We start from the raw sequence: 57,671 nt of genomic DNA, 5'->3' as shown, positions 1-57,671 counted from the left end.
GCTGCGGGTTCACAAGGCGCTCGATCCTGCGCTCTGCGATATTCGCAAGCTCTGATACTGCGATTTTTAGAAAATCCATGGCAAAGGCGATCGGCTGCCCGTGAAAGTTTCCGCCAGAGATGACTTTGTCACCGTCATTGAAAATAAGAGGATTGTCTGTAGCTGCATTCATCTCAATCTCTAATTTTTCCTTCACGTAGCCTAACGTCTGCCAGGTCGCACCGTGCACTTGCGGAATACAGCGCAATGAATAGGCATCCTGGACCCGCAGTTCTCCTTGAGAGGTCGTCAGGCTGCTGTCAGATAGATAAAAACGGATTCGTTCTGCGACATCGATCTGCTCCTGATAGCCGCGGGCGGAGTGAATATCCTCGTCAAACGCATCGATAATTCCGTGGAGCCCTTCAATCGTTAAGCTGGCAATGCGCTCTGTTTGATAGGCTAGTTTTTCCGCTTCAATGTATGCAACCACACCCATAGCAGTCATGGCCTGAGTCCCATTAATCAAGGCAAGCCCTTCCTTGGATGTCAGCGCTACCGGCTGAATGCCGGCTTTTTTCAAGCCTTTCATTGCCGGCATCCTTTCTCCCTCAAAAAAGACTTCTCCTTGCCCGATCAGCGCAAGCGCCAGATGGGAGAGTGGCGCCAGATCTCCGCTTGCACCAAGTGATCCCTGCTGGGGAATGACAGGATGGACACGTTTATTTAAAAAAGCAAGCAATTGCTCAATCAGCTCAGCACGCACACCGGAAAACCCTTTTAACAGCGCATTGGCGCGCAAAAGCAGCATTGCCCTGGAAACACACTCAGGAAAAGGATCGCCGACTCCGCAGGCATGAGAAAGAATTAAATTCAGCTGCAGCGCCGCCGAGTCTTCCTTCTGAATCAGGACATCACTGAATTTGCCAAATCCGGTGGTAATGCCGTATATTGTCTTTTCTTCGTGAACAATCCGCTCCACTGCGGCTCTGCTTTTTTTCACACGCTCCATACTTTCTTCGGAAGCCGCTGTCTCTTCAAAATCAAACAGCACTCGCGCGACGTCGGCTGTTGTCAATGAAGAACCGTCTAATGTCACCATAAGCCCAACTCCTTTGTCTTTACTTTGGTAAAGCGCCCATACAAAAAGGGGCTATGCTGTGAAATTCTGATTTCACGCATAGCCCCCTATCGTCTAAGATCTATGGGCTGTTTCATATGTGATTAATTCCAACGCCGAATGTTTCATGCTCAAGTCCTTTAATCGGCGCCCCGATTGTTCCGTAAAGCGAGACAGCAATCCAATCGCCTTCCGCTTCGCTTTCATAAGGATTTCCCCTCAAAACGGCGAACCTCAGGCCAACCGTCCGAAGCAGTGATCCAAGCAGCATTTCCCCTCTGGTCACGCCATGCAAAGCCTCCATCGTCGCATGGTAAAGCGCATGTGACTCACGGTAACCCTCGGATTGAATGACCCCGCTCTTTTTGGAAGCGGTTTCAATTGCGGCTACTACTTTATGCGCGTCCATTGATCCTACCTTGCCGAGACAGACTTTCCATCCATCTCGCTCCAGTTCCTCGACCTGTGTACTTTCCTCAGCTTCATGAAGCAGCAGAAGAACAGACAACCGGCCAATACGGCGCTCTTTGTGCAGTGTCATATGAATCACTCAATTCCTAAAAATTCTGATAACTATTAACTGAGTATTATATTAATTGTTTCAGCAATAGAAGTCAAAAGGTTTTTTACAGTCTTTAACAAGTTAGATTGGTATTGTGATATCGTGACGCAGAAATCTAGCACATTGCACACCATAGCCAGACAGGTGTGCGGGCGGCTGCTGTCGTACTCTAGAAATGAGTTCATATAGAAGGGGAGCGAAGTGCAGTGAAGAGCTTACATTGGGGAATCATCGGCCTTGGCGCAATCGCCTCAGATTTCGCCAAAGCGCTGAGAGAAGTAAACGGAACGGTCTATGCTGCAGGGTCACGAAGCTTCGATAAAGCCAAAGCGTTCGCCAAGGAGCATCATGTGGAAAAAGCCTATGGCAGCTATGAAGAACTGCTGCTAGATGAGAATGTTGATATTGTCTACATTGCCACTCCGCATTCAAACCACTATGAATATATGATGAAAAGCCTTCAGCATCACAAGCATGTTCTTTGTGAGAAGGCCATTACCGTCAATGCGAGACAGCTAAAGGAGATCATCGGTTTGGCTAAAGAAAAACAGCTTATTGTATCTGAAGCGATGACCATCTACCATATGCCGCTGTATAAAAAACTCCGGGAGATCGTAAAGGCGGGTCGCATCGGGCCCCTTAAAATGGTTCAAGTCTCCTTTGGAACGTGCAAGCCATACGACGTGACAAACCGGTTCTTTAATCAGGAACTGGCTGGCGGCGCACTCTTAGACACAGGAGCCTATGCGCTCTCGTTCGCAAGATATTTTCTCACGAGCCAGCCGAATGAGATCCTCAGCACGGCCAAGCCGGCTGATACAGTGTAGACGAGCAGTCAGGCATCATCTTAAAAAACACCGACAATGAAATGGCCGTCATATCGCTGACCATGCGCGCAAAAATGCCAAAAAGAGGCGTAGTCGCTGGAGAAAACGGCTTTATCACAGTCGACGATTTTACAAGGCCGGACAAAGCACTCATTACGTACGCCAATGGAAAAACAGAGATGATTGAAGAAGGAGAAACCGCAAAAGGGTTGAACTATGAAGTAGAGGATATGCAAAATGCAGTCCTGCATCAAACAGGCAGCCAAACCATCAGTCTCTCCCTGGATGTCATGAGCATCATGGACAATGTAAGACAACAGTGGGGAATCACCTACCCGTTTGAATATGAAAACATCCGGCCTTCCTAAAGGGCTGGTGTTCCTTCATGAAATGTAAGCGCTTAAAAATTTAATAAAAAAGAGAGGCGAACTGTACAGATGTTCAACCGATTGTTTCGTGTATGTTTTCTTGCTGCTCTTCTCATGGCTTTCACCCTGCCCAATGCTACCCATGCACAAAAGGCAGAAAAACCCGTCTTTAAAGAAGTCAGCGTCCATGATCCTTCCATCATTGAGACGAACGGCACCTTTTATGTTTTCGGATCTCATTTAGCTTCAGCGAAAACAAATGACCTCATGCAATGGCAGCAGCTGACTGGCAGTGTCAGCAACAATAACCCTCTTATTCCCAATGTCTATGAAGAATTAAAAGATACCTTCGAATGGGCGCAATCCGATACCCTGTGGGCGGCTGATGTCGCGCAGCTGGCGGACGGCAAATACTATATGTACTACAATGCCTGCCGCGGTGACTCACCAAGATCCGCCATGGGAGTGGCCGTCGCTGACAACATCGAAGGGCCCTATAAAAACAAGGGCATCTTTTTGAAATCAGGCATGGAAGGCACAAGCAATGACGGAACACCGTATGACGCAACAAAACACCCGAACGTCGTAGACCCGCACACCTTTTTTGATAAAAACGGCAAGCTGTGGATGGTGTACGGTTCATATTCAGGCGGCATTTTCATCCTGGAAATGAATCCGAAAACTGGCTTCCCGCTCCCTGGACAGGGGTACGGCAAAAAACTGCTCGGCGGCAACCACAGCAGAATCGAAGGCCCATATATCCTCTACAATCCAGACACCAACTACTACTACTTATACCTATCATATGGCGGCCTAGACGCAATAGGCGGCTACAACATCCGTGTCGCCCGCTCCAAAAAACCAGATGGCCCGTATTATGACGCTGAGGGCAACCCAATGATTAATGTCCAAGGCAAAGAAGGCACATTCTTCGATGACCGCTCCATTGAGCCGTACGGCGTCAAACTCATGGGCAGCTATTCATTTGAAACAGAAACTGAAAAAGGAGCCGGATACGTCTCACCGGGCCACAACTCAGCCTATTATGACGATAAAACCGGCCGTTCTTATTTATTCTTCCACACCCGTTTTCCGGGCAGAGGTGAAGAACACGAAGTCAGAGTCCACCAGATGTTCATGAACAAAGACGGATGGCCGGTAGCAGCGCCATATCGATATGCAGGTGAAACCTTGAAAAAAGTAAAACAAAAGGACTTAACAGGAACATACAAACTCATCCAGCACGGAAAAGACATCTCAGCCGACATCAAAAAAACCATCAACATTCAGCTCAACAAAGACCACACCATTTCCGGGGAAATGACCGGAACGTGGAAGAAAACTGGAAATGACGCAGCCGACATCACGCTAGCCGGCAAGATGTATAATGGCGTATTTTTACGCCAGTGGGATTCGGTGAGAGAGAAGAACGTGATGACCTTTAGTGTGTTGAATGGCAGCGGTGAGGCTATTTGGGGATCTAAATAAGATAGAGAAGGCGCCTTCGTAGGAAGGCGTTTTTTATCGTCTTTATTGACTATAAGCAATAGTCCAACGGAAGAAAAAAATAGAATGATAAATGAGGTTAAAGACCTAAATGAAAAGTCCTCCTTGTGCTTATTATCCCCGCTATAAAATTGCAGATATCGAATTTATAGCAATTTAGAACCGGTGTAACTCTTTTCAAGACAAACCCTTTTACCTATTTATCCAATATGACCCATCATGTAATATGAAAATAGTCTGTATTGTCAATAATTGACACAGTTTGATAGAAACACGAGGTGTTGCGGCATGCATAGTGAAATGTTGTTACATTCGGTAAAAGCCGACTTACATGAAAAACAGGAACAGATCCATCAGTTAAAACGAGTGCTGCACGAAATCAGGCAAATCAAACACGAATTTTCCGAGGCCCAGCATCTCATTCATCGGCCTCATCTTAACCGAGAGGCATGGAGAGGAACACATGCGGAGCGATTTGAAGATATTCGTGAAGGAATGAACAAAGCATATCGTCAAATCAAAAGTGAACAGGTCAGCGAAATCATTGAAAGCATCGAAGGAAAAATCTACTCATTAGAGGGCGACGTCTATTCCATCAGACGCCAAATCACGAGAATAGAGCATGAAATAGAGAAGGAAAAACATAAAAAGTGAGGTGAGCACAATTGGCACAGGAAATCAAAATGGTCTATGGCACAGTGAAGCAAGGGCTTTCTCAGCTCAAGAATTCAGCTGAACTCAAGTCCTCCGTGCCCGGCCATCTCTCAGGCAGAAATCATTTAAACGTTGTGAAGTCCATCGAGCAATTAAATGAGGACATCAAAGAGCTCACTGAAGCATATGCGTCCGTTCTGGCCAAGCATATCGCACAAACGGAAAGCGCGGTAAACGCCATGAAGGAAACAGACGAGAACCTATCATCTTCCATGAAATAAAGCACGGGAGGACACAAGATTGAAAACATTAGATGTCCACGCTCTTCACGAGGGCATTCAGCATACGATTGAGAAACTGGACAAGCAAAAACAGCAGCTGGAGAAGCTGGAAAAAAGCGTTGAGCATCTGGCAGGCATGAAGGATGCGTTAAAAGGAAAAGGCGGAGATGCCATTCGGACCTTCTACGAGGAGTGCCACAAGCCTTTTCTCCTTTTCTTTGGCATGTTTATCGACGAATACAAAAAAGTGCTGAAACAAACACAGCATGCGATTTCCTCTGTAGAATCTGACTCCCACGGCATGATTGCAGAGGCTTTTCTCTCACACGATGCCAGACACGGGATCAAGCATGCACGAGAAGTGACAGAGCAGCTCACTGACGCCGTGAATCGGCAAACATCAGCCATCGGCCACATCGTCAGCCTGCCGACAGTCAATGACTCCTTTTTTCGGTTGGAAACAGAACAGGCTGAGCGACTGATTTCGGACACCCTGAATAAGCTCTTTCAATTTGACGGCCAGCAAACCCAAGCACTAGAAACGCCAAAATCAGATTTACAAACGATGAAAAAATATATAGACCAGCTCGAAACCATGTACACAGGGCCAAAGATTGAGATCACAGGCTACAAAAGCGGCTCTATCTTGAAATCGCAGGAAGAAGAAAACATCAACCAAACCTTCGGCGCCATCAATCCGCAAATGAAATAGCCGGATGATTCACCGATGGAGATGATGCTGAAGAAACTGGAGAAACATAAGCAATCAAACGTTGATTCTGTGATAATGGATGACAAACAACAAAAGATCGAGCGTGAGATTTATGGTGATGACAGTAACTTGACGGTACTGCAGAAAGAAGCAGCAGCCCACCCGAAAGTCTATGGAGACATACGGGTGATAAATGATAAACTATATAATCATAAAGGATTAAAAAAGATAGATACGATAGAAGTGATTGACGAACTAACTCGTGATACTGCAAGCATCGACTACGTCGGCGGCAAATATTATGTATATGAAAACGGCCAAATTGTGAGAGAACTCTACGCTGGAGGGAAAAAGCGGCTAGAAGAAGTGTCTTACATTCCAGAGGATAAAGTAGGCGGAGCTAAGCCAATTGATTCGTTTCTTGCCGGAACTCAATATGAATTTATTGAGTGGGTAAGCCCTCAGGGTGCTGTTAAAAAGTTGGCGGTCCGAGGCGGGAAGCGTGTTGTTACAGATGTGGCTAAACATATTGCGGAGAAGGAAAGTAAGGGTGAAGTTAATAAGGCTGCTTCAAAGGGTGCGAGTGAAGGTAGGAAATTGGTATCTTCAAAGACGGTTATTAGCTCAGATATGGAAGCGAAAATATTGGAAGGACAACGTAAAGTTCCAAAAAATATTTTAATAGGTGGACATTCCTCAAGTATAAACAACGCTAATGATAATTTCGCAGTGGAAGTACTATCTACTAATGCAGATGGGACGAAAAATGTTATGTTTACTAAGCAATTTGTAGATGGTAATATTTCTAAAATTAAAAAGAGTACATTATTTCCGGAATCGTGGAATGATGATCAGATTCTTAAGAGTATTATAGAGGTTGGAAATACACCACCTATATCTACAAGGTTGAGGGATAGATCAACTTGGCATAGAGCATCAAAAAATGGAGTGGAAATAGATGTTATCAAAAATGGTGACGATGTAACTAGTGGTTACCCAACAGGAAAGGTAAATGCGCCTCGTCCATCAGGTTTTTGAGATGTAAATTGAAAGGTGATAAAAAATGTATAGAGAATTGGATAATCTTTTATCTGCTGAAACAACTGAGGACTCATGGTACGATGATGGTTGTATAATTGCAAGTGATATATTGTCAGATTTTAGAGCAGATGATTGGGGAAAATTAAAAAACGAAGCACTTACTAAACCTTTGGAATGGCAAAAAAAACTGGCATACTGTATGGATAATAATGGAAGTTCACATGAATTTTCAATATTACTATCACTACTTAGTATTGATAATGAAGAGCTATTTGAGGTATGCATAGATTCTCTAAGAAGCTTTGTGACTCCCGAGAGTAAACAAATGATACTGAATGATCCATTCATACTTCAGCGAATAAATGATAAGTTGCCAAAAGCAAGTGCCCCAGTAAAGAAAATACTTGAAGACTTCCTTGAGAAGGTTCATTCTTAATATTTTGTTATAGAATTGTTTATGCAACAAAGCTTAAAAATAAATGATAACTTTTTAAAGCTTATTCTCACACAGTGATGTGGAGTGGAATAAGCTTTTCCTATTGTAGAAAATCAGCTCCTAATTTTAAATATTACGTTAAAGAGGTGGAAAAGTATCAGGTGAACCAGAATGGAAGAGATAGAAGGATGTATTCAGTTGAGATAATCAAGAAAAATGAATTTGAATGTAACTGGATTATTGTTTATTGGTAGGCGGTTTAAGTTAATTTCTTCACAAAAAGTTACAAGTTATGCGGTTAATTATCTAGGGAATAAACTTAATATTAAAGATGAAAATATCCTTGAATTGGCATGGGAACAAACTGAAGAAAAAGCAGATGCTTTATTAGAACAAATAGTATCTGACAGTCTTCTGGAGCCATGAATAGAGAATATCATTAATGGTTATGCATTGTTTTGAAGGATATATATAATTATTCTTCTGATGATATTATGTTTAGCGACATTGAAAACATTTTTTCTATTTTTAATAAACCTGAACATATGCACAATTTTTTTAGAAATGTATCGGATGCATTTTATTACCCTTCTGATTCGAAATATACAGTAAAAGAACTACTGAAAGAATTTCTGGAAACTGAGAGGGAAATAATTCTCTTTAAAGTACGATTGGAAAATACTCATTGTCTTGCTTGTGTTAAAAGCACGCCACCCAACGGTGAGTAATAAATAGCGGAGATAGTTTAATTGCTCAAGTATAAATATACGATTGAATATAATGATGATTATGATGAAGCCATTTTAAATTTGGAAAATGAAGAACCACTTAAAAATGGATACCTCATTAGTAATTTGTTAGGAGCTGATATATTTAGCGATTTTAATAGCATAAAAGAAGAGATTGAGCATTTAATAAAAGTATTAGCTGGAAAATTACCAATATACGAAAGTGGAGGGAATGTAAATATAATTAGTTCTGATAAACATAAAACTGTGGTTGAAGATATTTTCGCAGACGAAGAAGAAGATAGTATATGCACAATAGAGACTGTGGAATATACCAAGATCATTTTAATCTGGGCAAAAGAAAATATTAAGTACAAAAATAAACGAGGTATTTTATCAACAGAGGAAGCTGATGAAAGAATAGAATGGATAAAAGAAAAGTGCAGTGAATTAAATTTTACAGAGTGATAATTGCAAATTCTCTTACCGAGTTTTTAAGAAAAATAGAAAAGAACGATCAGTATTATCTTGATTTATTAGATAATGAATGATTTAAACATTTAGCATAAAATGAAATATCTATAAAGGATATTAATCCTATTATCTTTCCCTAAAAGGAGCAAGATGACATGTTATCGATCAATAAACAAGAGGACCCTGTTTTTCAGTTTTTGGCTGGAACATTCCATCAGGATATTGAATCTCCCGATGATGCTTTACAAGAGTTATTAACAGAGGAAAGTAAGGAATATTTGGAGGATGCTATTGTCTTTTTAACGGATTTTATAGAAAGTGAGCATTCAGATAATGAGAAAAATGATTACATTCAATCTTGCGCAGATGGCGTGTATTTTCCTGCGTTTAATTTAGAACCAATTGATTGGCTAAAAAATGTAATAGTGCAAATAAAGAAGTCTTTAAATAAAATTTAAACGATAACGATTCTTAACCTTGATTGGAAAAAATGCCTTTCAAGGTTTTTTAATAACAATAACATTTTAGTGAAGTTAATAATAAGTTTAAATCTTTATTATTACCTTTGTACTAGAATCGATACTCTTAGTCAATACTAAAAATGAAAGCGTTGACATCCTATAAATCTAGTGCTAAAGTATACCTACAAACAAATCAGCGACCCGTCAGGATTGTTACTGCGAAAGCAGGCAAAACCTAAATGGTACAGGTGCAGGAGGAGACTCTCGCAATCTGTGTCATTTAGGTTTTTTTTATTCTCATTTTGGAGGTGATGCGGCATTAAATACAAAAAAAGCTGGAGAAAGGCGGCCACCTTTCATCCAGCCGGTTCCCCCAAAAAAAGGAGGTATACACATGGATTATGATAAATTATCGAGAGACATATTACAACTCGCAGGCGGTGAAGAAAACGTTCAGCGCGTGATTCATTGCATGACGAGACTGCGTTTTAATCTTTATGACAATTCGAAAGCGGATCGGAGTCAATTGGAGCAGCTGCCGGGTGTGATGGGCACCAATATCAGCGGCGAGCAGTTTCAAATTATCATCGGAAATGATGTGCCGAAGGTGTATCAGGCGATTTTGCAAAGAAGCAGCCTCAGTGATGAAAAGAGCACCGGGGCATCTGGCCAGAAAAAGAATGTGCTGAGTGCGGTCTTTGATGTGATTTCTGGTGTGTTTACACCGATCCTGCCCGCGATTGCTGGTGCAGGTATGATCAAAGGGCTCGTTGCGTTAGCGGTCACATTCGGCTGGGTGGCGGAGAAGAGCCAGGTGCATGTCATTCTGTCAGTTGTTGGTGACGGTGCGTTCTACTTTCTTCCGCTCCTGCTTGCGATGAGTGCGGCGAGAAAGTTTGGAAGCAATCCGTATGTAGCGGCGGCGATAGCAGCGGCGATTCTGCATCCGGATTTGACGGCGCTACTTGGTTCGGGGAAACCGATATCCTTTATCGGGCTCCCTGTAACCGCTGCCACTTATTCATCAACGGTCATCCCGATTTTGCTTGCGATTTGGATCGCATCGTATGTGGAAAAGTGGATTGACCGAATCACGCATTCTTCTCTCAAATTGATTGTCGTCCCGACCCTGACATTGTTGATCGTCGTGCCGCTGACATTGATTACAGTGGGTCCGCTGGGTGCTATTTTAGGAGAATACTTGTCTGTCGGCGTAAACTATTTATTTGATCATGCCGGGCTTGTGGCGATGATTTTGCTTGCGGGAACGTTCTCTTTGATCATTATGACGGGCATGCATTATGCATTGGTGCCGATTATGATTAACAACATCGCGCAAAACGGCCACGATTATTTGCTGCCTGCCATGTTTTTGGCGAATATGGGACAGGCCGGCGCATCTTTTGCGGTTTTTCTTCGCTCCAGAAACAAGAAATTTAAATCGCTTGCGCTTACCACAAGTGTGACGGCGCTGATGGGGATTACAGAACCCGCGATGTACGGCGTTAATATGCGATTGAAAAAACCGTTTGCGGCCGCTTTGCTTGGCGGTGCGGCTGGCGGCGCATTTTACGGCGTTACGGGTGTTGCTTCCTATATTGTCGGAGGCAACGCAGGGCTGCCGAGTATCCCGGTCTTTATCGGCCCAACGTTTATCTACGCGATAATCGGTCTTGTGATTGCGTTTGTTGCGGGAACAGCGGCAGCTTATCTTATTGGATTCGAGGATGTACCGTCTGAAAGTGATCAGCAGCCTTCTGTGACAAATGGCCATGAGGGCAGCGGAGAAATCATTCACAGCCCGATTAAGGGAGAAGTGAAAGCATTAAGTGAAGTCAATGATGGAGTGTTTTCTGCCGGGATCATGGGAAAAGGGTTTGCCATTGAGCCTGAAGAAGGAGAAGTTGTTTCACCTGTTCATGGAAGCGTTACCACCGTTTTTAAAACAAAGCACGCCATTGGCATTACGAGTGATCAGGGAGCTGAGATCCTCATACACATTGGATTGGACACTGTCAAACTGGAGGGCCAATGGTTCACGGCTCATGTCAAAGAAGGCGACAAGGTCGCGCCTGGAGATCCGCTCGTTTCCTTTGATCTGGAACAGATTAAAGCAGCTGGATATGACGTGATCACCCCGGTTATCGTCACTAACACAGACCAATATTCATTTTCGCCGGTAAAAGAAATCGGCAGGGTGCAAACAAAAGAAGCGCTGCTTGCTTTATCTTAAAAAATAAACTGATGAGGTGAACTGTAATGAGTGCAAATGCAAAACGATTTCCAGAAGGGTTTTTATGGGGCGGCGCGGTTGCTGCCAACCAAGTTGAGGGTGCTTATAACGAGGGCGGCAAGGGACTTTCGACAGCTGATGTATCACCGAACGGCATCATGTCTCCATTTGATGAATCGATGACTTCTTTAAATCTGTATCATACCGGAATTGATTTTTATCATCGTTATAAAGAGGATATTGCCTTATTTGCAGAAATGGGTTTCAAAGCGTTCCGCACTTCGATTGCGTGGACAAGAATTTTTCCGAATGGCGATGAAGAGGAGCCAAATGAAGAAGGCCTCAAATTTTATGATGATTTGTTTGATGAGTTGTTAAAGCATCATATTGAGCCAGTCGTGACCATCTCTCATTATGAAATGCCGCTCGGTCTTGTGAAACATTATGGCGGCTGGAAGAACCGCAAAGTCATAGAGTTTTATGAACGCTATGCCAGAACTGTTTTCAAACGCTATCAACACAAAGTGAAGTACTGGATGACATTCAACGAAATTAATGTGGTGCTCCATGCGCCGTTTACAGGCGGCGGTCTTGTTTTTGAAGAAGGAGAAAACCAATTGAACGCGATGTACCAGGCAGCGCACCACCAGTTTGTCGCCAGCGCCCTTGCCGTCAAAGCGGGACATGAGATCATTCCCGACTCGAAAATTGGCTGTATGATCGCCGCGACGACAACCTATCCGATGACTTCTAAGCCGGAGGATGTTTTCGCGGCAATGGAGAATGAGCGCAAAACACTTTTCTTCTCAGATGTTCAGGCACGAGGCGCATACCCGGGATATATGAAACGCTATCTGGCCGAAAACAATATTACGATTGAAATGGCTGAAGGCGATGAGGAATTGTTGAAAAAACATACGGTCGATTACATCGGATTTAGCTACTACATGTCCATGGCGGCGAGCACCGATCCTGAAGATCTTGCGAAATCAGGGGGCAATCTGCTGGGCGGTGTGAAAAATCCATATCTCAAATCATCAGAATGGGGCTGGCAGATTGACCCGAAAGGCTTGCGCATCACGCTCAACACGTTATACGACCGCTATCAGAAGCCGCTGTTTATCGTGGAAAACGGCCTTGGCGCGGCAGATAAAGTTGAGGAGGACGGCTCCATTCACGATGATTACAGAATTGACTATCTGCGGGATCACTTAATGGAAGCGCGCGAAGCGATTGCTGACGGCGTTGAGCTGATCGGATACACATCATGGGGACCGATTGACCTTGTCAGCGCGTCCACTGCCGAAATGAAAAAACGCTATGGCTACATTTATGTTGATCGAGACAATGAGGGGAACGGAACATTGAATCGCATCAAGAAAAAAAGCTTCGGCTGGTATCAGCAGGTCATTGCCACAAACGGAGAAAGTCTCTGACAACTTTATGAAAAAACATACACCGCAATTGACAATAACAGACAGCAGGCGGACAATAAAAGAGAAAGATGAACCACCCACAGTCCGAAAGGCGGGAAGCGTATGTTTAACAAAATGTTAGTTGCGATTGACGGGTCAGAAATGAGTGCAAAAGCCCTTGATGCCGCAGTGCATCTGGCAAAAGAACAGCAGGCAGAACTAAGCATCCTTCATGTGGGGAGAGAAGCCGTCGTAGCGACTTCTTCTCTGACCGGGATTGTCTATGTACCAGAACATTTTATTGATGAAATCAGGCAAGAAGTGAAAAAAGAAGGCTTACACATCCTTGAGAACGCGAAAGCGAAAGCGGCCGAGAGCGGCGTTCAAGCCGACATCATTTACGCACAGGGAGAGCCGGCATACGAAATTTTAAATAACGCAAAAGAGAAAGGCGTCAGCCTGATCGTAGTCGGAAGCCGGGGCATCAGCGGCCTGAAAGAAATGATGCTTGGAAGCGTCAGCCATAAAGTGTCTCAATTATCAACTTGTCCTGTATTAATTGTCCGATAGATAAGAAGAAAAAAGCGCCTACAAGGCGCTTTTTTTATGTATAGATTCGTAAAATAACTCTGGGTGATTTATGGAACTGCTTCCTTTATAATAGTATCAATATGTAAAAAAGAGGATTTTCTCTTATATCTGCTAGATAGCTATACTGGGGGGCATTTGATGCAGCACAATCTCATATTACAAAAACAAAAATCTACAGCCGTGCTGAAAATGGTCATCTCCATGGTGATTTTCGGTTCTATCGGCTTTTTCTCTGAGCATACCAATTTGCAGTCATTTGAATTGGTCTTTGTCCGCTGCCTGTGCGCGACGCTATTTTTAAGCTTTTGCTGGCTGGCGTCCGGTCAGCATAAAACTGAAAAGTGGAGCAAGAGAGACGTGCTGCAAACATTGGCGTGCGGTTTCTTTCTCGTATTCAACTGGGTCTTCTTATTTAAGTCTTTTGAAGAAACGTCAGTTACAATTGCTATCTCTGTATACCACCTTGCACCTGTGCTTGTTCTTCTCCTGGGGAGTATTATCTATAGAGAAAAATTAAATGTGATCTCCGTCAGCTCCATTATCATCTGCTTTCTTGGAACGGCGCTGATTTCCGGGATTAACGGCAGCACTTCATTGACACAGCTGATGGGATCAGGAATCATTTGGGCAGTTCTCGCCGCACTGTTTTATGCGTTCACCACTTTATTGGGAAAAGGCATTCAAAACCACAGCCCTTACACGACCACCTTCCTGCAAACCGGTTTAGGGGTTATCATCCTGATTCCGTTTATTCACTTCGGCGCTTTTGCAAACCTGTCTCAGGGAAACTGGATCATGGTCGTCTCCACTGGTATTATTCATACAGGTATTGTGTATTTGCTGTTTTTTGACAGTTTGCGATTTTTATCAACGAAATTTATTTCGGTCATTGTCTTCCTCGACCCCGCTGTCGCGATCGTGCTCGATACCGTGTTTACGGGATTCCGGCCGGATCTTTTTCAGACACTCGGCATTGCAATGATCTTTGCGGGTATGGCTTTGACGCTTGTCAGGAGGCAGGGGAAGGCGGATGCAGCTGAAGAAAAGGATTTAGAACAATTTCAATCATGATAGAAAAAAGTGTAAAGGCCTTAAATGGGCCTTTTTTTGGTTTTTTGGGTCTTTTTGCTCTATTTAAATCTTAAAATAAGATAAATTTTCTAGAAAAATATTGTAATAATATTTCAGTGACGTTAACATTGTTGAGTAAATATTACTTTTATTACAAAAGGAGAGAGAAAATGAAAAAAAGAAAGAGGCGGAACGTTAAGAGATTCATTGCCGTATTTTTAGTGTTGGCGCTAATGATTTCATTATTGCCAGTAGATGTACTGGCAAAAACTTCAGAAGAAGAGTCCGGAAATCGTGTCGCAACTGCTGATCCGGAAGAAACCCTTCAGAATGATCAAACAGAGAAAGCTGTACCATTTAATGAGAAGGATATAAACAAAGAGGGAGAAATCACCTCAGAAAGAACGGAAAACACAAAGCTTTATTATGAAGGGGACGGTGTTTATAAACAGGAAGTATACCTTGATCCTATTCATACAAAGGAAACATCGAATGCAGACTGGGAGGAGATTTCTCCTGAATTAAAAGAAACGACAAGCAAACAAGTTGAAACTGAAAATGCTGTTTTGAATTCAGATTTTCAAAAGCAAATGAAGAACGGACTTTATGCGACTTTTGAGCACAATGATCACAAGCTTACATATTCACTTGTAGAAGCAAAAGGTCCAAATAAAACTTCACTTACTCCGAAAGATACTCCAGCAGATTATAAGACTGATGGTAATGAGATTGTTTATCCGGATGTTTTTCCGAACATTGATCTTCAGACTTTCACATTCAACGAAAACATAAAAGAAGATTTAGTCCTTCATCAGTATGATGGATACAACACATTTACATTTCAGGTGAAAACCGATTTGCAGGCAAAAGAACAAGAGGATGGATCCATAGATTTTTCTGATGAAAAAGGAAAAGTTGTTTTTTCTGTGCCTAAACCTTTTATGACTGATTCAAAACTGGATGAACTTTCCGGCGAGGTGGGGCGTTCAGAAAAAGTCACCTATAAGCTGGAAAAGAATAAAGAAGGGTATTTGCTTCATCTCACGGCAGACGAGAACTGGCTGAAAGACCCTGAACGCGTGTATCCAGTGTCTATCGACCCGTCAACGTCTTTATCTGTTTCATCAGATACGTTTGTCATGAGTGCCTACCCGACGACCAACTATTCGGCATCTTCACAGAAATGGGATGCTAATCTGAAGGCCTATGTGCTGAAAACGGGTTATTACGACAAAACAACAGGCACCAATTATGCGTTTATGAAATTTAACAATTTAAAACCGATTCAAAATATGACAGTCAGCAAAGCTACATTAAAAACATACGTAGCCCATTCCTATTATGGAACAAAGGCAACTGGTCTTTGGCTGGATACAGTCAACAGCAATTATGATCATGCAAAAGTAACATGGAACACCAAACCGGCATCTAAAAATATCGGAAAAGCCGACGTCCATAAAGGACAGTGGGCGAGTTACGATGTGACCGCCGCTGTAAAGTCATGGAACTCCGGCGGGGCCAATTATGGATTTAAGCTTCATGCAAACGGAAACGGTAAGGAATATTGGAAAAAACTAATTTCCTCAGCGAACTCAAACAATAAGCCTTATATTGAAGTGACATACACCATCCCGAAGGCGAGCACACCTGCTTTTAAGGCATACAATAACGGGAACGGCACTGGTTTTTTCAATATCAGCTGGAAAAAGGCCGAGGGTGCAAAAGGCTATAAGGTATGGATTTATAATGGTAAAGAATATCAAGCGATCTCAGTCGGCAACACGACATCCTGGAGCACAAAAGGGAAAAACATTTGGCCGACAAGTGCAGAAATTTCATCCGGTAAGTACAAGCTTCACCTTGATGGAAAAGGCGGAACTGAATTAGCGCTAAATCCATCTCCAGTGTATAAGAACTCCGGCGGAAGCTATGCCACAAGCAAAAACTATTGGATCGGGGTCAGCGCGATTTTTGATCAGGGAGAAGGGGCGATGTCCGCACCGGCAAAGCCCGTTATCCCTAATATAGGGAAAGCACAAGCACCGTCAACAAAGGGATTTAATAATGGTAATGCCACAGGATACTTCGATCTTTCTTGGAAAGCTGTTTCCGGTGCAACTGGCTATAAAGTTCAGGTGTTCAATGGGAAAGGCTTTGAAACACTTGATCTCGGAAATCAGACGTCTTGGACCACCAAGGGGAAAAAGATCTGGCCGACAAGTGCAGAAATTAAAGCGGGAAAATATGCTCTTCACCTAAAGGATGGAAGCGGAGCAGAGCTGCCGATCAATCCCGGACCAACCTATAAAAACGCCGGTGGGGATGCAGCCAAAAAAAATTACTCATTTAAAATAATCGCCTATAACAAAGACGGCGAAGCCATTGCATCACCGGCTGCCAACCCGACACTTCCTGATATCGCTAAACCAAAGAACTTATCCGGTTATGTGTATACAAACACAAAATCAAGCCAAACCGGTTATGTGAATTTGATATGGGAAAAGGTTCAAAAAGCGAAAGGCTATAAAATTAATATTTATAACGGCAAAGAATATCAGTCCTATGATGTTGGGGACGTGGATCATTGGACAACCCAAAATAAAAACATTTGGCCGACTTCTGAGGAAATAAAAGCCGGAAGCTACAAGCTGCATACAGACGGAAAAGGCCGTGAATTGGCACTTGACCCGTCACCTGTCTATAACAATGCAAATGGAAATTACAAAGGGAAGAAGAATTATTCCTTCACTCTTTCCGCCTATGATGCGAATGGTGAAACGATCCCGACAGCACCCTTTAACCCAACGTTCCATGAAGGCGCAGAATTCCTTGGAACAGAAGAATACTGGTCTATCATTGATATCCCAAGCGGCCAGTTAAATGGTGCGACAGGAAATGTCATCGTGAATGAAGAAGATCTGTCAATTGACGGGCGCGGACCGGGACTTGGCTTATCAAGAACCTACAACAGTCTTGACAGCTCTGATCACTTATTTGGACAAGGCTGGTATGCTGATGCAGAAACATCTGTCATCTCGACGGACGGCGGGGCAATGTATATTGATGAAGACGCTACTACACATCGCTTTACTAAAAAAGCCGATGGCACGTATCAGCCGCCGACCGGTGTCTATCTTGAATTAACAGAAACAGCTGATCAGTTCATATTAAAAACAAAGGATCAAACAAACGCTTATTTCAATAAAAAAGGCGGCAAGCTTCAAAAGGTAGTGGATGGCCACAACAATGCAACTGTCTACACTTACAATGACAAAAATCAACTGACAGCCATTACAGATGCATCGGGCCGCAAGCTCACATTCACATATGATGAAAATGGCCATGTGACTTCCACCACCGGACCTAAGGATAAGAAAGTCACCTACTCATATGAAAATGATTTGCTGAAGAAAGTCACGGATACAGATGGGACTGTCACAAGCTATGACTATGATGGCGAAGGACGCCTTGTCAAACAATATTCAGCCAACAGTACCGAAGCAAAGCCTGTCTTTACCGAATATCAGTATAACGGGCACCGTCTCGATAAAGCGATCAATGCTAAGAAAGAAACATATGTCTATAGCTATGATGCTGATAAAAAGACGCTTCTCATGACACAGCCGAATGGCCGGAAAGTACAGTACGGCTATAATGAAGCTGGAAATCCGATTCAGGTCATTGATGATGCGGAAGGGTTAAAAATTACAACGAATACAAAGTATGAAGGCAACAATGTCGTAGAAGATGTAGATCCAAACGACGTCGGAACAGGAAAAGCAACGGAAAGCTATCAATATGACAAAGATGGCAACGTTACGTCTGTTAAAGACGCATATGGAACTGAGACATACGAATACAACAAAAACAACGATGTCACAAAGATGAAGGATACCGAGGGCAATGTCACGGATATAGCCTATGACGGACTGGATGCTGTATCCGAAACCGATCAGAGCGGAAAATCATCTTCAGCAGCCGTTTATGATAAATACGGAAATCAGATTCAATCCAGCAAAGAGTTATCAGCCTCAACCAATATCCTGAAAGATGGAAGCTTTGAAGCGCAAAAATCCGGCTGGAATCTGACCGCATCTAGAGACAGCGGGAAAATCTCAGTCATCGCCGATAAAAGCGGGGTTCTTTCCGGATCAAAGGCATTGGAAGTCTTGAGCCAATCAACGTCTGCCGGAACAGATCTCGGGTATTCGTCAGCGACACAAACAGTGGAACTGGAGCCGAATACAACCTATACATTAAGCGGGAAAATCAAAACAGATCTAGTGAAATCAAGAGCCTACTTTAACATTGATTTGCGAGACAAAGATCAAAAACGAATTCAATGGATTCACAATGAATACAGTGCACTTGCCGGGAAAAATGACTGGACAAAACGGCAAATCACTTTTACGACTCCAGCAAATGCAGGAAAAGCTGTTGTGTATATGGAAGTCGATCATAGAGATAAAGATGGCAAAGGAAAAGCATGGTTTGATGAAGTCCAGCTGGAAAAAGGCGAAGTATCGTCAAGCTATAACCCAGTTCAAAACAGCAGTTTCACATCAGCAACGGAAAACTGGAGCGCAAGCGGGGCATCCGTTGATTCTGAAGAAGGCTTTAATGATGAAGTATCATTAAAAGCTGCCCGGACCAGTGCGTCCCAAGCCGGATCAGTAACAAAACAAACCGTTGTCTTAGGGCAAAGTGCAAACGACAAACCGGTTTATCTCACACTGACAGGCATGTCGAAAGCAAGCAGTGTCAAGTTCACAGATGAAAAAGACTATTCTTTGCAGGCTAATGTCACTTATGCGGACGGAAGCACAGGCGTATACAATGCGAAATTCCCTTCTGGAACACAGGAATGGAACCGCGCAGCTGTTGTTATACCAAAAACAAAGCCGATTAATAAAGTCGATACCAGCATACTGTTCCAAAAGAGCGCGACAGGAACAGCGTGGTTTGATGATATCCGTCTGATTGAAGGAAGCCTTCTAACAAAAAGCACGTATGACAGCAATGGCAACTATGTGACCAAGGAAGAAGATGAACTAGGATACTCTACTTCAACTGATTACGATGAAACTGGTAAGAAAACGGCTGAAACTGATGCAAAAGGTGAAAAAACAACCTATACGTATGATCAGGCAGACCAATTGACAAACATGACGCTCTCCAACGGCACGTCTATCCTTCACAGCTATGATAAGGAAGGCAATGAGGTAAGCAAAACCATTCGGGCGGGAGCAGATCAAACCTATCAATACGAATATGATGTCATGGGCAAGCTTGTGAAAACAACTGACCCTCTGGGCAATGTGCTAGCAAGTGAATATGATGCCAACAGCAACCTGACCAAAACCATTTCACCGAATGGCAACGAAGTGTCTCTTTCTTATGATGGAACAGACCGGGTGAAATCAAAATCGTATAACGGTACAGAAAAATACAATTTCTCGTATGACAAAAATGGAAATGAAACGTCGGTCGTCAATAAAGAGCAGAACACCACAAAGAAACGGACATTTGACAACAAAAACCGCTTAACCGAACTGACAGACCGCGGAGGCAGCCAAACTTGGACGTATCCTAGTGACTCCGATAAGCTGAAAACCTTCTCGTGGACTCATGGGGACCAAAAAGGAACGAATCAATTTACGTATAACAAACTGGATCAAATGGTTGAGATGAAAGACAGCACATCTGCATATTCATTTGATTATGACGAAAATGGCAACGTCCAAACCTTTATTACGGGCAACGGCGGCGGAACAAGTTTTTCATATGACGAAAGAAACCTAGTAAGCTCGCTGCATATCGGCGACAAAAACGGCGGAAGCATTCTGACGGAAAGCTATGAATACGATGCAAACGGCAACCGCACAACGATAAACAGCTCAGCAAGCGGCAAGGTGAAATATGAGTATGGAAAGCTGAATCAGCTTATCAAGGAAACCCATGAAGACGGTACTGTCATTGAATACACATATGACGGATTCGGGAACCGGAAAACCGTTACAACTGTAAAAGACGGTTCAAGTAAAACGGTGAACGCTTCCTTCAACATCATGAACCAGCTGACAAAAGTCAATGATGAAAGCATGTCTTACGATAAAAACGGCAACCGCACATCCGACGGCAAATTCACATACACGTGGGATGCGGAGGATAACCTGACTGCCGTTACAAAAAAAGGCCAAGACAAGCCTTTCGCAACATACAAATATGACGAAAAAGGAAACAGAATCCAAAAAAACGTCAACGGAAAAATCACGAACTACTTCTATGACGGAGACAGCCTGAACGTCTTGTATGAAACAGACGCGGACAACAAAGTCACAAAATCGTACACATACGGTGACAGCGGCCAGCTGTTATCCTACACGGAGAATGGCAAGAAATATTTCTATCACTACAACGCACACGGAGACGTCATCGCGATCTCAGACAGCACCGGAAAAACCGTTGCCACATATCAATACGACGCATGGGGAAATCCAACAAAAACCGAAGCAAGTGATGAAGTAAAAGACAACCGCTACCGCTACGCAGGCTACCAATACGACGAAGAAACCGGCCTGTACTATCTCATGGCCCGCTACTACGAGCCAAGAAACGGCGTGTTCTTATCGCTCGACCCGGACCCGGGCAGTGACGGAGATTCATTGGATCAGAATGGGTATACTTATGGAAATAATAACCCGGTGATGAATGTTGATCCGGATGGGCATTGGGTATGGCTTGTAGTAAATGCCGGATTTGCAGCCTATGATGGGTATAAGGCATATAAATCAGGTAAAGGGTGGAAAGGCGCTGCTTGGGCAGCTGCTTCTAACTTTGGGCCTGGGAAGATATTTAAGGGTGCTAAGAGGGCTTATAGTTTTGCTAATAAGGCAAAAAGAGGTTGGTTTAATAAAGAGTCTTGGCATCATATAAAAGATAGACACGGTCCAAAGCGCTCCGATAAAAAATATGGAAAAAAGGGGAAATTCAAGAGTAACAGAGCTTTAAAACGAACAACAAGAAGTACATTAAGATCAGGGAAAGCACGTAAAGGACAATATGGACGTACAGTTTACGAAAAGACTTTTAAAAGATATGTTGGAGTGAATGGTAATAAAAGAAAAACTAAACGTGTTCGAGTTATAAGAGATAGGAATGGGAGAATAGTAACAAGTTTTCCATATTAAGTTGTAATAGAGCTGCTTTTAAAGGCAGTTCTTAACGTACTAGAGACTAGGGGGATATAATGAAAAAATTAATAATGAACAAGATAAAAAAGGAAGTAAATGAAGGTTGTTTTTTTCATGTGGATAATCATGAACGCATGTACATCGGGAAAAAGGATAAAACAGGAATTATAATTTCGATCTTTGATTTGTCCGGCGATATCCGGAGATTTGAAATCAATGAACAAATTCTGTGCGAGGATATTATATTGTTTCAACAGAGTTCGGATGACCGTTATGTATTTGTTTACTCTAAGCTGCATGAGTATAAAGTTAAGGTGTTTTCAGCAGATGGAAAAGAACAAAGTGTATTTTCTCTGCCTTCAGGGGTTTCCTGCTGTCTTTTGGATGAAAAACAAAACCTATGGGCCGGTTTAAGTGATGAAGGTATTTATGATGACGAAAACCCCAGTGAACAAAGTTTGCTGTGCTTCACTTTAGACGGACAATTAAAGGAAACTCACATTGATCAACAGCTTTCAGAAATATATGCGCCCGTGGTAGATGACTGCTATGCACTTGCAGAAAAAGATGGACTGATATACATGCTGTACTACTCTTATACAGTCATTGCCGCATTTGATGAGACGGACGTGAGACGAGTGTGGATTGTTTCTGATAAAGAATATTCTGGAGTATATGACCAGCTTGCAATTTCAGATGACGGGTTTTGGATATGCAAAGATGAACATTCACTGTCCCTCATTCCGGCTGATGTCAGTCTGCCGATACAAGAGGTGAAGTGCTGTGGTCCAGACGGGCGGGAGCTCTCGGTACAACAGCTGAAACTGACAAGTAATGCTATTTATGCAATATCAGACTCGGGGATCTATAAGAGGGATATCAGAGGGGGAAAAGCAAATGAATGAAACATCGTTTTGGCAGCTTATTGACCAAGCTGGGAGTCAGGAAGAACCTAATGAGTGGCTGCGTGAGTTTTAAATAGTTGAAAAAAAAGCTTGTATCAATAAGCGATACAAGCTTTTTTAGAACAAATCTAAACATGAACGACAACGAAAACAAGAGAATGATGAATCAATTTAAAAGAACTTGAGAAATTGTCGGCGGAGAGAATGCGTCTATGTGAAGTTAGGCCTGGTGTTGTCATTGAAATCCCTTTACGGCAAATCAATCAGTTTACATATGCAATGTGGTAAAAGGAGATTTAGCAACAGATAAAAATGATGATCTTCTCATTCAGTATTTTGATATTTTTACAGATCAACGCTTAAGTAAAAAAAGACATTTCTCTCATGATGGCAGAAAGGCAAAGAACCCTATTTGTTGCGAATACAGGACTTACAGGCTTTCTTAAGGGGAACTGGAAGGTTGTTTCCAAGGTGCCGATAGATCTGGTGAAGAAATTTGATCATTCTGCTATAACATTTGTCATGTATGAAGATGGAAAATACCTCATTAGCCATGACGATTCATTAGCGGCAGAGAGTGAATTAATAGAAGTTGACGAAAAACACGGGAAGACCTTTAGCAATCCGATTGGGCTATTTGGTCATTTGAGTATTGAGGATGTACTTAATCAATATTTCAAGGGAACTTCGATGGAGGAATTGATCAAGTATGAGTTGTAAAAAGGGACTTTTATTGGGGGTGAGGTACATATGAGCAGGTATTGTCTGGAATATGCGAATTCTGATCTTTTTCTTTTAAATGATTTTTTAAAACAATTCCCTCTCCCTATCACTGAGTATAATTGGGTAATTGGCGATATTTTGAATATGATGGATTTATCGGAGGATAAGAATCATTGGAACGATATCATCGGCGAGCGTGAAGACTATCTGTTTATCACAGGTGAGGAATTTCATCGTATATTAAATGAATTTGAGATTTATGTGATATTTTCTATTTTAACTGCTGTGCCTAAAGAGACGATACCGTATGATTTAACACAAGTTCCGTTTGTTGATGGGAATGCTGACTTTTATGAAGATGATTATATCTCCCCTGTGAAAGAATGTGTTTTTGAAGTCGGTTTTTTTGATTCAACCGATATTATATTTACAGTGACCGATAAAAATATAGAAAGACTGATGAAGGATGCTTTTCCTAATTTGAAGCCTTACTGTGAGTATAGAGTATAGGAGATATCAACGGAGGAATCAAAATTGGCAGATGAGTTTAGTATTTCTGGAGTTTCTCCTTTTATGTTTCAGCATATCAAGAAATGGCGTCTTTATCAGGAAGCAGATAATGTTCTTGGTACCATTTATACGATTCAGTTATCAGCTGTTTATCATTCCCGTTCAATTATTGTCACATTCAAAGACGTTTCAGCTGTTACGATACGAGATATGGAAACCCTAAGGATCTGTCTGATGGGTTTCTTAATATTAGAACGCAGCCGCAAGGTATGTACCTTGTGGAAGAATGGGAAGAGCAGACGTTCCGCTTTTGCTGTCGGCAATATGAGGTGGCGGCAGCTGAATAGGGGAGGAGAGTCGGCGTGTTTGAAAAACTGAGAAAGAGACAGCAGGAGCTTGAAGAAAAGCCGTATCCTGATGAATTGTACGGCTTTGAAGCGGAAATATATGAGTTTTTTATGCTTGTTGCTGGCAGTTTGGGTTATGTGCTGGCGAATAAAAGGATGCCCCGGCATCAGCGGTATTCGTTGGAGAAAGGCTTTTTTGAGCTGTATCCTGACATCCCGCCGGATATGATCAAAAACGATACTGATTTGTATCATCATATTCTTTTGTATGAGCAAGTCAGACAAGAGATTTGCGCTGCGCGCTATCCAACTGATAAGGAGGATTTTATGGAAAAAACCTCTATAAGCAGTATTGGCAATTTGGACATGATCGAGCGTAAGCCTGACCAAACCGTTATGTCATGCGAACTTGAAGATGCTGAGTCTTTTAATCGTTTTTGGCAGGGGCTTGCCTATGAGCGAATCATGATACAGGTGATAACGAGTGGTTCATTTATAGAAGACCTGTCAGAGTTTTTCAAAGGCTATGCTTACAAAGTGACGAAGCTGGCGAAAAGGCAATTTTATTTCCAATGCGTATTACATGAAGCAGGCCGGAGCATTGCAGATTTTCTCTTTCTGTTAGCTTCTATCAATGATGATGTTTTTCTGATCACTGCCCCTCAACCGGATAAAAACTATTTTTCCGAAGGCAAACTCCAGTGCCTGACGGACTCGGGCGAACGGATCATGTGGTTTGAATACGATGCTGCGGACATCTATATGGTTGGCGGTAACTAAAAATAGGGGGAATTCATTTGAATATCACACAATACGAGAAATTGAAACAGCATCTTTCTCACACGGATACAGGTCTATTTACATTAAACGAGTTTTCTTTCTATATGAAAGAAGATGATCGTTATATTCATATTCCTGTGTTTGAATTAAAACTATCTGCTCAAACCTGTGACATTCATTTACGGTTTGAAGACATCAGTGCATCGAGACTGGATGATCTTGAATCCATAGATAGGATTGAATTGGAGATTTTACCGACGGACGACCAATGGGAAAGGCTCCGTTATTATGTGTATGACGAAGAAAGCCAAATAAGCTTCTATTGTGGTGGATGGGATGTAATCAAGTGTGACAAGAAGTCACACTGATTTTCCCCACTTTCCAAGCGTTCTTGCTTTTGTTGCCGCATATGTCACGAGAAACGGAAAAGTCACAACCAGGAAAGCCAAAGGCACCCAATTTGATAACCCGATCAAATAATGGAGTGCAATTGACAAGAGAGTCAGGAAACTCAAGGTGCAGGTGACGTTTCGAACGTCTTTTTCGCTTCTTTTATATTTCTCTCTCATGGTGGATTGATCACTGTATATCGGCGAAGTCCCAGGCTCAGCCGAAAAGATATGCATACCTCGTGAAGAGCAAACACGTTCCCACCCGGCCGCTTCAAACATCTCGGTGTATTCCGCCAAGCTTTCTTCCTCAACATCATGATAATCAATACTGTAGATCAACTTCCGCGGCGCAGCTTTTTTAAGCTTATACCCCATAAACGCAAATGAATCGAGCACCCAGCCTTTGCTGGCCATATCGCTGAGTTTCTTCATATCTTTTTCTTCTGAAAAAGCCAAGCCTTCGGACATCATATATTTTTTCTGTTTCATGATGAATCCCCTTTCAATTGCTGAAAAGCGCGTTCGCCGTGTTCAGCCATCACTTTTCTGCGCTGAATTTCTTTTTTGAGTAATTCTTGGCCGTGCAGGGTTGTCTGGTACACTTTGCGGCGCGGGTTGTCGTTGTTGACAAGCTCTATGATCTCTTCCTGCAATAATTTCTTTAACAATGTATATAAGGTAGCTGGGCCGATCGTAAAGGAGTCATCGGTCATGTCCTCAATCTCCTGCATGATCGAATATCCGTGTTTTGGCTCCAGCAAGGTTAAGACAATATAATAGGCTGGATCGGTGAGCTGATCCATTTCCTGCGGACGTTGCTTTGGCAAGCGGTCACCTCATTTCTTATATCAATTAATGATATATCAATTATTGATATAATAGAATCTTCCTTTTCTTTTGTCAATGCAATTTTTTTTCTGCGTTCAGTTATCATAAAGAAACAATCACCGAGTATGGATTAATGAATGCGTTTTCATAGAGGGGGATTCTTCATGAAAAAATGGATAACGGCGGGTTTTGTGATGATGTTGATGTTAGGTTTCAGCGGGGCGGACAGTTTGAAGGCGTCTGAGCCGAAGGTGTATCAGTTTGACTTTGGGAGCGGTTCGGCTGAGCCTGATTACATTGGTGTCAGGGCGTCTGACCGTTATAACCCATCAAAGGCCTACGGTTTTCAAACGCCGGAACATATGAAGGATGTGGCGGCATCCGGGACGGGCGTGAAAAGTGATGCGGTTCAATTTTTGGCGTATGGGACGAAAAGCGACAACACGTTTAATGTGGATCTTCCGAATGGTCTTTATGAGGTGAAGGTGACGCTGGGCAATACGGCGAGGGCAAGTGTGGCGGCGGAGGGTGTGTATCAGGTCATCAATATGACGGGAGACGGTGCGGAGGATACGTTCCAAATTCCTGTCACCGACGGGCAGCTGAATCTGCTGGTGACTGAAGGCAAGGCGGGTACTGCTTTTACGCTCAGTGCCCTGAAGATCAAGAAATTGTCTGATCAGCCTGTGACGAATCGAACGATCTATATCGGCGGCGATTCGACGGTGTGCAATTATTATCCGCTCCACAGCAGCGAGCAGGCCGGCTGGGGGCAAATGCTGCCTCACTATGTCGACAAGCATACCTTTCAAGTGAGAAACATGGCGTCAGGCGGGCAGATTGCGAGAGGGTTTCGAAATGACGGACAGCTTGAGGCGATCTTGAAGTACATTAAACCGGGAGATTACTTTATTTTGCAGCTCGGCATTAACGATACAAACCCGAAGCATAATGAATCTGAAGCTGAGTTTAAGGACATCATGCGTGATATGATCCGCCAGGTGAAAGCGAAGGGCGCGGACGTGATTCTTTCAACACCGCAAGGCCGGGCGACAGACTTTACTTCTGAAGGCATCCATTCCTCTGTAAACCGGTGGTACAGGGCTTCTATTTTGGCTTTGGCCGAAGAAGAACAAACAAGGCTTATTGACCTGAATGTCCTCAGTTCATCTTACTTTACATCGATCGGTCCGGAAAAAACGCTCGCGCTTTATATGGATGGCGATACGCTTCATCCGAACCGATCGGGGGCCGATGCACTGGCGCGATTGGCCGTTCAGGAACTAAAAAGACAGGGAATTGATGGCTTCTAAAACGTCATTTTTCGGCAAAACACATACGCCGCCGGAAATTAGAGTATAATGAGAACATCTGCAAGAGACAGGAGTTTATACATGAGTCATTTTAAAAACTATCAAATCAGTCACGACATTTTACGAGCATTGGAAGGACTGGGGTATACAGAACCGACCGAGGTGCAGCGAAACGTGATTCCGGCAGCTCTTGAACGAAAAGATCTTGTCGTCAAATCACAGACGGGAAGCGGGAAAACGGCTGCGTTTGGCATTCCTCTCTGCGAGCTGGCGGATTGGGACGAAAACAAACCGCAGGCACTGGTGCTGACGCCGACTCGTGAGCTTGCCGTGCAAGTAAAAGAGGATATCACGAACATCGGAAGATTTAAACGAATTAAAGCGACAGCTGTCTTTGGAAAATCATCTTTTGATAAACAAAAAGCCGAGCTGAAGCAAAAAAGCCATATCGTTGTCGGCACACCGGGACGCGTCCTGGATCATATTGAAAAAGGCACGCTGCCGCTGGATCGCCTATCCTATCTGGTCATTGATGAAGCGGATGAGATGCTGAATATGGGCTTCATCGATCAGGTGGAGGCGATTATCAAGCATCTGCCGACTGAGCGTACGACGATGCTGTTTTCAGCTACGCTGCCGGAGGATATCGAGAAGCTGAGCCGTCAATATATGCAAAACCCAGAGCATATCGAAATCAAAGCGGCCGGCCTTACCACAAGGAATATTGAACATGCGGTGATTCAAGTCAGAGAAGAGCATAAATTTTCTTTGCTGAAGGATGTACTCATCACTGAGAACCCGGACAGCTGCATCATTTTCTGCCGGACGAAAGAGCATGTGAATCAGCTGACTGATGAATTGGATGACTTAGGATATCCATGCGATAAAATTCACGGCGGGATGATTCAGGAAGACCGTTTTGACGTCATGAATGAATTTAAAAGAGGCGAGTACCGTTATTTAGTTGCGACAGACGTCGCCGCGCGGGGGATCGATATCGAAAATATCGCCCTTGTCATCAACTATGATTTGCCACTTGAGAAAGAAAGCTACGTACACCGTACAGGACGGACAGGGCGAGCCGGAAATCAGGGAAAAGCGATTTCATTTGTGGCGCCGTTTGAAAAGCGGTTCCTGACTGAAATAGAAGACTATATCGGATTCGGGATTCAAAAATTAGAAGCCCCATCCCAAGAGGATGTCGCAAAAAAGAAACCGGATTTTCTCGCTAAACTGAAAGACCGTCCGGCGATCAAAAAAGACAAGAGCGAAGAGCTGAATAAAGACATTATGAAGCTGTATTTTAACGGCGGAAAGAAAAAGAAAATCAGAGCCGTTGATTTTGTCGGAACGATCGCTAAAATCGACGGGGTTTCTGCTGATGACATTGGCATCATTACGATCATGGATAACGCCTCGTACGTGGAAATTTTAAACGGAAAAGGCCCTCATGTTCTCAAAGCTATGAAGAATACAACCGTCAAAGGGAAAAAGCTTAAGGTGAATAAAGCGAATAAATAAAAAAACGGCCTGCTCCAGTCAAAGGGGCAGGTCATTTTCGTGATGGCTGACATTGGTGCTGTTTTCTTCCGGCACAAAGGCAAGAATCACAATGCCGATCACAAACAAAATGATCAGGCTGAACACCGCGGTCGATGATTTTCCGGTCAGCTGGGCGGTAACGGCGATGAGCAGCGGCCCCATAATCGAGGCGAATTTTCCGAAAATGTTATAGAAGCCGAAGAATTCATTTGCATGGTGTTTCGGGACGAGCTTGGCGAAATAGGAGCGGCTTAATGCTTGAATGCCGCCCTGCGAGGTGGCGACAAGCATGGCTAGAATCCAGAAATCAAGCGTCGTTTCCAGAAAATACGCATATACGCAGACAATCATATACATGACGATGCCAACGTACAGCATTGTTTTCCCCGTGAAGCGCTCCGCCAGTCTTCCGTATAAAATGGCAAACGGCGCGGCGACGACCTGAGTGACAAACAGGATGATCAGGAGACTTGTGGAGCTGATGCCCAAATCTGACCCGTAGGAGGTCGACATCGTAATAATGGTGCCGACTCCATCGATATAAAAGAAATAAGCGAGCAGAAAGAGAAACAGCGCCCGGTACTGCCGGATCCGTTTCATCGTTTGTCCGAGGCGTTTAAAGCTGTTGGCTATGATGCGGGGTTCTTTTTTGATGTAATAGCGCTGATGAACGTGTCTCAGCATCGGAATGGTAAACAGCCCCCACCAAGCGGCCGTTATAAAAAAGGACAGCTGGCTTGCGCCAGACACAGACATCGGAATCGTTTCTGCCTGTGCGAGCAGGATGACGGCGATGCTGAGGATAAATGGGATCGTGCTGCCGATATAGCCTAAGCCAAAGCCGCGGGCGGAGACGAGATTCATTCGCTCCTCAGGCGTGACGTCAACGAGGAAGGCGTCGTAGAATACATTGGCGCCGGAAAAACCGACAGCCGATATGGTGTAGAACAGCAGCAAAAGCAGCCAATGTTCACTTGGAATAAAGGCAAGCGCCGCGGTGCTTGCGACACCCGCTGACACAAAGAAGCCGAAGAACTTTTTTTTGCAGCCTTCATAGTCGGCGATGGTTCCTAAAATCGGGCCGAGCATGGCGAGAATAAAGGTAGAAATCGCTATCGTATAACCTAAATAAGCAGTTGATTGAGCAGCGCTGACACCGCCTTCCGCAGCGGCTGATTTATAAAACAACGGAAATACCGCGGTTGTGATGACAATGGAATAAGCAGAGTTTGCCCAGTCATATACAACCCAGCTGTTTTCTTGTTTCGTAAAACGTTTCATCTGCAGAGCCCCTCCCCAGTAACGATACTTCTATTGTACGAGAAACCGCATAGAAAAGGATGGAACCGCGGTCAATTTTTACAAAATGTTTATGTTCTATAAAGGTCAAATAATACTTTTGGTTTATTGCTGACACAATCATATATCTGGTACGATTTAACTATATTTTGCCGCATTTTCCAGAAGAGTTTCAGCAGAGAGGAGACAGAGCATGAGGCGAATAGGCTTGTTGATAAGCCTGCTGGTCGCTGTTCTTGCGATGAGCGCATGTGAAAGCGAAAGCAATGTTCAGAACGCCGCCCATCATGATCAAAAGACGATCAAACAAAGCATGATAAAATCACTAGGCAGCAAGAAAAAGCAAGACTTTCAGACCCTATCAAACGATATGCAGCTGGCGGTTGTTTTCAGTTCTATGATATACGTAAGCGAGACGTTTGATTATGGGATCGGCAACCCTGAATATTTCATTCGCAGCAGCATGACAGAAGAGGAAGCAGATATAGCGAAGAAAAATCTTGAATCAATTAAACTCGAAAACGGCCGGCTCAAAAAACAAAACAGCGAGGCATTCGCAATGCTTCAAAAAACCCGCAATCAAGAAAAGAGCCGCAATGAGAATCAGCAGCTTAAAGACAATAGAGACACCTTTTTTGAGATTACCGGCAGCATGATCGCGCTCATCAATCAGGTCACCCCGAAAAACGCTAAACAAACAAGAAAACAGCTGGATCAGCTGATAAAACAATATACGAAATACAATGCCGAGAGCATCAACTTAATGAATGGCATAGTCAAGAAGCAGGGGGCAGATAAGGAATCCTTTGAACGCCATCTTGAGGCGCTGCTTCAGAAACAGAGCGGGCAGACGGTGCTGAGTGAAGTATATTGACCGATCGCTGCTCTTTCCCTGAAGATATTGACCTAGTACAAAAAGAATGTACAATCAAGGTGTAGTCTGTTCTTAGCTGATTGGAGGGACATGTCATGAAGATTGCGAAGGTGATCAACAATAACGTGATCAGTGTGGTCAATGAACAAGGGAACGAATTGGTCATCATGGGCAGAGGGCTCGCGTTCCAAAAAAAGTCCGGCGACGAGGTCGATGAAGCACGCATTGAGAAGGTGTTCACTCTCGATAACAAGGATGTATCAGAGAAATTTAAAACCCTTTTGTATGAAATACCGCTTGAGTGTATGGAAGTGTGTGAGGACATTATCAGCTATGCGAAATTACAGCTTGGCAAAAAGCTGAACGACAGCATCTACGTGTCGCTGACCGATCATATTAACTTTGCCATACAGCGCAATAAAAAGGGTCTTGATATCAAAAATGCTTTGCTGTGGGAAACCAAACGGCTGTACAAAGATGAGTTTGCGATCGGCAAAGAAGCGCTGCACATGGTGAAAAACAAGACAGGTGTTTCCCTTCCGGAGGATGAAGCAGGTTTTATTGCCCTCCATATCGTGAATGCCGAACTCAATGAAGAGATGCCCAATATCATTAACATTACAAAAGTCATGCAAGAGATTTTAAGTATTGTAAAATATCATTTTAATATTGAATTTGATGAAGAATCGCTGCATTATTACCGGTTTGTCACTCACCTGAAGTTTTTCGCGCAGCGTCTTTTTAACGGAACCTACCTGGAAAGCCAGGACGATTTTTTGCTGGAAACGGTGAAAGAAAAATATCATCGCGCGTATGACTGCACGAAGAAAATCAAAGCGTATATGGAACACGAATATGAACACAAACTCACCAGGGACGAGCTGCTGTACTTAACGATTCATATTGAAAGGGTCGTCAAACAAACATGATGAAAGCGTTGACATTTTTATTTTCGTGTGTTAATTTCTTCTTACATCAATATATTATGATTTTAGGATTGTTACTGATAAGCAGGCAAAACCTAAATTACGATGAGTGCGGAAGACCTCTGTCTGCGCTGGTGGTAATTTAGGTTTTTATTTTTTTCAGGGGATGGTGATGGAGCAAAATTGAAGAAAAATCGAATGATGAAGTTTTATAGGATTGTTACTGGTCAGCAGGCAAAACCTAAACTACTTGTTCCTATTGTGGCAGGGGTAGTTTAGGTTTTTTATTTTTCAGCGGAAGGGATGAGGGGAAATGGGGATTCAGGCAGCAGCCAGAGACATTTTACAATTGGTCGGCGGGGAAGAAAATGTGCGTTCACTTGTACATTGTGCGACGCGCTTGCGTTTTACGCTGAACGACCGCTCAAAAGCAGACAAAGAAAAAATAGAAGCTTTAGACGATGTCGTGACTGTTGTGGAAAGCGGCGGACAGTTTCAGGTGGTCATCGGTAATCATGTTTCCGAGGTGTATCGCGAGATTGGAAAGATATCAAGTGTACTGCAGGATGACCAAACAGAGCGTTCTGCTCAGAAAGGGAATCTGTTCGGCCGGCTGGTTGATATCGTATCGAGCATTTTTACGCCTTTGCTTGGCGTGATGGCGGGAGCGGGAATTTTAAAGGGCCTGCTTATGATTTGCACAAATGCCGGCTGGCTCAAAACTGAGGATACAACTTACACGATTTTGTACGCCGCCGCGGACAGCCTGTTTTATTTTCTGCCATTGCTGCTTGCCATTACAGCTGCCCGAAAATTCGGCGCAAACGTGTTTGTTTCTGTCACAGTTGCGGGGGCGCTCATCTATCCAACCATTATTGAACTGAAGAATGGCAATGCGGATACCGATTTTTTTGGCATTCCTGTTGTTTTAATGAATTACACATCAACCGTTATACCGATCATCCTGGCGATTTTCGTGATGAGCTGCATGGAGAAGTTTCTAAACAGGCTGATTCATGACAGTGTAAAAACCTTCATCACGCCGCTGATCTGTTTAGTGACGGTCGTGCCGCTCACATTAATCGTGTTCGGGCCGATTGGCGTAAATGCCGGGAATGGCATCGCGGCTGTGATTCTGGCGATCTTTCATTTTAATCCGATGCTGGCCGGTGCCGTGATCGCAGCCCTTTGGCAGATCCTTGTTATCTTCGGCATTCACTGGGGCATCGTGCCGGTTATTTTAAACAATATCGCGGTTAACGGGCAGGATTCTATCAAACCGGCTACAGCAGCTGCTGTGTTTGCCCAAACAGGTGCCGCCATCGGGGTCATGTTAAAAACGAAAAATAAAAAATTGAAGGCGCTTGCGGGCTCCGCCGCTGTCACCGGAATTTTCGGCATTACGGAACCTGCCGTTTATGGGGTGACGCTCAGACTGAAAAAACCTTTTGTATGCGGTGTCATCAGTGCGGCTGTTGGCGGGGCGATTATCGGGCAGGCTCACAGTGTGGCCATCGCTTCAGGTGCGCCGGGTCTATTGACCATCCCAATTTTCTACGGACAGGGGTTTGCAGGCTTTATCTTAGGAATCTCGGTATCTTTTATTCTCTCAATCATCCTAACGTACATTGTCGGATTTGAAGATCCCGCGGAAAAAGCAGATGCCAAAAAGGAGCCGCCAGCACCTGCCACACACCATGAGCAGATCAGCAGTCCATTAGAAGGAAGCGTGATTCCGTTAGCGGAAGTGAAGGATAAGGTGTTCGCATCGGAGACGCTTGGAAAGGGGATTGCGATTTTGCCGGAGAAAGGCCGGCTGGTGGCTCCGGCAGATGGCGTGATAACGACTGTTTTCCCGACTGGCCATGCATTCGGCATGATCACCCATCAGGAAACAGAAATCCTGATTCACCTCGGATTTGATACGGTGAAGCTGGAAGGAAAACACTTTTATCCTAAAGTGGTGCAGGGGCAAGCCGTCAAACAAGGCGATCTGCTGGCTGAATTTGATTTAGAGGAGTTAATAAAGGCAGGGTTTGATATGAACACGCCGATCATCATCACAAACACAGATCAATATACCGACGTCATTCAAACGGATCAAAAGCAAGTCAAAACAGAAGAAAGAATTCTTTCTTTAATCTAAAACATTGGAGGAACAGACGATGAACTATAACAAACTTGCGGCATTTCCGGAGAACTTTTTGTGGGGAGCATCAACTTCTGCTTATCAGGTTGAAGGCGCGTGGAACGAAGATGGAAAGGGACCTTCAGTGATTGACGCCCGCGACAGCTATCCTGAGGGAACGACTGATTTTAAGGTAGCCAGCGATCATTATCACCGTTATAAAGAAGACGTTGCGCTGTTTGCTGAAATGGGCTTTAAAGCATACCGTTTTTCTATCGCCTGGACGCGCATTATTCCTGATGGCGACGGAGACATCAATCCAAAGGGGATTGAATTTTACAGCAATCTGATTGATGAGCTGCTCAAATATAAGATTGAACCGATCGTCACGATGTATCACTTTGATCTGCCGAATGCATTGCAGGAAAAAGGAGGCTGGTCAAAGCGATCTGCAATTGACGCTTTTGAACGGTATTCGAAGGTGCTGTTTGAACACTTCGGTGACCGTGTCAAGTACTGGCTGACAATCAATGAACAAAACATGATGATCCTGCATGGAAGTGCGCTGGGCACACTTGATCCGAATCTGAAAAACCCGAAAAAAGAACTGTATCAGCAAAATCACCACATGCTGGTGGCACAGGCGAAGGCTATGAATCTATGCCATGAGATGCTGCCGGAAGCCAAGATCGGGCCAGCTCCAAACATTGCGCTGATTTACCCGGCATCTTCAAAACCGGAAGATGTTGTCGCAGCCTTCAACTACAATGCAATTCGCAACTGGCTCTATTTAGATATGGCGGTTCACGGGCGTTATAACACGACAGCTTGGGCATATATGAAAGAAAAAGGCTATACGCCAGTCATTGAAGATGGCGATATGGAGATTCTGCGATCTGCGCAGCCTGATTTTATCGCATTTAACTACTACACGTCTCAAACGGCGGAAGCAAGCAAAGGCGACGGCTCGGACGAAACAGCGCGCGGCGGAGACCAGCATTTGAAAACGGGGGAAGACGGCGTCTACCGCGGCAGCGCCAACCCGAACCTGAAGAAAAACGATTTCGGCTGGGAAATTGATCCGGTTGGATTCCGTTCCACACTTCGTGAAATCTATGACCGCTACCAGCTGCCATTGATCATCACAGAAAACGGGCTAGGCGCTTTCGATCAACTCGAAGAAAATGATACGGTTAATGACGATTACCGGATTGATTATGTAAAGCAGCACATTGAACAAATTCAATGGGCGATTACAGACGGCGTTGACGTATTCGGCTATTCACCGTGGTCTGCGATTGACTTAATTTCCACTCACCAGGGCTGTTCTAAACGCTACGGCTTCATCTATGTCAATCGGGATGAATTCGACCTGAAAGACCTGCGCCGTATTCGCAAGAAAAGCTTTTATTGGTATAAAGAGCTGATTGCTTCGAATGGCGGGGCATTGAACCGATAGAAAAAATAAACAATTTATGAAAATAAATATATTTATGTAAATGATCCGAGCTCCTTGCCGATATGTATAGTATAAAATTGGAAAGGGGTTTGTATATGAAGAACAAAAAAATTGTTTCACTGCCTTTTTTGTGTACTGTGTTGCTTGTTGTTTTTAGTTTATGTATGAGTTCAAATGCTGCCTCAGCGCAAAGTGTATTAAAAGATAAACCAATCATGGAGCAGCAGGAAAAACTGAAAAAACAAAAGGAAACTGAGGGCGTTTCATTAAATCAAGCGAAGCAAGTCAGCCTTAAAACGGACAATAAAACAGAAAAGATGAAAGTGAAGAAGCCTTCGAATGAGAATGTTTTTAAAACAAGTTCCATGTACAACTCCGATGACCAGGTTTTCAATACAACCTCTGTCCTTGATGAAAATAATCCTGATGATATGTACTTTTTCAGTACTTCGTCAGATCGAACCCTTATCACAAGAATTCTTTCAGACAACAGCGATTACCATCTGAAATTGTATGTTGTCAATTGGGATACAGGAGAAGCCCAGCCGTCTAATATATCAATGGCAGCAGGGAACTTAGTGCTTTTAAAAGAGCTTCCCGCTGGCGATTATATGATCCGGGTTTACTCTGAAGGAACGACGGGAGATTCATATAACATTCAGTTAAATGCGAAAAACCCTTCAAATTATTCAAGTGTAAAATCGGTAACGTCTAATTTACAAGCCTTTGTTGCTGAGTATGGAGACGGTTCCGTTTATGCTAATGGTACACTGCTGTACAATTCTAATACGAAAACATCTTCATTAGACTGGGAAAGAGAATATTATTTTTCCTATGGAGGCGGGTATAATCAGCGCACCCATTCCATTTCTGATGTGAAGGTTAAAAATATTTCTGACCCTGTCACTTATCGTTCGAGTTATGCAAGTTCAAGCTCAGCCATCATGGTTTACTTAGACACAGGCACGCTTTTTATGCATCATGTATCAGCTTATCAGACCGGGGTAGGTTATGATGATTCTTTCCTTGATACGTTAGGTAAAAAAACACCTAGAAGGCTGGATGCGGATGATCAGAACTATGGGGACCATATATTAATCGTTGATCTGAAAACCGGCAAAGCGATAGACTTTTTCAGTGTTTTAAATTACTACTATGCTTCAGGTGCTGAAAGCTTGCCTGTCATAAAATATATCAATTAAATGACCAAAAAAGGATTTCCGGCAGCGGAAATCCTTTTCTCACATTAAAACGAAATAATCCCAATCAGCAGTGCCGCAATCGTCATCACAATGGTTGTTCCCACTGCCCATTTGATCGTGAATTTTTGATGGTCGCCAAAGCTGACGCCCGCCATTCCGACCAATAAATAAGTGGAAGGAACGAGAGGACTGAGCAAATGCACAGGCTGGCCCAGCAAAGAGGCTCTGCCGATTTCTGCGGCATCTATTCCGTAAGCAGCGGCGGCTTCTGTGATGATCGGCAGAACACCGAAGTAAAAGGCGTCATTCGACATAAAAAAGGTAAATGGCATGCTGACGATGGCTGTAATCAAGGGCAGATGCGGGCCCATGGCGTCAGGGATGAGTGATACGAGAGAATGCGCCATCGCGTCTACCATTTTTGTGCCCGACAAAATGCCTGTGAAAATGCCGGCGGCAAACACCATGGAGACAACGTTTAACGCATTTCCTGCATGCGCTGAGATCCGCTTTTGCTGCTCTTTTACATTTGGATAATTCACCATCAAGGCGATAGCAAATGCGATCATAAAAAGAACAGGAAGCGGGAGCAGGCTGGTGATCAAAGCGGCCATCAGCACGACAGTCAGCAGCAGGTTAAACCACTGGAGAGCGGGGCGTTTGAGCGGCGCTGTATCCGGATCGGACGTGTGCTGGTGTTCAATTGAAATGACGCCGAGCCGTTTCCGTTCTTTTTTTCCAAGAATATAGGCTGCGGCAAGCACCCAAAGAATGCCGGCGGTCATAGCAGGAATCAGCGGAGTGAAGACTTCTGACGTGTCCAATTTTAGAGAAGCCAACACCCTTGCAGTCGGCCCTCCCCACGGAATAATATTCATGACTCCCGATCCGAGCATTGCAATTCCCGCCAACACCAGCCTGTTCATGCCGAGCCGTTTGTATAGCGGAAGCATCGCAGCAATGGTAATCATGTACGTTGTTGTCCCATCTCCGTCCAGCGAAATGGTCATCGTCAGCACCGCTGTGCCGACAGCGATTTTTAATGGATCTCCTTTGACAAGGGATAAGATTTTGGCAATGAGCGGATCGAACAAACCTGAATCAATCATGATGCCGAAATACAGGATCGCAAATAGTAGCATGATGCCTGTCGGAGCGAGGCCTGTTACACCCTGAAGCATCATATCGCCCAGGTCTTTGCCGAATCCGCTGATCAGGGCAAACACAACAGGAACGACAATCAAGGCAATAAGAGCGGAAAGCCGGTTAGACATAATAAGATACATGAAGACAATGATCATCACAAAACCAAGTATGGCAAGCACGATATGACCTCCCCCATTCAACAGCACAATTTTAGTAAGCGCTTCCACCTTTCAGGAAGGCTTATTTCAAATATTTATGACCTCATGTTGACAAGTAGACCTAAAAACCTAGAGAGCAGATGAGCAGTTTATATGCAGATCGCCACGGGTAAATGTGCTGTAGAATGTTTATTTTTTGAGATCTGGAATAGGAAAAGGGGGAGCAGACATGAGTGATGATCAAAACAAACGAGTCAATGAACACTCAAAAGACGAGCAGCTCGAACCGTACAGGGTCGATAACAGCGGAAAGAAAATGACGACAAACCAAGGTGTACGGGTGTCTGAGGACGAACATTCGTTAAAAGCCGGAGTTCGCGGCCCGACGTTGATGGAGGATTTTCACTTTCGGGAGAAGATGACCCATTTTGACCATGAGAGAATCCCTGAACGGATCGTGCATGCGCGCGGTTATGGCGTGCATGGCTTTTTTCAGGTTTACGAGCCGATGACAGAGTTCACCCGGGCGAAATTTCTTCAGGACCCTTCGGTGAAGACACCGGTATTTGTCCGGTTTTCAACAGTTGCGGGCTCCAAAGGCTCCGCTGACACGGTGCGAGACGCCAGAGGCTTTGCGACGAAATTCTATACCGAAGAAGGAAACTATGATCTAGTAGGCAATAATATTCCGGTGTTCTTTATTCAGGATGCGATCAAGTTCCCGGATTTGGTGCATGCGTTTAAGCCTGAGCCGCACAATGAAATGCCTCAGGCCGCGACAGCTCATGATACATTTTGGGACTTTGTCGCCAATAATCCAGAGTCGGCTCACATGGTGATGTGGACGATGTCTGACAGAGGCATTCCCCGCAGTTACCGGATGATGGAGGGCTTTGGCGTTCACACGTTCCGTTTTGTGAACGAACAAGGAAAGGCGCGTTTCGTGAAATTCCATTGGAAGCCAGTGCTCGGCGTACATTCTCTCGTATGGGATGAAGCGCAGAAAATTGCCGGAAAAGACCCTGATTTCCACCGCCGCGACCTGTGGGAAACGATTGAAAACGGCGGCATTGTTGAATATGAGCTAGGCGTGCAGATGATAGATGAAGAAGATGAATTCAAATTTGATTTTGATATTCTTGATCCGACGAAGCTTTGGCCGGAAGAGCTTGTGCCGGTGAAAATCATTGGGAAAATGACACTGAACCGCAATCAGGATAATGTATTTGCTGAAACTGAGCAAGTCGCATTCCACCCGGGAAATGTGGTGCCGGGCATCGACTTCACAAATGATCCGCTGCTGCAGGGACGGCTTTTCTCTTATACGGATACACAGCTGATCCGTCTTGGCGGCCCGAACTTCCACGAGATTCCGATTAACCGCCCGGTATGTCCGTTCCATAACAACCAGTACGACGGTTATCACCGGATGACCATCAACAAGGGGCCGGTCGCTTATCATAAAAACTCTTTGCAGAACAATGACCCGTCTCCTGCGTCAGCCGAAGAAGGCGGTTACGTCCACTATCAGGAGAAAGTAGAGGGCAGAAAAATCCGCCAGCGGAGCGACAGTTTCAATAATTACTACTCACAGGCAAAACTGTTCTGGAACAGCATGTCACCGGTTGAGAAAAAGCACATCATTTCCGCCTTTTGCTTCGAGGTCGGGAAGGTCAAAAGCAAAGATGTGCAGCGGCAGGTCGTAGATGTCTTCAGCAACGTAGATACTGTCCTGGCAGAAGAAATCGCCAAAGGAGTAGGTGTGGCGCCGCCGGCGAAACGCAAAGCATCAAAAGAAATCCTTACCTCACCTGCGTTAAGCCAAGCCCGTACAGTGAAAACAGCGTCAACGAGAAAAGTCGCGGTTCTCGCCGGCAATGGTTTTGATGAAAAAAAACTGCAAACAGTGCTGGATGCCTTAAAACAAGAAGGGATCACAGCGGATATCATCAGTCAAACGCTGGGGTACATCACAAGCGGCGCCGGACAGCAGCTTGAAGTCAGCGGCACATTCCTGACGACAGACTCTGTTCTGTATGACGCGGTTTATGCCGCAGGAGGACCTGAATTAAAAGAAGATAAACAAGCGATGGCGTTTATCAGAGAAGCCTACAATCACTATAAGGCCGTCGGCGCGGCAAACGAAGGAGTTGACCTCCTCAAATCAGCTGTCGGCACAACAGAGGGCCCGGGCGTTGTGACAGCAAAAGACGAAGATGATTACACCGGCTTCAGCAAAGCGTTTATCGAAGCAGTTGCCGCCCACCGCCATTGGGATAGACGAATTTGATTCGCTCCTGTATCTTAGAGGAAGATACTTTTCATAAGGAGCATGACATATGAACGAAAAACAGCTCGCAGAGGCTTACGAGCGCGACGAAAATATGATGATATTAGTGTTCGCCCAGTGGTGTGTGAACCATGATCTTGATCCGTTGGAGCTGTATGCCAAAGCATATCCGCAGCAAAAGCTGAATGAAAGCCTGAAAAAAACAGTGGAAGAACTGATCGTGCCGAAGAACGAGTCAGAACACATACCTGACCAGACCGTCATTGCGGTGTTGGAGATGTTTGGGAATATTGATTTGGCACAAGCGGTTCACGAAGTGATTGCCGGGCGTAAATAGTAAAAAAGAGACAATATATTGTCTCTTTTTTATTGGGGAAAATCGAGCAGATAGCCCTAGAAACTTCTTTTCGCTTCATCAGTCTATAAAAGTGTGCGTTGCAGAAAAAAGGGAATGATAAACAAAGAAGATCAAAAAGGAGGAGATTGTATGAAATGGAACAAATTGATGAAATTCGCCGTAGCTGCTGCTGTTTTGCTTTTTAGTGTATTTGCATATGCGGCCCCATCTTTAAAAGCAGTGCAAGCGAAAACGCCGACTGTCAGCAGCCATACGTACAAAAAGATCAAGGAATTAAAGTATCCTCAGGTTCATCACATCGGGAATGCCGCATTTGAAAAGAACATCAATCAAGAGCTGAAAGCCTATATTGAACAATCGTATCAGGAATACCTGAAAAACAAAAAAGCAGGCGAACAGCAGGGCTTCACCGCGGAATATCAAACATCCTTCAGCGTCAAATATAATGCGGCGGGCAAGCTTAGCATTCAAACGCTCAATTATATCTATTCAGGCGGCGCCCATGGTTTAACGTCTGTTCAGTTCTTCAACTATGACTTGAAAACACAAAAGCGGGTGACATTGAATCAGATTCTGAATACCAAAACAAAAGTCAGCAAAACGAAAGATTACCTATACAGCTATATCAAAAAACATGACACGCTGTTTTTCCCTGATGTAAAGAAAGAGGATATTACCCTTAACCAAGACACAACGTTTTACTTTACGAAAAACGGGATCGCCATCGTCTTCGGCCAATATGACTTAGGACCATATGCAGCCGGAATCCGGGATGTGCAGGTGCCTTCCTCTATTTATCAATAATCAAAAGAGCCATATCCTTAAAAGGGATATGGCTCAATGTTTCTACCACACAAACAGGCCGACAATCGCAGCACTTAGTAAAGATACCGCAATTCCGCTGACGAGCAGCTTCCACACGTTTCTCCCGATCACGGTTGACTTTTCGCCGTCAAGGATCGAGTTATACGTTCCGTAAATCATGCCGACTGTACTAAAGTTGGCAAATGACGTCAGGAATGTCGTCGCTACCGCAACTGTGTGAGGCGGGAGTGTTTTCAGATTGTTTTTCAAGTCAAGCATCGCAACAAACTCGTTCGTCGCCAATTTCATTCCCATCAGCTGCGCGACATACATCGCGTCGTGTACCGGCAGCCCAAGCAGAAATGCGAACGGACTGAAGAGATAAGCAAAAATGGTCTGGATGGTCAGGCCGTGTACGAAAACACCAAGAATGCCATTGACTGCTGACGTTAACGCCACATATCCAATCACCATTGCCAAAATAACGATCACCATGTTCATGCCGACAAGCATACTGTTAGAAATCGTAGAGAAAAAGTCTTTCTTCTCTTCTTTAGGCGGCGTATAAATGATGTCTTCATCCTCCGGCACATGGACAGGATTCAGCAGGTTTGCGATAATCAGCGCGTTTAAGCAGTTTAAAGGAATTGCTGTAAACACGTATGTCGCCGGAACCATTGACAGGTAAGATCCAATAATGGAGCCGCTGATGCTGCTCATGCTCATTAAGCCGAATGTGAGCAGGCGGTTGTTGTTTAATACTGTGAGCTGCTGGCGAATGACTGCCAGAGCTTCTGTATTTCCCAAGAACATCATTTGAATAGAGAAAAAGCTTTCTAATTTCGGCAAGCGGGAAGCCTTTGAGATCACCCAGCCGATTTTATCAATCAGCCATGGCAAAATGCCGAAATATGTTAAGATGTCAAAGAAAGTGACGATGAAAATAATTGGAAGAAGTGCGCTGAAGAAAAAGTCTACCGTTTCATTTGCCATCACAGAAGGGAAGGCAAACGCGATCCCGTCACTGGCACAAGCAATCAGCCAAGTGAAGAAATTTCCAATTTGTCCGATGGCCCAGCTGCCGACTTTTGTTCCCAGCATAAACCAAGTAATCAAAAGCTCCAAAACAATTAACGTAATAATCGGACGCCACTGGATTTTCTTTTTCTGCGGGGAGCATAGGAACACAACTGCCATAATCACAATGAGACCGACAAGGTTTAATAAAAAGTACATGATAGCAACTCCTATGAGGTTTATTATGGAAATGAAAAAAGCCCTTATCCTTCACAAATTCTGGAAGTGCAGAAAGTGTGAAAAATAAGAGCAAACAGAAAAGAACTTGTCCTTTTCAACTCGTTCAAATTTATTCAAACTTTCTTGTAGTCTAGTTTTTTACGGTTACTAGGTAGAAACAATCAGACCTTATTACTGATTATATACAAGAATGTCTTTTTTCTAAGATGATAGCAGTATTTTATCCTTTCACTTTTTGAAAATCAACCTTTTTAACTATTTTCAAAATAATAAATTTATATTTCGAAGTCGAGAAAATAAAGGAAAATTATATTGGATTGCTATGCTGAAATTGTGATTAGGAATGAAGCATTTCATCATCACAGGCACGTCAAGAGGAATTGGTGAAGAAATGAATACATGCTGACAATCGGCTGTACTGTATGTCAAGGCACTTTAATTAAAGGCTGATCAAACAATATGAAACGGAGGAGATGATACAAATACCTGCAGATCAATTACACCTATGGTGATCACCTCCATTTTATGAAGCGCACAAAGCACATCAAAACGGATAAGCGCATCATGAATATCTCGTCAGCTTCAGCTAAATATCTGCTGCCTTCACAAGCTGCAGCAGCACGTCAAAAGCGGGGCAGGATTCATTTTCTAAAAGGATCAGTCTGGAGCAGGCGGATCAGCTGTATCCCGGATTGATTGATACCCGGCTGCAAACTGAAATAAGATCGGTTCGTAAAGAGGATTTTCCTGATGCTGATCAATTCATTCAGTTCGAGAAAGAAGGAAGATTGCAGTCTGCTTATTAATTGACCTTCTGAACAGTGAGGAGTTCGGGCAGCCGCCTCTCGGTGAGAATCTTGTTCCTATTTCTGGATGATTGTTGTATCATAATAGCGGGGAAACCCTCTATGCAGCAAAAAGGAGTTCTTTTTTATGATTATTCAATTCATTCGTTATAGATAATGACAGGTATAGACGACTTTCCAGACCTGGCCAAAAAGTGAGATAAGCCCAGGTTTATTTGTCTATGCCTTTTTCATTTATTTAAAAACGAATGAATGAGGTGTTTTTTGTGTCAAACATAAAGAAGCATGCTGCTTATATGAATCAATTTGTCTTTCAATTTCGATGCCCGATTTGCGATTCTTCTATGAAAGTCACATCATGGAAAAGTTTGATTTGTTTAACGAGCGGGCACACGTTTGATATATCCCGGCATGGGTACGTAAATTTCCTGACAAAGCCGGTCAAAAGCAGCTATCGGGCGGGGCTTTTCGAAGCAAGAAGCCGGCTGATGGCAGAGTATCATTTTTTTGCACCGCTTCATCAGGCAATAGCTGACTTGATCAGTGACCGGAAGTCTGAAAAAGAGACGTTAACCATTTTAGACTGCGGATGCGGTGAGGGGACCCACTTGAAAGCGGTTTGCGATCTGCTTCAAGAGAAGAAAACAGTTCACGGAATTGGGATTGATATTGCCAAGGATGGCATTTTACGGGCTTCAAAAAATAGTGGCGGAAAGCTGTGGGCCGTAGCTGATGTAGCTAATGCGCCCTTTCAAGACCGGCAATTTGATGTCATTCTATCGATTTTCTCACCTTCAAATTATGCAGAGTTTCACAGACTGCTGAAAAAAGATGGTTTGGTTATAAAGGTTGTTCCTCAAAAGGATTATTTAACAGAACTAAGGCAGGTTTTATACGCAGATTCAGAAAGACGAACCTATTCCAATACACCTGCAATTGAGCGCTTTACCACATATTTTCAGCTCGATCATCTGATGAGGATGCGCTATGCCAAAACGCTTCATCAGCAAGGCATAGAATGGCTTCTGAACATGACACCGTTAGCCTGGTCCGCATCGGCTGAAAACATCAACCAGTTTAGAAAAATGGAATCGGCTCAGCTGACAGTTGATGTCGATGTATTAATCGGAACGAAATGAGTGAAAGAGGAAAGCTCCAAAAAGGAGCTTTCCTTTCTTGTTTTCCGCAAAAACGGAAATTTCCACCAGGTTGGAATAGTTATCTCGCATTTTCCGTAAATATGGAAAGGGAAAGGCTTGAAATGGTGTTCTGGCAACTGGCACAGAACTTGCATTAGAAATGAAGGAGAGGGAGGGGATATTTTGTAAACGCTTTCCTTTTCTCGGACAAGCGGAAAAGAGGGATGTTTGTGGACATTATTATTATTCTTTTGGCTTTGGGTTTGCTGATGTTTGTCGCCTATCGGGGATTTTCAGTCATTTTGTTTGCTCCGATTTGCGCCTTATTTGCTGTGCTGCTGACAGATCCAAGCTTTGTGCTTCCTTTTTTCTCAACCATATTTATGGAAAAGATGGCGGGGTTTATTAAGCTGTACTTTCCAGTATTTCTGCTTGGCGCCATTTTCGGAAAGGTTGTCGAGATGTCCGGCTTGGCGGCTTCCATTGCGAAGACAATTGTCAGACTGGTCGGGGCGAAACGAGCAACACTCGCTATCGTATTGATGGGCGCCATTTTAACCTACAGCGGAGTCAGCCTGTTTGTTGTCGTCTTTGCTGTATACCCCTTTGCGAAAAATATGTTCAAAGAAGCTGACATCCCGAAGCGCCTCATACCGGGAACGATTGCTCTCGGGGCATTTACCTTTACAATGGACGCACTGCCGGGTACACCGCAAATCCAAAATGTGATACCTACGACGTTTTTCAAAACAGACATTTACGCCGCCCCTTGGCTTGGTATGATCGGTGCGGTGTTTGTGCTGGCGGCGGGTATGTTCTACTTGGAATCGAGGCGAAAAAAAGCAGAGAAAACGGGCGAAGGCTACGCCGGTTTTCAATCGGAGATTTCTGCCGCGCATGAGCCATCTGATCTTGCCCCGGAAAGCTCGCCGGTCTTAGAGCCTGACACCAGAAAGGTCCGGCACGCACTCGCTTTTGTTCCTCTTATTCTCGTTGGTGTGATGAACAAATGTTTCACCACGTTCCTTCCCAAGTGGTATCCGAATGAATTTGATTTTTCCGCCATAGGATTGGGAGAGTTCGGAAAACTTGATATCTCCTCCGCGGTTGCCATTTGGTCAGTGGAGCTGGCCCTCCTGATCGGAATCATCGCAACCATTTTGTTTGATTGGAGAAAAGTGTTTGGACAGCTAAAGGAAGGGCTGAATGAAGGGATCGGCGGCGCTTTGCTTGCATCGATGAATACAGGCGCCGAGTATGGTTTCGGCGGCATCATTGCTGCGCTGCCGGGGTTTCATAAGCTGAGCAGCGGCATTTCACATACGTTTACGGATCCGCTTGTAAACGGAGCTGTGACGACAACAACGCTGGCAGGGATCACCGGATCGGCCTCAGGAGGAATGGGAATCGCGTTAAGCGCGATGTCTGATCAATATTTGAAAGCGATTCAGACCTATCACATACCGCCTGAAGTGATGCACCGGGTCATTTCGATGGCGTCAGGAGGCATGGATACGCTTCCGCATAATGGGGCGGTGATCACCCTGCTGGCTGTGACGGGTCTGACCCATCGCCAATCGTATCGGGATATTTTTGCGATTACTCTCATCAAAACCGCCGCCGTATTTGTGATTATCGCGATTTACAGTTTGACGGGCCTTGTATAGGACAAAACGAAAGGGGAATCAGATATGGGAAAAGTGCTGTCATCGAGTAAGGAAGCCGCAGAACTCATTCGGGAGGGGGATACACTGATCGCGGGCGGATTCGGCCTGTGCGGAATTCCCGAGCAGCTCATTCTGGCGATAAGGGATAAAGGGGTAAAAGATTTAACCGTCGTCAGCAATAATTGCGGAGTTGATGATTGGGGGCTCGGCCTGCTGCTGGCAAACAAGCAAATCAAAAAAATGATCGCCTCCTACGTCGGCGAAAACAAAATTTTTGAAAAGCAATTTTTAAGCGGAGAATTGGAAGTGGAATTGGTTCCCCAAGGGACACTCGCTGAAAGAATCCGAGCAGGAGGAGCAGGCATACCGGGATTTTATACAGCCACAGGCGTCGGAACCACCATCGCTGACGGGAAAGAGCATAAAACCTTTGACGGACGCACATATGTGTTAGAAAAAGGAATTACTGGGGACGTCGCCATTGTAAAAGCGTGGAAAGCGGACACCATGGGAAATTTAGTTTTTCGGAAAACGGCAAGAAACTTCAATCCGGTTGCCGCCATGGCGGGAAAGATCACAATTGCCGAGGCAGAAGAAATTGTTGAGGCGGGAGAGCTCGATCCCGATCACATCCACACGCCTGGTATTTACGTACAGCATGTTGTGCTCGGCACACATGAAAAGCGGATTGAAAAACGAACCGTTCGGCAAGCGAAGGGAAAGGAGGCGGCACAATGAAGGAAGCCAGAAAACGAATGGTCAAACGTGCTGTAAAGGAAATAAAAGACGGTATGAACGTCAATCTTGGGATAGGGATGCCGACACTTGTCGCAAATGAGATACCGGAGGGCGTGCATGTGATGCTTCAATCAGAAAACGGTTTGCTCGGGATCGGCCCGTACCCGCTGGAAGGAACGGAAGACCCGGATCTGATAAATGCGGGGAAAGAAACGATCACCGCCGTAACAGGCGCATCCTATTTTGACAGCGCGGAATCCTTTGCGATGATACGAGGCGGGCATATCGACCTGGCCATCCTTGGGGGCATGGAGGTTTCTGAGCAAGGGGATTTGGCGAACTGGATGATTCCGGGCAAAATGGTGAAGGGAATGGGCGGCGCTATGGACTTGGTCAACGGGGCTAAGCGAATCATCGTCATCATGGAGCACGTCAATAAACATGGGGAATCGAAGGTGAAAAAACAATGCTCCCTCCCGCTGACAGGACAGAAAGTCGTTCATCGGCTGATTACTGATTTAGCTGTTTTTGATTTTGATAAGGGACATATGACACTGACTGAGCTCCAGGACGGCGTCACGCTGGAAGAGGTATATGAGAAAACTGAAGCTGACTTCGCCGTAAGCCAGTCGGTTATCCGGCAAAAATCTTGAGCAGGAAGGTGTATAACATGAAAAAACAAGTCGCTCTTGTGACAGGCGCAGCTGGCGGAATCGGATTTGAAATCGCAAAGGAATTCGCCCGGGAAGGCGCCGATGTCATTATTTCAGATGTAAATCCAAAAGCGTGCGGGGAGGCCGCCGCCAAGCTGAACGAGGAAGGCTTTAGCGCCACGGGCATTCCATGTGACGTAACAAAGGAAGAGCAAATCGCTGATATCGTCCATACTATCAAGACCCGATACGGACGTTTAGATACTTTGGTGAATAACGCAGGCATACAGCATGTCGCGCCGATTGAAGAGTTTCCGACAGAACGGTTTGAACAGCTTATTCGCGTCATGCTGACCGCGCCATTCATCGCGATGAAACATGTCTTTCCCCTTATGAAAAAACAGCAGTTCGGCAGGATCATCAATATCGCGTCTGTGAACGGACTGGTGGGGTTTGCGGGAAAAGCCGCTTATAACAGCGCAAAGCATGGCGTCATTGGGCTGACAAAGGTGGGGGCGCTGGAAGGCGCGCCCCACGGGATTACGGTGAATGCACTCTGCCCGGGATATGTGGACACACAGCTTGTCCGCAATCAGCTGAGCGATCTTTCTAAAACAAGAAATGTTCCCTATGAATCGGTACTGGAAGAGGTGATTTTTCCGCTTGTGCCGCAAAAACGTCTTCTATCGGTGAAAGAAATTGCTGATTATGCCGTATTTTTGGCGAGTGAAAAGGCGAAAGGCGTCACAGGGCAGGCGGTCGTGCTGGATGGAGGCTATACAGCTCAATAATAGATTCTTGTATTCATAGGAGGCTCTCGTTTATCATAAGGTTGAAAGCGATTACAAAATGTGACGGGAGCGACAGGGAGATGAAACATTCTATTAAAAGATTACCCTTTGAATGGCTGGATGAAATCATCAACCTTGCGGCGGAATGTATTGTTGTGGTTGATCATGAGGGGAACATTCTCTATATCAATCAGGCGTACTGTGACTTTCTTAAAAAAACAGAAGAAGAAGCGATAGGAAAACCCGTTCAGGACGTGATTGAAAACTCGAGAATGCACATCGTGGCGAAGACGGGGCGGACAGAGGCTGCCGCTATTCACCCGATTAACGGCAGCGAAATGATCGCCAACCGGTATCCGCTCTATGTGAACCGGCAGCTTGTAGGAGCGGTCGGAACCGTTATGTTCCGCAATCCGCAGGAATGGATGGATTATTCAAGAAAAATTAAACCCCTCCTCAATGAACTCAATTACTACAAAAATAGATACGAAAAAGAGCTTTTCAGTAAATACCACTTTGGCGACTTGATCGGAAACAGCCCTCTCTTTATGGAAGCCAAACGGCTGGCTGAACGGGTATCTGACAGCCAATCGGCCGTTTTGCTTTTAGGAGAATCAGGCACGGGAAAAGAGCTGTTTGCCCACGCCATCCATCAGAACAGCCGCCGCAGGTATGCTCCCTTTCTGCGCGTCAACTGCGCCTCGATCCCAGAGCATTTATTTGAATCAGAAATGTTCGGATACGAAGACGGCGCTTTTACGGGGGCAAAAAAAGGCGGGAAAAAAGGAAAATTCGAACTTGCGCATCAAGGAACCATTTTCCTTGATGAGATAGGTGATATGCCGCTGCATATGCAAAGCAAAATCCTTCGCGTACTGCAGGAGAAAGAGATAGAGCGGATTGGCGGAAGAAGCCCGGTCCCAATAGATGTACGAGTGATTGCGGCGACACACCGAAACCTCGAAGAAATGGTCCGGGAAGGAGACTTCCGGCAAGACCTCTATTACCGACTGAATGTGATCAACATTCAAATCCCGTCCCTAAGAGAGCGCATAGAGGATGTAGTGCCGATTGCAGGGCTTCTATTAAAAAAACTTGAACGGAAATTTGGCTTTGATGGCTTGGAGCTTTCTAAAGAAGCAATTGCAGTGCTTCAGAGCTATTCTTGGCCGGGCAACATACGAGAATTAGAAAATGTCCTAGAACGGGCTGTCAACGTCCTCGACGGCAAACGAATCGAACCGAAACACCTGAATCTCACTCCTGAAGATCAACCCATCCAAAGAACAATCAAAATCCGGGAATATCAATCTATACAGCCATTAAAAGAGACAATCGCTGAGGCGGAAAAAAACGCGATCATCGAGGCGCTTGGCGCAGCAGACGGCAATAAAATAAAGGCAGCAAAGCTATTAGGCATAGGAAAAACAAGCTTATATGAAAAATGCAAAGCCTATCAAATTGAGCAGGCATAAAAAAACACACTTGCCCCGCCAGGGAATCAAGTGTGTTTTTCTGTTCTTTATTTCCAAACATCGTTAGCGATTTCAACAACATGGCGCAGCTTCGCCCATTGCTGTTCCTCGGTCAGCTTGTTGCCTTCCTCAGTTGAAGCGAATCCGCATTGCGGGCTCAGGCACAACTGATCTAGGCTGACATAACGGGACGCCTCTTCGATACGGCGTTTCACGTCATCAGGATGTTCAAGCTCACCGAATTTAGATGTCACCAAGCCTAGGACAAGCTGAAGATCAGAGCGTTTCACATAACGAAGCGGTTCGAATCCGCCTGAGCGTGAATCATCATACTCTAAGAAAAGCCCATCCAGATTCAAGCCGTCAAAAATGGTTTCCGCCGCCGCATCATAACCGCCTTCAGCTGTCCAAGTAGACTGGAAGTTGCCGCGGCAAATATGCATGGTAATGGTCATATCATCCGGACGGTCGGCAATTGCGTCATTGATTGACTTCGCAAACAGCTGGCGAAGCTCGTCAGGCGTTGTTCCGAATGCTTCCACTTGTTTCAAGCCTTTTTCAGATAAGAAAACAGCCCATGCCGTATCATCAAGCTGGAGATAGCGGCAGCCTCTGTCATAAAACGCTTGAATCGCTTTTTTATACGCTTTTGATACATCATGCTGGAAAAGAGCATAATCGTTTTTGTATGCATCCTTTTCCAATCTGCCGCGGAAAAAGAGCATATTCGGACTCGGAATTGTCATTTTTGGCGTTGCATCACCAGCGATGCCATGTAAAAATGAGTAATCTTCGAGCATTGGGTGATTTGAGAAATCAATATCGCCTGTCACTTTGATGCCGCGTGCTTTTGTCTGCACATTATGGAACTGGATACCTTGTTCAGGTATAAACGGCTCAACGCCATCCAGATTTTCAAGGAAATCAAAATGCCACCATGCTCTGCGGAATTCCCCGTCTGTCACGACGTTCAGGCCGGTTTCTTTTTGTTTTTCCACAATGCGGATGATTTCATCGTTTTCAATCTGGCGAAGCTGTTCGGCAGTGATTTCGCCGGCCGCCTTTTGCAGCCGCGCTTTTTTGACGGGCTCAGATCTCAGCAGGCTTCCGACTTGATCCGCGCGAAACGGCGTTTTTTTTCTCTGAAGCGATTGTTTTTGTTCTGCGGGTGTTGTTTGCTGTGACATGTTGTTCATTCCTTCTTTCCATTCGAATATAAAAAAGCTCTTCCTTTGGATAAGGAAGAGCTTGCGTGAACAATCTCAACCTTATCTTCTAGAGCAAAAATCTGCTCTAAAGGATTTAGCACCATTCTGTTAAACAGCGGTTGCCGGGTATCGCAGGGCCAGTCCCTCCACCTCTCTTGATAAGGAAAACCTTTTTATGAAATTTTCTGATAGTATCTATTATTCACACATTTCTCTTTTCTGTCAATGATAGATTATTTCCACACATCGTTGGCGATGTCGACGACATGGCGCAGCTTTGCCCATTGCTGCTCCTCTGTCAAAAGATTGCCTTCTTCTGTAGAGGCGAAACCGCACTGCGGGCTGAGGCACAGCTGATCCAGGCTGACAAAACGCGCAGCTTCATTGATTCGGCGTTTCACATCATCAGGATTTTCGAGCTCGCCGTATTTCGATGTGATCAAGCCAAGCACAATTTGCAGATCCTTGCGTTTCACGAAACGGAGCGGGTCAAAGTTTCCGGAGCGGTCATCATCGTATTCCAGGAACAAGCCGTCAAGGTCTAAACCGTCAAGAATCGTTTCCGCTACAGCGTCATAGCCTCCTGATGCGGCCCAAGTCGAGCGGAAGTTGCCGCGGCAAATGTGCATCGTGATTGCTAAATCATCAGGGCGGTCTGCCACTGCATCGTTAATCGTTTTGGCAAACAAGGCAGGCAATGTTTCTGGATCGCCGCCGAGCGCCCGGACAACCTCTCTGCCTTTTTCCTCAAAGAAAAGAGACCATGACGTATCATCCAGCTGAAGATAGCGGCATCCAGCGTCATAAAAGGCTTTAATTGCTTTTTTGTACGCTTGGGCCAGATCATGAAAGTATTCCTCTTGATCGTCATAAATCCCTTTATCCGCCTTTTCACCGAAAAACAGCATATTCGGGCTCGGAATCGTCAGCTTTGGTGTCGCGTCACCGGCAATCTCATGTAAAAATTGATAATCGGCAAGCGCTGGGTGGCTCGTAAAATCAAGTTTTCCCGTCACTTTGATGCTGCGTGCTTTTGTTTTCGCGTTATGGAACTGAATTCCTTCAGCCGGGATGAACGGTTCCACTCCGTCGAGCCCTTCCAGGAAATCGTAATGCCACCAAGAACGGCGGAATTCTCCGTCTGTTACCACATCGAGACCGATTTCTTTTTGTTTTTCCACAATGCGGGTGATTTCTTGATTTTCAATATCACGAAGCTGTTCCGCTGTGATCTCGCCGGCCGCTTGTTTTTGCCGCGCCTCTTTTACTGGGGCGGATCGTAATAAACTGCCGACATGATCGGCGCGGAAAGGGGCTTTCTTCTGTTTTTCTGATTTCTGTGCTGCAAGGTTTACTTGTTGAGCCATATCATTCGCCTCTTTTCTAAAATGTTTGCTGCATGAAAAAAGCTCTTCCTTTGTGTAAGGAAGAGCTTGAACGATCAAATCTCCGCCTCATCTGCAAGAACGCGATGTTCTTAAGGATTTAGCACCATTCTGTATAAAACAGCGGTTGCCGGGTATCATAGGGCCAGTCCCTCCACCTCTCTTGATAAGGTAAATCTTCTTATTGGATTTTCAATTATCTTAATATTATTATTTTTGCATGAATTGTCAACACTTTTTAGAAAATACTTTCATCTTCATCGTCATATAATACCATATCCAGCACGATAGCGATGGCCGTGCAAATCAGCACATCTTCCTCGTTTGCAATCTGTAAATGATAGGAATCACCCCAGCTGAGCCACTTTTTACTCACTGACATTCGGACATTCTCCCCGTCTGTCAGCTGGAATTCATCCTTCCACAAGTCACCGTCAATTTCCCAGTTGAGCTTAGAAATTTCAAATTTTGGTTTGAAAAATGTTAGTCTCTTCGTCACCTCACAAACTGTTTCCCCGCCAATTGAAATCACATATCGCGGCAATAAAGACATTACTTTTTGTTCTATAGAAACGAGTGTTTTTCCGGATGAATCTGTCATTTGCAGCGAGTCCCCTAACGAAAAGAACCGGCCCTCGACCTTGAATGTCTCTTGTTCATCCCGGTCATAAATGTGAAATGCATCTTTAAACGAGAACATCTTTTGTTTCATAAAAAATTCGATCATTGCTGAAGTCTCCTTTTGATTTGCCTTGTAAGGGATTACGGACAGGGGGGCAAAAAGGTTTCAAGTTCGAAATCTAGTAACCAGAAACGCGCTGGCCGTTTTTTACGAGTAATTAATGTTTCTAAATTAAAAAAAGGCTGCATCGTTCAGCAGCCTTTCTTTTGAAATATAGTATTAGGAAAGATGCATCCGGCGTTTTTGGCGGATGGCGTCAAGGTCGATTAGGTTATTATGATGAGGAACGGGTGCAGGAAGAGGGCTTGTCTTTTGCGGTTTTCGTCTATTGTCTTTGCTGAATGAAAAGAGAAGATAGCCACATAATGCGATGATAATAAATAGGATCATTTTACATACCTCCCAAAAAAAGTTTTGGTATTCTCTATTGTACGGATAAAACGTCTAAAAGTATTCAAAAAATTCTAAATCCACTAATAATAAGTGCGTATCCCTCAAAAATCCTTTTCGCCGATGACCTGAAAATAGTCTTACATTAAGCTGGTGTTTTTCCTTTTGATTGGTTCTATAGTTACTATCGACGTTAAAATGAATTCCTTTATATAACTTTTAACCTAATTTTACGTAATTCAAATTAACTATATATGGATAATGTGTTCTTCTTTGTTTGATGTATACCCTATTTTGAGGAATTGAACACAAAAAACCCAAATTACGGAGCATTTGGGCGGAAATTTGGAATGGTTGGCTGATTTGAGGGGAGTCCGGCGAAGGGTCAGAAAAAGCGTTTGAACATTCTTCTTATTTTTTTAAATGGGTTTGATCGTTTTGTTTGCATTTTGAGCGGGCGGGAAATCATCCATTTTTTGAACAGGCTTTTTGCGGCAATTGTGTTCTTCATCTTTGCATTTCCTCCTCATCCGTTGATAGTTGTTTTACGGACAGAGCTTTTAAAATGTTTCATTTTCACGCAAAAAAACCAGTCCTTTTTTGGACTGGTTTCTCAGCTTATGCCTGTTCTTCAAATAGCTTTGCAATCTCAACGATGACATTTACGGCTTTGACCATGTTGTCGGCTGAGATGTATTCAAATTTTCCGTGGAAGTTTTCCCCGCCGGTAAAGATGTTCGGCGTTGGGAGTCCCATATAGGAAAGCTGCGAACCGTCCGTGCCGCCGCGTATCGGAGAGATTTTCGGTTCGATGCCGAGGTTTTCCATCGCTTGTTTGGCAATGTTGACGATTTCGATGACAGGCTCAATTTTTTCTCTCATGTTGTAGTATTGATCGTTCATATCAAGCTGAATGCGATTTTGTCCGTATGCGTTCTGGAGCTCTTCAACGATGCGCTGCATGGTTTCTTTTCTGTTTTGGAAGATGTTTTTGTCAAAGTCTCTGATAATGTAGTGGAGTTTGGTCTCTTCTACATCTCCCTGAATGGAAAGCAGGTGATAGAAGCCTTCGTAGCCCTCTGTATATTCAGGTGCCTCATCTGCCGGCAGCATGCTGTTCAGCTTCATTGCGATCTTCGCAGAGTTGACCATTTTGCCCTTTGCCGTGCCGGGATGTACATTGTTGCCTTTGATCGTGATTTTCGCCGCGGCAGCATTGAAGCTTTCATATTCAAGCTCACCGAGCGGGCCGCCGTCAACGGTATAGGCAAAGGAGGCATTGAATCGCCCAACATCAAATTTGTGCGGGCCTCTGCCGATTTCTTCATCAGGTGTAAATGCAACTCTGATGGTGCCGTGCTTGATTTCAGGATGTTTGATGAGATAATCCATGGCTGTCATGATTTCGGCGATGCCAGCCTTATTGTCAGCGCCGAGAAGAGTTGTACCGTCTGTGGTGATCAGGGTGTGGCCTTTGTAGCCCGACAGTTCAGGGAATTGATCAGGCGATAGGATGACCTGCAGCTTTTCGTTGAGCGTGATGTCTTTTCCATCGTAGCTTTCAACGATTTGCGGATTCACATTTTTGCCGGTAAAGTCTGTGGCGGTGTCGACGTGGGCGAGAAAGCCGATCGTCGGCACGTCTTTGTCAGTATTGGAAGGAAGGGTTGCCATGACATAGCCGTTTTCATCAATGGCTGCGTCTTCCATGCCGATTGACTTTAATTCCTCAACAAGCATGTTTCCTAACGTCAATTGGCCGGGTGTGGAAGGGCAGGTGTCGACTGATTCATCGGACTGCGTGTCGACTTTTACGTATGTAGTAAACCGTTCAATGATGTCTTGTTTCATTTCCAATCATCTCCTTTGTTTTATTCTACCATGCCGGGATGAGAGATATCTATTTCACAATGCCGTTTCGAATGGCAAAAACGACTGCCTGAGTCCGGTCTTGGGCATTGCATTTTTGCAGATTCGATGCACGTGGGTTTTGACGGTGCTTTCACTGACAAAAAGCTTGTCGGCAATATCCTCATTTCTCAAGCCATAGGCCATTTGCTGAAGAACCTCAAGCTCTCTTTTGGTAAACGGCTCTGCCAGCTCTTCAGCATGAGGCTGTTGCTTTGGGCGGAATGTCTCACTGATGATTTTAGCGGCTGTGACTGTGCGGAAAATCGCTTCGCCTCTGAAGGCAGTCCGAATGGCGTCTATCAGTTCTTCAGGAAGCGTGTCCTTCAGCAGATAACCGACTGCTCCTGCGCGGATGCCGTCAAAGGTCGTTAAAATGACGATCTTTGTATCTGGGTATGGACATAATGTCTTTGGCCGCTTCGATGCCTGAGCAGAACGGCATTTGGGCATGACAGCCAACAGCGGGCAGTTTCCCGGGCTTTACAGTTCTTTCCCGGTACATCGATATAATAATAAGAATAAATACAATAAAAATATATGGGCAGTTCTATAAAAAATAAAAGGGCATATTCTCGCTGAAAGATATATTGAATTAATCGCAAGGGTTTAAGATGAAATATGAAAAAACCATTAATAAACGATTAAACTTCTTAAAAATGGATGTAGCCCGGTTCTAAACACTATATAATAAAATCAGGTCATTTTTTAGGAGGGTTTACATCATGGCAATACTTGTTACAGGCGGCGCCGGATACATTGGAAGCCACACATGTGTGGAATTATTGAACAACGGCTATGAGATTGTCGTTCTTGATAATTTGTCCAACAGTTCAGCTGAGGCGCTGAATCGTGTCAAAGAGATTACGGGAAAAGAGTTAACGTTCTATGAAGCGGATCTATTGGATCGGGAAGCGGTAGATTCGGTTTTTGCAGAAAATGAGATTGAGGCTGTGATTCATTTTGCGGGGTTAAAAGCAGTCGGAGAGTCTGTTGCGATTCCGCTCAAATATTATCATAACAATCTCACGGGAACCTTTATTTTATGTGAAATCATGGGGAAATACGGCGTTAAGAAAATCGTATTCAGTTCTTCCGCAACGGTATACGGCGTACCGGAAACATCACCGATTACGGAAGACTTTCCATTAGGTGCAACAAACCCTTATGGACAGACGAAGCTCATGCTTGAACAAATTTTGCGTGATGTGCATACTGCTGACAATGAGTGGAGCGTTGCCCTGCTGCGCTACTTTAATCCATTCGGCGCGCATCCGAGCGGACGAATCGGTGAAGATCCGAACGGCATTCCAAATAACCTCATGCCATATGTGGCGCAGGTAGCCGTCGGCAAGCTGGAGCAGTTAAGCGTATTCGGAAATGATTATCCGACCAAAGACGGGACAGGCGTGCGCGATTATATTCATGTCGTCGATCTCGCAGAAGGCCACGTCAAAGCGCTGGAAAAAGTATTGAACTCCACCGGAGCTGATGCATACAACCTCGGAACAGGCACGGGCTACAGTGTGCTTGAAATGGTCAAAGCCTTTGAAAAAGTATCAGGGAAAGAGGTTCCTTATCAATTTGCGGACCGCCGCCCCGGAGACATTGCAACCTGCTTCGCAGATCCTGCAAAAGCCAAGAGGGAACTGGGCTGGGAAGCAAAAAGAGGCCTTGAAGAAATGTGTGCCGATTCTTGGAGATGGCAGTCTTCTAATGTGAATGGGTATAAGAGTATGGAATAAGAATGGAGGCCTTCTCAACAGAGAAGGCCTTTTTTAGAGAAAAAGGGTGCCTGTTAAGGCACCCTCAGCTTGTAGAGAAAACGATGTTTTTTCTACAAGCTTTTTTGTTTCTTTAGATGCTTATTGTATTTTAGATACAGAAAAAGGCTCCCACATATCTATCCCTGCTTGGATAGGTATGTGGCAATCTT

Annotated in this window: 46 protein-coding genes, 8 pseudogenes and 3 riboswitches (1 of these 57 running past the window's edge); of the genes and pseudogenes, 39 read left to right on the top strand and 15 right to left on the bottom strand. The window is 44.3% G+C overall.

Features of this window, described 5'->3' with window-relative positions; genetic code table 11:
- A protein-coding gene (gene hutH / locus UJ203_RS16570) for a histidine ammonia-lyase (protein ID WP_322012520.1) crosses the window boundary here: on the bottom strand, positions 1-1,081 show its 5' portion. The gene continues 446 nt to the left of window position 1, outside the view; 1,081 of the gene's 1,527 nt are visible here — the first part of the coding sequence; its start codon is at positions 1,079-1,081; its stop codon lies off the left edge, out of view.
- A gap of 112 nt (positions 1,082-1,193) precedes the next feature.
- Positions 1,194-1,640 (bottom strand): hut operon transcriptional regulator HutP, encoded by a 447-nt coding sequence (gene hutP / locus UJ203_RS16565; RefSeq protein ID WP_044160053.1) that lies wholly within the window; start codon positions 1,638-1,640, stop codon positions 1,194-1,196.
- A 227-nt stretch (positions 1,641-1,867) separates the two neighbouring features.
- On the opposite strand from hutP, the pseudogene UJ203_RS16560 reads away from it, so the two are divergent.
- The 22 genes and pseudogenes from UJ203_RS16560 to UJ203_RS16450 all read left to right on the top strand — a co-directional run.
- Positions 1,868-2,856: pseudogene (locus UJ203_RS16560) on the top strand (Gfo/Idh/MocA family protein).
- Between the two features lie 69 nt (positions 2,857-2,925).
- Positions 2,926-4,344, top strand: coding sequence for a glycoside hydrolase family 43 protein (locus UJ203_RS16555; protein WP_322012517.1), 1,419 nt, complete (start codon positions 2,926-2,928; stop codon positions 4,342-4,344).
- Between the two features lie 306 nt (positions 4,345-4,650).
- Positions 4,651-5,016, top strand: coding sequence for a YwqH-like family protein (locus tag UJ203_RS16550; RefSeq protein ID WP_322012515.1), 366 nt, complete (start codon positions 4,651-4,653; stop codon positions 5,014-5,016).
- 11 nt (positions 5,017-5,027) lie between these two features.
- Positions 5,028-5,297 carry a YwqI/YxiC family protein gene (locus UJ203_RS16545; protein WP_322012513.1) on the top strand — a complete coding sequence of 90 codons (270 nt, stop codon included), beginning with the start codon at positions 5,028-5,030 and terminating at the stop codon, positions 5,295-5,297.
- 19 nt (positions 5,298-5,316) lie between these two features.
- Positions 5,317-7,047 (top strand): annotated as a pseudogene (locus UJ203_RS16540) (T7SS effector LXG polymorphic toxin).
- A gap of 25 nt (positions 7,048-7,072) precedes the next feature.
- Entirely contained in the window at positions 7,073-7,486 is a 414-nt protein-coding gene (locus UJ203_RS16535; RefSeq protein WP_248337844.1) for a hypothetical protein, read from the top strand.
- A gap of 222 nt (positions 7,487-7,708) precedes the next feature.
- Positions 7,709-7,912: a DUF2247 family protein gene (locus tag UJ203_RS16530; protein WP_322012510.1), complete on the top strand. Its 204-nt coding sequence runs from the start codon at positions 7,709-7,711 to the stop codon at positions 7,910-7,912.
- A gap of 323 nt (positions 7,913-8,235) precedes the next feature.
- Positions 8,236-8,682, top strand: a complete 447-nt coding sequence (locus UJ203_RS16520) for a hypothetical protein (RefSeq protein WP_216394697.1) — start codon at positions 8,236-8,238, stop codon at positions 8,680-8,682.
- Positions 8,679-8,765: pseudogene (locus UJ203_RS16515) on the top strand (hypothetical protein); the annotation flags it as partial. The gene UJ203_RS16520 and the pseudogene UJ203_RS16515, both read left to right, overlap by 4 nt.
- A gap of 78 nt (positions 8,766-8,843) precedes the next feature.
- Positions 8,844-9,146, top strand: a complete 303-nt coding sequence (locus tag UJ203_RS16510) for a contact-dependent growth inhibition system immunity protein (protein WP_322012506.1) — start codon at positions 8,844-8,846, stop codon at positions 9,144-9,146.
- A 397-nt stretch (positions 9,147-9,543) separates the two neighbouring features.
- Entirely contained in the window at positions 9,544-11,382 is a 1,839-nt protein-coding gene (locus tag UJ203_RS16505) for a beta-glucoside-specific PTS transporter subunit IIABC (RefSeq protein WP_322012502.1), read from the top strand.
- 26 nt (positions 11,383-11,408) lie between these two features.
- Positions 11,409-12,818 (top strand): aryl-phospho-beta-d-glucosidase, encoded by a 1,410-nt coding sequence (gene bglH / locus UJ203_RS16500; protein ID WP_322012500.1) that lies wholly within the window; start codon positions 11,409-11,411, stop codon positions 12,816-12,818.
- Between the two features lie 102 nt (positions 12,819-12,920).
- Positions 12,921-13,367: a universal stress protein gene (locus tag UJ203_RS16495; protein ID WP_322012498.1), complete on the top strand. Its 447-nt coding sequence runs from the start codon at positions 12,921-12,923 to the stop codon at positions 13,365-13,367.
- A 159-nt stretch (positions 13,368-13,526) separates the two neighbouring features.
- Complete coding sequence (locus tag UJ203_RS16490; protein WP_322012496.1) at positions 13,527-14,459, top strand: DMT family transporter; 933 nt, start codon at positions 13,527-13,529, stop codon at positions 14,457-14,459.
- Positions 14,460-14,629: 170 nt separating this feature from the next.
- Positions 14,630-21,649, top strand: a complete 7,020-nt coding sequence (locus UJ203_RS16485; RefSeq protein ID WP_322012494.1) for a DNRLRE domain-containing protein — start codon at positions 14,630-14,632, stop codon at positions 21,647-21,649.
- Between the two features lie 59 nt (positions 21,650-21,708).
- Positions 21,709-22,557 (top strand): DNA-binding protein, encoded by an 849-nt coding sequence (locus tag UJ203_RS16480; RefSeq protein ID WP_284559970.1) that lies wholly within the window; start codon positions 21,709-21,711, stop codon positions 22,555-22,557.
- 384 nt (positions 22,558-22,941) lie between these two features.
- Positions 22,942-23,277, top strand: a complete 336-nt coding sequence (locus UJ203_RS16475) for a hypothetical protein (RefSeq protein WP_322012491.1) — start codon at positions 22,942-22,944, stop codon at positions 23,275-23,277.
- Between the two features lie 30 nt (positions 23,278-23,307).
- A complete protein-coding gene (locus UJ203_RS16470) occupies positions 23,308-23,790 on the top strand; it encodes a hypothetical protein (RefSeq protein ID WP_322012489.1) in 483 nt (160 codons plus the stop codon).
- 24 nt (positions 23,791-23,814) lie between these two features.
- Positions 23,815-24,168 (top strand): hypothetical protein, encoded by a 354-nt coding sequence (locus tag UJ203_RS16465; protein WP_322012488.1) that lies wholly within the window; start codon positions 23,815-23,817, stop codon positions 24,166-24,168.
- A pseudogene (locus UJ203_RS16460) lies at positions 24,153-24,437 on the top strand (YxiJ family protein); the annotation flags it as partial. The gene UJ203_RS16465 and the pseudogene UJ203_RS16460, both read left to right, overlap by 16 nt.
- Before the next feature lie 27 nt (positions 24,438-24,464).
- Entirely contained in the window at positions 24,465-24,917 is a 453-nt protein-coding gene (locus UJ203_RS16455) for a hypothetical protein (RefSeq protein WP_322012814.1), read from the top strand.
- A gap of 17 nt (positions 24,918-24,934) precedes the next feature.
- Positions 24,935-25,063: pseudogene (locus UJ203_RS16450) on the top strand (hypothetical protein); the annotation flags it as partial.
- Between the two features lie 213 nt (positions 25,064-25,276).
- Here the strand turns inward: UJ203_RS16450 and UJ203_RS16445 are convergent.
- Together UJ203_RS16445 and UJ203_RS16440 are read right to left on the bottom strand one after the other, a co-directional pair.
- Positions 25,277-25,798, bottom strand: coding sequence for a DUF2812 domain-containing protein (locus UJ203_RS16445; RefSeq protein ID WP_322012487.1), 522 nt, complete (start codon positions 25,796-25,798; stop codon positions 25,277-25,279).
- Positions 25,795-26,136, bottom strand: coding sequence for a PadR family transcriptional regulator (locus UJ203_RS16440; protein WP_046161026.1), 342 nt, complete (start codon positions 26,134-26,136; stop codon positions 25,795-25,797). Before UJ203_RS16440 ends, UJ203_RS16445 begins: the two co-directional genes overlap by 4 nt.
- A gap of 165 nt (positions 26,137-26,301) precedes the next feature.
- Between UJ203_RS16440 and UJ203_RS16435 the strand changes: the two genes are divergently transcribed.
- Together UJ203_RS16435 and dbpA are read left to right on the top strand one after the other, a co-directional pair.
- On the top strand, positions 26,302-27,450 hold the full coding sequence (locus UJ203_RS16435) for a rhamnogalacturonan acetylesterase (protein WP_322012484.1): 1,149 nt from the start codon (positions 26,302-26,304) through the stop codon (positions 27,448-27,450).
- Positions 27,451-27,531: 81 nt separating this feature from the next.
- Positions 27,532-28,971 (top strand): ATP-dependent RNA helicase DbpA, encoded by a 1,440-nt coding sequence (dbpA, locus tag UJ203_RS16430; protein ID WP_322012482.1) that lies wholly within the window; start codon positions 27,532-27,534, stop codon positions 28,969-28,971.
- Between the two features lie 18 nt (positions 28,972-28,989).
- Here dbpA and UJ203_RS16425 read toward each other — a convergent pair whose 3' ends face one another.
- Entirely contained in the window at positions 28,990-30,273 is a 1,284-nt protein-coding gene (locus tag UJ203_RS16425; RefSeq protein ID WP_322012479.1) for an MFS transporter, read from the bottom strand.
- A gap of 211 nt (positions 30,274-30,484) precedes the next feature.
- Here UJ203_RS16425 and UJ203_RS16420 point away from each other — a divergent pair, with 211 nt between their 5' ends.
- From UJ203_RS16420 to UJ203_RS16400, 5 genes are all read left to right on the top strand, one after another.
- The gene (locus UJ203_RS16420; protein WP_322012477.1) at positions 30,485-31,165 is read left to right on the top strand and encodes a hypothetical protein; all 681 of its coding nucleotides are present in this window, start codon (positions 30,485-30,487) and stop codon (positions 31,163-31,165) included.
- Positions 31,166-31,260: 95 nt separating this feature from the next.
- Positions 31,261-32,094, top strand: a complete 834-nt coding sequence (gene licT / locus UJ203_RS16415) for a BglG family transcription antiterminator LicT (protein ID WP_105954513.1) — start codon at positions 31,261-31,263, stop codon at positions 32,092-32,094.
- A gap of 310 nt (positions 32,095-32,404) precedes the next feature.
- Positions 32,405-34,237: a beta-glucoside-specific PTS transporter subunit IIABC gene (locus UJ203_RS16410; RefSeq protein ID WP_322012474.1), complete on the top strand. Its 1,833-nt coding sequence runs from the start codon at positions 32,405-32,407 to the stop codon at positions 34,235-34,237.
- 19 nt (positions 34,238-34,256) lie between these two features.
- Positions 34,257-35,678 carry a glycoside hydrolase family 1 protein gene (locus UJ203_RS16405; RefSeq protein WP_105991015.1) on the top strand — a complete coding sequence of 474 codons (1,422 nt, stop codon included), beginning with the start codon at positions 34,257-34,259 and terminating at the stop codon, positions 35,676-35,678.
- Positions 35,679-35,773: 95 nt separating this feature from the next.
- Positions 35,774-36,880: a hypothetical protein gene (locus UJ203_RS16400; RefSeq protein ID WP_105991014.1), complete on the top strand. Its 1,107-nt coding sequence runs from the start codon at positions 35,774-35,776 to the stop codon at positions 36,878-36,880.
- A gap of 44 nt (positions 36,881-36,924) precedes the next feature.
- On the opposite strand, the gene citH is transcribed toward UJ203_RS16400, so the two are convergent.
- Positions 36,925-38,205 carry a citrate transporter CitH gene (citH, locus tag UJ203_RS16395; protein ID WP_322012470.1) on the bottom strand — a complete coding sequence of 427 codons (1,281 nt, stop codon included), beginning with the start codon at positions 38,203-38,205 and terminating at the stop codon, positions 36,925-36,927.
- Positions 38,206-38,413: 208 nt separating this feature from the next.
- Between citH and UJ203_RS16390 the strand changes: the two genes are divergently transcribed.
- From UJ203_RS16390 to UJ203_RS16380, 3 genes are all read left to right on the top strand, one after another.
- Positions 38,414-40,474, top strand: a complete 2,061-nt coding sequence (locus tag UJ203_RS16390; RefSeq protein WP_322012468.1) for a catalase — start codon at positions 38,414-38,416, stop codon at positions 40,472-40,474.
- Positions 40,475-40,523: 49 nt separating this feature from the next.
- Positions 40,524-40,811, top strand: coding sequence for a hypothetical protein (locus UJ203_RS16385; RefSeq protein WP_044160029.1), 288 nt, complete (start codon positions 40,524-40,526; stop codon positions 40,809-40,811).
- 150 nt (positions 40,812-40,961) lie between these two features.
- Positions 40,962-41,636, top strand: a complete 675-nt coding sequence (locus UJ203_RS16380) for a DUF3298 and DUF4163 domain-containing protein (protein WP_322012465.1) — start codon at positions 40,962-40,964, stop codon at positions 41,634-41,636.
- Positions 41,637-41,678: 42 nt separating this feature from the next.
- On the opposite strand, the gene UJ203_RS16375 is transcribed toward UJ203_RS16380, so the two are convergent.
- Positions 41,679-42,872, bottom strand: coding sequence for a NupC/NupG family nucleoside CNT transporter (locus UJ203_RS16375; RefSeq protein ID WP_044160027.1), 1,194 nt, complete (start codon positions 42,870-42,872; stop codon positions 41,679-41,681).
- 127 nt (positions 42,873-42,999) lie between these two features.
- Positions 43,000-43,101, bottom strand: a riboswitch (purine riboswitch).
- 894 nt (positions 43,102-43,995) lie between these two features.
- Here UJ203_RS16375 and UJ203_RS16370 point away from each other — a divergent pair.
- The 6 genes from UJ203_RS16370 (at position 43,996) to UJ203_RS16345 (ending at position 50,162) form a co-directional block, all read left to right on the top strand.
- Complete coding sequence (locus UJ203_RS16370) at positions 43,996-44,838, top strand: methyltransferase domain-containing protein (protein ID WP_322012813.1); 843 nt, start codon at positions 43,996-43,998, stop codon at positions 44,836-44,838.
- A gap of 230 nt (positions 44,839-45,068) precedes the next feature.
- A complete protein-coding gene (locus tag UJ203_RS16365) occupies positions 45,069-46,505 on the top strand; it encodes a GntP family permease (RefSeq protein WP_322012462.1) in 1,437 nt (478 codons plus the stop codon).
- Positions 46,506-46,529: 24 nt separating this feature from the next.
- Complete coding sequence (locus UJ203_RS16360; protein ID WP_202853296.1) at positions 46,530-47,243, top strand: CoA transferase subunit A; 714 nt, start codon at positions 46,530-46,532, stop codon at positions 47,241-47,243.
- The gene (locus tag UJ203_RS16355) at positions 47,240-47,896 is read left to right on the top strand and encodes a CoA transferase subunit B (RefSeq protein WP_322012458.1); all 657 of its coding nucleotides are present in this window, start codon (positions 47,240-47,242) and stop codon (positions 47,894-47,896) included. The genes UJ203_RS16360 and UJ203_RS16355 overlap by 4 nt, the downstream gene beginning before the upstream one ends.
- Before the next feature lie 17 nt (positions 47,897-47,913).
- Complete coding sequence (locus UJ203_RS16350) at positions 47,914-48,687, top strand: 3-hydroxybutyrate dehydrogenase (RefSeq protein WP_103672452.1); 774 nt, start codon at positions 47,914-47,916, stop codon at positions 48,685-48,687.
- Between the two features lie 80 nt (positions 48,688-48,767).
- Complete coding sequence (locus UJ203_RS16345; RefSeq protein WP_322012456.1) at positions 48,768-50,162, top strand: sigma-54 interaction domain-containing protein; 1,395 nt, start codon at positions 48,768-48,770, stop codon at positions 50,160-50,162.
- Between the two features lie 47 nt (positions 50,163-50,209).
- On the opposite strand, the gene UJ203_RS16340 is transcribed toward UJ203_RS16345, so the two are convergent.
- The 8 genes and pseudogenes from UJ203_RS16340 to UJ203_RS16305 form a co-directional block, all read right to left on the bottom strand.
- Positions 50,210-51,349: a 5-methyltetrahydropteroyltriglutamate--homocysteine S-methyltransferase gene (locus tag UJ203_RS16340; RefSeq protein ID WP_059335375.1), complete on the bottom strand. Its 1,140-nt coding sequence runs from the start codon at positions 51,347-51,349 to the stop codon at positions 50,210-50,212.
- 78 nt (positions 51,350-51,427) lie between these two features.
- Positions 51,428-51,535, bottom strand: a riboswitch (SAM riboswitch).
- Positions 51,536-51,603: 68 nt separating this feature from the next.
- Positions 51,604-52,737: a 5-methyltetrahydropteroyltriglutamate--homocysteine S-methyltransferase gene (locus UJ203_RS16335; protein WP_322012453.1), complete on the bottom strand. Its 1,134-nt coding sequence runs from the start codon at positions 52,735-52,737 to the stop codon at positions 51,604-51,606.
- Between the two features lie 84 nt (positions 52,738-52,821).
- Positions 52,822-52,928, bottom strand: a riboswitch (SAM riboswitch).
- 65 nt (positions 52,929-52,993) lie between these two features.
- Positions 52,994-53,482 (bottom strand): LURP-one-related/scramblase family protein, encoded by a 489-nt coding sequence (locus UJ203_RS16330; RefSeq protein ID WP_105991009.1) that lies wholly within the window; start codon positions 53,480-53,482, stop codon positions 52,994-52,996.
- A gap of 174 nt (positions 53,483-53,656) precedes the next feature.
- Positions 53,657-53,935: pseudogene (locus UJ203_RS16325) on the bottom strand (hypothetical protein).
- A 277-nt stretch (positions 53,936-54,212) separates the two neighbouring features.
- Entirely contained in the window at positions 54,213-54,338 is a 126-nt protein-coding gene (locus UJ203_RS16320; protein ID WP_010332428.1) for a hypothetical protein, read from the bottom strand.
- 107 nt (positions 54,339-54,445) lie between these two features.
- A complete protein-coding gene (gene pepT, locus UJ203_RS16315; RefSeq protein WP_248337892.1) occupies positions 54,446-55,678 on the bottom strand; it encodes a peptidase T in 1,233 nt (410 codons plus the stop codon).
- Positions 55,679-55,727: 49 nt separating this feature from the next.
- Positions 55,728-56,183: pseudogene (locus UJ203_RS16310) on the bottom strand (LuxR C-terminal-related transcriptional regulator); the annotation flags it as partial.
- Between the two features lie 21 nt (positions 56,184-56,204).
- A pseudogene (locus UJ203_RS16305) lies at positions 56,205-56,273 on the bottom strand (DUF1453 domain-containing protein); the annotation flags it as partial.
- A gap of 187 nt (positions 56,274-56,460) precedes the next feature.
- Between UJ203_RS16305 and galE the strand changes: the two are divergent.
- Positions 56,461-57,480 (top strand): UDP-glucose 4-epimerase GalE, encoded by a 1,020-nt coding sequence (gene galE / locus UJ203_RS16300; RefSeq protein WP_322012448.1) that lies wholly within the window; start codon positions 56,461-56,463, stop codon positions 57,478-57,480.
- Positions 57,481-57,671 lie beyond the last annotated feature (191 nt).

The sequence above is a fragment of the Bacillus sp. V26 genome (assembly GCF_034296245.1).
In the GTDB taxonomy this organism is placed as follows: domain Bacteria; phylum Bacillota; class Bacilli; order Bacillales; family Bacillaceae; genus Bacillus; species Bacillus halotolerans.
The sequence above is the reverse complement of the archived record's forward strand: the minus strand, read 5'-3'. Positions and strand labels throughout refer to the sequence as shown.

Coding starts and splice junctions, on each gene's coding strand:
- hutP (WP_044160053.1), bottom strand. CDS start 1,640: ATGACACTGCACAAAGAGCGCCGTATTGGCCGGTTGTCTGTTCTTCTG.
- UJ203_RS16555 (WP_322012517.1), top strand. CDS start 2,926: ATGTTCAACCGATTGTTTCGTGTATGTTTTCTTGCTGCTCTTCTCATG.
- UJ203_RS16550 (WP_322012515.1), top strand. CDS start 4,651: ATGCATAGTGAAATGTTGTTACATTCGGTAAAAGCCGACTTACATGAA.
- UJ203_RS16535 (WP_248337844.1), top strand. CDS start 7,073: ATGTATAGAGAATTGGATAATCTTTTATCTGCTGAAACAACTGAGGAC.
- UJ203_RS16510 (WP_322012506.1), top strand. CDS start 8,844: ATGTTATCGATCAATAAACAAGAGGACCCTGTTTTTCAGTTTTTGGCT.
- UJ203_RS16505 (WP_322012502.1), top strand. CDS start 9,544: ATGGATTATGATAAATTATCGAGAGACATATTACAACTCGCAGGCGGT.
- bglH (WP_322012500.1), top strand. CDS start 11,409: ATGAGTGCAAATGCAAAACGATTTCCAGAAGGGTTTTTATGGGGCGGC.
- UJ203_RS16495 (WP_322012498.1), top strand. CDS start 12,921: ATGTTTAACAAAATGTTAGTTGCGATTGACGGGTCAGAAATGAGTGCA.
- UJ203_RS16490 (WP_322012496.1), top strand. CDS start 13,527: ATGCAGCACAATCTCATATTACAAAAACAAAAATCTACAGCCGTGCTG.
- UJ203_RS16485 (WP_322012494.1), top strand. CDS start 14,630: ATGAAAAAAAGAAAGAGGCGGAACGTTAAGAGATTCATTGCCGTATTT.
- UJ203_RS16480 (WP_284559970.1), top strand. CDS start 21,709: ATGAAAAAATTAATAATGAACAAGATAAAAAAGGAAGTAAATGAAGGT.
- UJ203_RS16475 (WP_322012491.1), top strand. CDS start 22,942: ATGATGGCAGAAAGGCAAAGAACCCTATTTGTTGCGAATACAGGACTT.
- UJ203_RS16470 (WP_322012489.1), top strand. CDS start 23,308: ATGAGCAGGTATTGTCTGGAATATGCGAATTCTGATCTTTTTCTTTTA.
- UJ203_RS16455 (WP_322012814.1), top strand. CDS start 24,465: ATGGAAAAAACCTCTATAAGCAGTATTGGCAATTTGGACATGATCGAG.
- UJ203_RS16445 (WP_322012487.1), bottom strand. CDS start 25,798: ATGAAACAGAAAAAATATATGATGTCCGAAGGCTTGGCTTTTTCAGAA.
- UJ203_RS16435 (WP_322012484.1), top strand. CDS start 26,302: ATGAAAAAATGGATAACGGCGGGTTTTGTGATGATGTTGATGTTAGGT.
- dbpA (WP_322012482.1), top strand. CDS start 27,532: ATGAGTCATTTTAAAAACTATCAAATCAGTCACGACATTTTACGAGCA.
- UJ203_RS16425 (WP_322012479.1), bottom strand. CDS start 30,273: ATGAAACGTTTTACGAAACAAGAAAACAGCTGGGTTGTATATGACTGG.
- UJ203_RS16420 (WP_322012477.1), top strand. CDS start 30,485: ATGAGGCGAATAGGCTTGTTGATAAGCCTGCTGGTCGCTGTTCTTGCG.
- licT (WP_105954513.1), top strand. CDS start 31,261: ATGAAGATTGCGAAGGTGATCAACAATAACGTGATCAGTGTGGTCAAT.
- UJ203_RS16410 (WP_322012474.1), top strand. CDS start 32,405: ATGGGGATTCAGGCAGCAGCCAGAGACATTTTACAATTGGTCGGCGGG.
- UJ203_RS16405 (WP_105991015.1), top strand. CDS start 34,257: ATGAACTATAACAAACTTGCGGCATTTCCGGAGAACTTTTTGTGGGGA.
- UJ203_RS16400 (WP_105991014.1), top strand. CDS start 35,774: ATGAAGAACAAAAAAATTGTTTCACTGCCTTTTTTGTGTACTGTGTTG.
- UJ203_RS16390 (WP_322012468.1), top strand. CDS start 38,414: ATGAGTGATGATCAAAACAAACGAGTCAATGAACACTCAAAAGACGAG.
- UJ203_RS16385 (WP_044160029.1), top strand. CDS start 40,524: ATGAACGAAAAACAGCTCGCAGAGGCTTACGAGCGCGACGAAAATATG.
- UJ203_RS16380 (WP_322012465.1), top strand. CDS start 40,962: ATGAAATGGAACAAATTGATGAAATTCGCCGTAGCTGCTGCTGTTTTG.
- UJ203_RS16375 (WP_044160027.1), bottom strand. CDS start 42,872: ATGTACTTTTTATTAAACCTTGTCGGTCTCATTGTGATTATGGCAGTT.
- UJ203_RS16370 (WP_322012813.1), top strand. CDS start 43,996: ATGAATCAATTTGTCTTTCAATTTCGATGCCCGATTTGCGATTCTTCT.
- UJ203_RS16360 (WP_202853296.1), top strand. CDS start 46,530: ATGGGAAAAGTGCTGTCATCGAGTAAGGAAGCCGCAGAACTCATTCGG.
- UJ203_RS16355 (WP_322012458.1), top strand. CDS start 47,240: ATGAAGGAAGCCAGAAAACGAATGGTCAAACGTGCTGTAAAGGAAATA.
- UJ203_RS16350 (WP_103672452.1), top strand. CDS start 47,914: ATGAAAAAACAAGTCGCTCTTGTGACAGGCGCAGCTGGCGGAATCGGA.
- UJ203_RS16345 (WP_322012456.1), top strand. CDS start 48,768: ATGAAACATTCTATTAAAAGATTACCCTTTGAATGGCTGGATGAAATC.
- UJ203_RS16340 (WP_059335375.1), bottom strand. CDS start 51,349: ATGTCACAGCAAACAACACCCGCAGAACAAAAACAATCGCTTCAGAGA.
- UJ203_RS16335 (WP_322012453.1), bottom strand. CDS start 52,737: ATGGCTCAACAAGTAAACCTTGCAGCACAGAAATCAGAAAAACAGAAG.
- UJ203_RS16330 (WP_105991009.1), bottom strand. CDS start 53,482: ATGATCGAATTTTTTATGAAACAAAAGATGTTCTCGTTTAAAGATGCA.
- UJ203_RS16320 (WP_010332428.1), bottom strand. CDS start 54,338: ATGAAGAACACAATTGCCGCAAAAAGCCTGTTCAAAAAATGGATGATT.
- pepT (WP_248337892.1), bottom strand. CDS start 55,678: ATGAAACAAGACATCATTGAACGGTTTACTACATACGTAAAAGTCGAC.
- galE (WP_322012448.1), top strand. CDS start 56,461: ATGGCAATACTTGTTACAGGCGGCGCCGGATACATTGGAAGCCACACA.